49 protein-coding genes (2 of these 49 running past the window's edge) are annotated in these 57,671 nt (G+C 62.2%); 27 read left to right on the forward strand and 22 right to left on the reverse strand.

The window, feature by feature from the left end:
- The 6 genes from C5L10_RS33730 to C5L10_RS19090 all read right to left on the reverse strand — a co-directional run.
- Window positions 1-130 carry the 5' portion of a hypothetical protein gene (locus C5L10_RS33730; RefSeq protein ID WP_172717081.1) on the reverse strand. 38 nt of this gene lie to the left of the window's left edge, so only the first 130 of its 168 coding nucleotides appear in the window; its start codon is at window positions 128-130; the stop codon falls past the left edge of the window.
- A gap of 316 nt (window positions 131-446) precedes the next feature.
- Complete coding sequence (locus tag C5L10_RS19070) at window positions 447-650, reverse strand: hypothetical protein (protein WP_105430973.1); 204 nt, start codon at window positions 648-650, stop codon at window positions 447-449.
- Between the two features lie 177 nt (window positions 651-827).
- Complete coding sequence (locus C5L10_RS19075; protein WP_105430974.1) at window positions 828-1,271, reverse strand: hypothetical protein; 444 nt, start codon at window positions 1,269-1,271, stop codon at window positions 828-830.
- 11 nt (window positions 1,272-1,282) lie between these two features.
- Window positions 1,283-1,675: a hypothetical protein gene (locus C5L10_RS19080; RefSeq protein ID WP_046631779.1), complete on the reverse strand. Its 393-nt coding sequence runs from the start codon at window positions 1,673-1,675 to the stop codon at window positions 1,283-1,285.
- Between the two features lie 60 nt (window positions 1,676-1,735).
- Window positions 1,736-2,308, reverse strand: a complete 573-nt coding sequence (locus C5L10_RS19085) for a hypothetical protein (RefSeq protein WP_105430975.1) — start codon at window positions 2,306-2,308, stop codon at window positions 1,736-1,738.
- A gap of 521 nt (window positions 2,309-2,829) precedes the next feature.
- Complete coding sequence (locus C5L10_RS19090) at window positions 2,830-4,107, reverse strand: ABC transporter substrate-binding protein (protein WP_105430976.1); 1,278 nt, start codon at window positions 4,105-4,107, stop codon at window positions 2,830-2,832.
- 194 nt (window positions 4,108-4,301) lie between these two features.
- Here C5L10_RS19090 and C5L10_RS19095 point away from each other — a divergent pair, with 194 nt between their 5' ends.
- The 6 genes from C5L10_RS19095 to C5L10_RS19120 are packed head-to-tail and all read left to right on the forward strand — an operon-like array spanning window position 4,302 to window position 12,441.
- Window positions 4,302-6,821, forward strand: coding sequence for a hypothetical protein (locus C5L10_RS19095; protein WP_105430977.1), 2,520 nt, complete (start codon window positions 4,302-4,304; stop codon window positions 6,819-6,821).
- A gap of 15 nt (window positions 6,822-6,836) precedes the next feature.
- Entirely contained in the window at window positions 6,837-7,931 is a 1,095-nt protein-coding gene (locus C5L10_RS19100; RefSeq protein WP_105430978.1) for a glycoside hydrolase family 105 protein, read from the forward strand.
- Complete coding sequence (locus C5L10_RS19105) at window positions 7,928-9,292, forward strand: glycoside hydrolase family 28 protein (protein ID WP_105430979.1); 1,365 nt, start codon at window positions 7,928-7,930, stop codon at window positions 9,290-9,292. The genes C5L10_RS19100 and C5L10_RS19105 overlap by 4 nt, the downstream gene beginning before the upstream one ends.
- Window positions 9,280-10,398 carry an ABC transporter ATP-binding protein gene (locus tag C5L10_RS19110; RefSeq protein WP_105430980.1) on the forward strand — a complete coding sequence of 373 codons (1,119 nt, stop codon included), beginning with the start codon at window positions 9,280-9,282 and terminating at the stop codon, window positions 10,396-10,398. Before C5L10_RS19105 ends, C5L10_RS19110 begins: the two co-directional genes overlap by 13 nt.
- Window positions 10,391-11,380 (forward strand): carbohydrate ABC transporter permease, encoded by a 990-nt coding sequence (locus C5L10_RS19115; RefSeq protein ID WP_105431052.1) that lies wholly within the window; start codon window positions 10,391-10,393, stop codon window positions 11,378-11,380. The genes C5L10_RS19110 and C5L10_RS19115 overlap by 8 nt, the downstream gene beginning before the upstream one ends.
- A gap of 2 nt (window positions 11,381-11,382) precedes the next feature.
- On the forward strand, window positions 11,383-12,441 hold the full coding sequence (locus C5L10_RS19120; protein ID WP_105430981.1) for a carbohydrate ABC transporter permease: 1,059 nt from the start codon (window positions 11,383-11,385) through the stop codon (window positions 12,439-12,441).
- A 2-nt stretch (window positions 12,442-12,443) separates the two neighbouring features.
- Here C5L10_RS19120 and C5L10_RS19125 read toward each other — a convergent pair whose 3' ends face one another.
- Both C5L10_RS19125 and iolG read right to left on the reverse strand, forming a co-directional pair.
- The gene (locus C5L10_RS19125) at window positions 12,444-13,484 is read right to left on the reverse strand and encodes a LacI family DNA-binding transcriptional regulator (protein ID WP_245448045.1); all 1,041 of its coding nucleotides are present in this window, start codon (window positions 13,482-13,484) and stop codon (window positions 12,444-12,446) included.
- Window positions 13,485-13,773: 289 nt separating this feature from the next.
- Entirely contained in the window at window positions 13,774-14,769 is a 996-nt protein-coding gene (gene iolG, locus C5L10_RS19130; protein ID WP_105430983.1) for an inositol 2-dehydrogenase, read from the reverse strand.
- 166 nt (window positions 14,770-14,935) lie between these two features.
- On the opposite strand from iolG, the gene C5L10_RS19135 reads away from it, so the two are divergent.
- From C5L10_RS19135 to iolB, 5 genes are all read left to right on the forward strand, one after another.
- The gene (locus C5L10_RS19135) at window positions 14,936-15,748 is read left to right on the forward strand and encodes a MurR/RpiR family transcriptional regulator (RefSeq protein ID WP_105430984.1); all 813 of its coding nucleotides are present in this window, start codon (window positions 14,936-14,938) and stop codon (window positions 15,746-15,748) included.
- Between the two features lie 128 nt (window positions 15,749-15,876).
- Window positions 15,877-17,805: a 5-dehydro-2-deoxygluconokinase gene (gene iolC / locus C5L10_RS19140; protein ID WP_105430985.1), complete on the forward strand. Its 1,929-nt coding sequence runs from the start codon at window positions 15,877-15,879 to the stop codon at window positions 17,803-17,805.
- A complete protein-coding gene (gene iolD, locus C5L10_RS19145; protein WP_105430986.1) occupies window positions 17,802-19,625 on the forward strand; it encodes a 3D-(3,5/4)-trihydroxycyclohexane-1,2-dione acylhydrolase (decyclizing) in 1,824 nt (607 codons plus the stop codon). Before iolC ends, iolD begins: the two co-directional genes overlap by 4 nt.
- Window position 19,626: 1 nt before the next feature.
- Window positions 19,627-20,538, forward strand: a complete 912-nt coding sequence (gene iolE, locus C5L10_RS19150) for a myo-inosose-2 dehydratase (RefSeq protein ID WP_105430987.1) — start codon at window positions 19,627-19,629, stop codon at window positions 20,536-20,538.
- Window positions 20,535-21,344, forward strand: coding sequence for a 5-deoxy-glucuronate isomerase (gene iolB / locus C5L10_RS19155; RefSeq protein ID WP_105425324.1), 810 nt, complete (start codon window positions 20,535-20,537; stop codon window positions 21,342-21,344). Before iolE ends, iolB begins: the two co-directional genes overlap by 4 nt.
- A 9-nt stretch (window positions 21,345-21,353) precedes the next feature.
- On the opposite strand, the gene C5L10_RS19160 is transcribed toward iolB, so the two are convergent.
- The 3 genes from C5L10_RS19160 to C5L10_RS19175 all read right to left on the reverse strand — a co-directional run bounded on the left by C5L10_RS19160 (window position 21,354) and on the right by C5L10_RS19175 (window position 25,651).
- Window positions 21,354-22,877: a sulfatase gene (locus tag C5L10_RS19160; protein WP_105430988.1), complete on the reverse strand. Its 1,524-nt coding sequence runs from the start codon at window positions 22,875-22,877 to the stop codon at window positions 21,354-21,356.
- Window positions 22,878-23,602: 725 nt separating this feature from the next.
- The gene (locus C5L10_RS19170; protein ID WP_105430990.1) at window positions 23,603-24,229 is read right to left on the reverse strand and encodes a hypothetical protein; all 627 of its coding nucleotides are present in this window, start codon (window positions 24,227-24,229) and stop codon (window positions 23,603-23,605) included.
- 501 nt (window positions 24,230-24,730) lie between these two features.
- Complete coding sequence (locus tag C5L10_RS19175) at window positions 24,731-25,651, reverse strand: LysR family transcriptional regulator (protein WP_105430991.1); 921 nt, start codon at window positions 25,649-25,651, stop codon at window positions 24,731-24,733.
- A gap of 170 nt (window positions 25,652-25,821) precedes the next feature.
- Here C5L10_RS19175 and C5L10_RS19180 point away from each other — a divergent pair, with 170 nt between their 5' ends.
- From C5L10_RS19180 to C5L10_RS19205, 6 genes are read left to right on the forward strand one after another with little or no spacing between them, the layout of a single operon-like run.
- Window positions 25,822-27,330 carry an ABC transporter substrate-binding protein gene (locus tag C5L10_RS19180; protein ID WP_105430992.1) on the forward strand — a complete coding sequence of 503 codons (1,509 nt, stop codon included), beginning with the start codon at window positions 25,822-25,824 and terminating at the stop codon, window positions 27,328-27,330.
- A gap of 12 nt (window positions 27,331-27,342) precedes the next feature.
- Window positions 27,343-28,284, forward strand: coding sequence for an ABC transporter permease (locus C5L10_RS19185; RefSeq protein ID WP_105430993.1), 942 nt, complete (start codon window positions 27,343-27,345; stop codon window positions 28,282-28,284).
- A complete protein-coding gene (locus C5L10_RS19190; protein WP_105430994.1) occupies window positions 28,281-30,044 on the forward strand; it encodes a dipeptide/oligopeptide/nickel ABC transporter permease/ATP-binding protein in 1,764 nt (587 codons plus the stop codon). Before C5L10_RS19185 ends, C5L10_RS19190 begins: the two co-directional genes overlap by 4 nt.
- Window positions 30,041-30,853: an ATP-binding cassette domain-containing protein gene (locus C5L10_RS19195; RefSeq protein WP_105430995.1), complete on the forward strand. Its 813-nt coding sequence runs from the start codon at window positions 30,041-30,043 to the stop codon at window positions 30,851-30,853. The genes C5L10_RS19190 and C5L10_RS19195 overlap by 4 nt, the downstream gene beginning before the upstream one ends.
- 3 nt (window positions 30,854-30,856) lie before the next feature.
- Complete coding sequence (locus tag C5L10_RS19200; RefSeq protein ID WP_105430996.1) at window positions 30,857-32,617, forward strand: sulfatase-like hydrolase/transferase; 1,761 nt, start codon at window positions 30,857-30,859, stop codon at window positions 32,615-32,617.
- A 12-nt stretch (window positions 32,618-32,629) separates the two neighbouring features.
- Window positions 32,630-34,291 (forward strand): glycoside hydrolase family 3 protein, encoded by a 1,662-nt coding sequence (locus C5L10_RS19205; RefSeq protein WP_105430997.1) that lies wholly within the window; start codon window positions 32,630-32,632, stop codon window positions 34,289-34,291.
- A 73-nt stretch (window positions 34,292-34,364) separates the two neighbouring features.
- Here the strand turns inward: C5L10_RS19205 and C5L10_RS19210 are convergent, their stop codons facing one another.
- Window positions 34,365-35,318, reverse strand: a complete 954-nt coding sequence (locus tag C5L10_RS19210; protein ID WP_105430998.1) for a formylglycine-generating enzyme family protein — start codon at window positions 35,316-35,318, stop codon at window positions 34,365-34,367.
- A gap of 524 nt (window positions 35,319-35,842) precedes the next feature.
- On the opposite strand from C5L10_RS19210, the gene C5L10_RS19215 reads away from it, so the two are divergent.
- From C5L10_RS19215 to C5L10_RS19225, 3 genes are read left to right on the forward strand one after another with little or no spacing between them, the layout of a single operon-like run.
- Window positions 35,843-37,324: a lipopolysaccharide biosynthesis protein gene (locus C5L10_RS19215; protein ID WP_105430999.1), complete on the forward strand. Its 1,482-nt coding sequence runs from the start codon at window positions 35,843-35,845 to the stop codon at window positions 37,322-37,324.
- A gap of 41 nt (window positions 37,325-37,365) precedes the next feature.
- Window positions 37,366-38,364: a polysaccharide pyruvyl transferase family protein gene (locus C5L10_RS19220; RefSeq protein ID WP_105431000.1), complete on the forward strand. Its 999-nt coding sequence runs from the start codon at window positions 37,366-37,368 to the stop codon at window positions 38,362-38,364.
- A gap of 31 nt (window positions 38,365-38,395) precedes the next feature.
- Complete coding sequence (locus C5L10_RS19225) at window positions 38,396-39,217, forward strand: galactosyl transferase (RefSeq protein WP_105431001.1); 822 nt, start codon at window positions 38,396-38,398, stop codon at window positions 39,215-39,217.
- 206 nt (window positions 39,218-39,423) lie between these two features.
- Here the strand turns inward: C5L10_RS19225 and C5L10_RS19230 are convergent, their stop codons facing one another.
- On the reverse strand, window positions 39,424-40,971 hold the full coding sequence (locus C5L10_RS19230) for a Fic family protein (RefSeq protein WP_105431002.1): 1,548 nt from the start codon (window positions 40,969-40,971) through the stop codon (window positions 39,424-39,426).
- Window positions 40,972-41,029: 58 nt separating this feature from the next.
- Window positions 41,030-41,416 carry a hypothetical protein gene (locus tag C5L10_RS34935; protein WP_371411956.1) on the reverse strand — a complete coding sequence of 129 codons (387 nt, stop codon included), beginning with the start codon at window positions 41,414-41,416 and terminating at the stop codon, window positions 41,030-41,032.
- Window positions 41,417-41,786: 370 nt separating this feature from the next.
- Here C5L10_RS34935 and C5L10_RS19240 point away from each other — a divergent pair, with 370 nt between their 5' ends.
- A complete protein-coding gene (locus C5L10_RS19240) occupies window positions 41,787-43,709 on the forward strand; it encodes a methyl-accepting chemotaxis protein (RefSeq protein ID WP_105431053.1) in 1,923 nt (640 codons plus the stop codon).
- A gap of 33 nt (window positions 43,710-43,742) precedes the next feature.
- Here the strand turns inward: C5L10_RS19240 and C5L10_RS19245 are convergent, their stop codons facing one another.
- A complete protein-coding gene (locus C5L10_RS19245; RefSeq protein WP_105431003.1) occupies window positions 43,743-44,675 on the reverse strand; it encodes a GlxA family transcriptional regulator in 933 nt (310 codons plus the stop codon).
- A gap of 95 nt (window positions 44,676-44,770) precedes the next feature.
- Here C5L10_RS19245 and C5L10_RS19250 point away from each other — a divergent pair, with 95 nt between their 5' ends.
- Window positions 44,771-45,934, forward strand: coding sequence for a DJ-1/PfpI family protein (locus C5L10_RS19250; RefSeq protein ID WP_105431054.1), 1,164 nt, complete (start codon window positions 44,771-44,773; stop codon window positions 45,932-45,934).
- A 46-nt stretch (window positions 45,935-45,980) separates the two neighbouring features.
- A complete protein-coding gene (locus C5L10_RS19255) occupies window positions 45,981-47,210 on the forward strand; it encodes a flavin-dependent oxidoreductase (protein WP_105431004.1) in 1,230 nt (409 codons plus the stop codon).
- A gap of 141 nt (window positions 47,211-47,351) precedes the next feature.
- Here the strand turns inward: C5L10_RS19255 and C5L10_RS19260 are convergent, their stop codons facing one another.
- The 7 genes from C5L10_RS19260 to C5L10_RS19290 form a co-directional block, all read right to left on the reverse strand.
- The gene (locus tag C5L10_RS19260) at window positions 47,352-48,794 is read right to left on the reverse strand and encodes an amidohydrolase family protein (RefSeq protein ID WP_105431005.1); all 1,443 of its coding nucleotides are present in this window, start codon (window positions 48,792-48,794) and stop codon (window positions 47,352-47,354) included.
- Window positions 48,795-48,873: 79 nt separating this feature from the next.
- A complete protein-coding gene (locus tag C5L10_RS19265; RefSeq protein WP_105431006.1) occupies window positions 48,874-49,257 on the reverse strand; it encodes a hypothetical protein in 384 nt (127 codons plus the stop codon).
- A complete protein-coding gene (locus tag C5L10_RS19270) occupies window positions 49,254-50,114 on the reverse strand; it encodes an extradiol ring-cleavage dioxygenase (protein WP_105431007.1) in 861 nt (286 codons plus the stop codon). The genes C5L10_RS19265 and C5L10_RS19270 overlap by 4 nt, the downstream gene beginning before the upstream one ends.
- 38 nt (window positions 50,115-50,152) lie before the next feature.
- Window positions 50,153-51,337 carry a CaiB/BaiF CoA-transferase family protein gene (locus C5L10_RS19275; protein ID WP_105431008.1) on the reverse strand — a complete coding sequence of 395 codons (1,185 nt, stop codon included), beginning with the start codon at window positions 51,335-51,337 and terminating at the stop codon, window positions 50,153-50,155.
- 9 nt (window positions 51,338-51,346) lie between these two features.
- Complete coding sequence (locus C5L10_RS19280) at window positions 51,347-52,159, reverse strand: citryl-CoA lyase (RefSeq protein ID WP_105431009.1); 813 nt, start codon at window positions 52,157-52,159, stop codon at window positions 51,347-51,349.
- A gap of 21 nt (window positions 52,160-52,180) precedes the next feature.
- Window positions 52,181-52,756 (reverse strand): NADPH-dependent FMN reductase, encoded by a 576-nt coding sequence (locus C5L10_RS19285; RefSeq protein ID WP_105431010.1) that lies wholly within the window; start codon window positions 52,754-52,756, stop codon window positions 52,181-52,183.
- Window positions 52,757-52,892: 136 nt separating this feature from the next.
- On the reverse strand, window positions 52,893-53,708 hold the full coding sequence (locus tag C5L10_RS19290) for an IclR family transcriptional regulator C-terminal domain-containing protein (RefSeq protein ID WP_105431011.1): 816 nt from the start codon (window positions 53,706-53,708) through the stop codon (window positions 52,893-52,895).
- Between the two features lie 120 nt (window positions 53,709-53,828).
- Here C5L10_RS19290 and C5L10_RS19295 point away from each other — a divergent pair, with 120 nt between their 5' ends.
- The 4 genes in view from C5L10_RS19295 to C5L10_RS19310 are tightly spaced (at most 53 nt apart) and all read left to right on the forward strand, a layout consistent with a single transcriptional unit that may run on beyond the window.
- Window positions 53,829-55,097 (forward strand): amino acid ABC transporter substrate-binding protein, encoded by a 1,269-nt coding sequence (locus tag C5L10_RS19295; protein ID WP_046665949.1) that lies wholly within the window; start codon window positions 53,829-53,831, stop codon window positions 55,095-55,097.
- A 53-nt stretch (window positions 55,098-55,150) separates the two neighbouring features.
- Window positions 55,151-56,029 (forward strand): branched-chain amino acid ABC transporter permease, encoded by an 879-nt coding sequence (locus C5L10_RS19300; protein ID WP_105431012.1) that lies wholly within the window; start codon window positions 55,151-55,153, stop codon window positions 56,027-56,029.
- Window positions 56,026-56,976, forward strand: a complete 951-nt coding sequence (locus C5L10_RS19305) for a branched-chain amino acid ABC transporter permease (protein WP_105431013.1) — start codon at window positions 56,026-56,028, stop codon at window positions 56,974-56,976. The genes C5L10_RS19300 and C5L10_RS19305 overlap by 4 nt, the downstream gene beginning before the upstream one ends.
- Window positions 56,973-57,671: the 5' portion of an ABC transporter ATP-binding protein gene (locus C5L10_RS19310; protein WP_245448046.1), read on the forward strand. It continues 15 nt past the right edge of the window; only the first 699 of its 714 coding nucleotides appear in the window; the start codon lies at window positions 56,973-56,975; the stop codon falls past the right edge of the window. Before C5L10_RS19305 ends, C5L10_RS19310 begins: the two co-directional genes overlap by 4 nt.

The following is a 57,671-nucleotide window of genomic DNA, read 5'->3' on the forward strand; positions in this document are numbered from 1 at the left end:
TTTGAGGACCCGTGGGCTCGCCGGGTGTCAGGAAAAAGAAATAGACTGCACCGATGACAAGTGCGGCCGCTAGAATGGCGGTGACAAATTTCATCATGTTGTTGCCGGCTTTTCTGGACGTGTCGTTCATGACGTTCCAACATGCTGATCGGAGAATAGTTCCTCTCCCGATGCCGGGAGGTCATGAGGCGCTGCGGGACCGATCGACGCCTCGCGGATCAAGCTGGTCTTCAGGCCGCTGCCGCGAGCAAGACGCCGGCGATGATCAAGCAGCCAAGCGCTGCGTTCAATCCGATGTAAAACGCCAGCTCGTGTTGGTGGTCGTGTTTGCGGTGCATCTCGTTCTCCTCCTGAAAGCCCAACCTTCCGTCGCGTCAGAAAGTTCCGGCCGGATCGTCACGGCGCTGAAAAGGGATTGCACGAAGGAGAACAGGAAGACGCGCCGCCTAGTCTCCCGCTGCCCCAAGGCCAAGCGGCCCATTGATCCTGTTCAAGGCTTCCCCGAGGGATTTGACCGCTTCCATCGTCACGGCCTGTGCCGACATCAGCATCGCGAGGTCAGCGTCCTTCCCCTGGTGGGACAGCGCGAGAGCCCGCTTGTGCAGCTGTTGGCTCATGGTGCCGAGTTGCTCAAAAGTAGTTTCGTCCATCGTCATCCTCCGAAGTCTGCGCGGCTTTAAAGCCGTCAGCTGGCATTCAGTTCCAATCGCCCGAACCGCACGGCAGAATTCGTAAGCGGCGGTGGACCAAACCCTGGGGATCATTCGCTTCCCGCCGAAGGCTCCGGCTCCCGCTCCTTCGTGGGAGCCGATTTGTCGATTTCCAGGTCACTGCGGTGGCAGAACCACGTTGCTGTCGGTGGTGCTTTTGACCGGCTTCTGCCCCGGGACGTGGGACATGCTGCGCGTCTTGCTTTGCAGCTCATCATCCTTGACCCGCGTTTTCGTCTGCGATTTGCTGAATGTGCCCTGGTCCATGGCCTGCGCCTTCGACTGCGCCTTCAGCTGGTTCGGGTTCTCGTTGACCTTGGTCTGGCTTTGGGCTTTGCCATCGGCCGTCGCCGCGCTGCCTCCGGCGCCGATCGAGGCCGTCGTGCCGTCGTCGGTCTGGCAGGCGCCTGCGGTGCCGAGCGTACTTGCCGATGTGCCGCCTGCGGCAGCGCTGCCGGCGGAGCCGACCGTGCCGGCCGAGTTGCAGTCCTGTGCAAGCACGGGTGTGGTGGCGACCGAGGCCATAAGCGCCAGGCACGCCAATGATATTTTCTTCGACATGTCTATCTCCTTCATTTCTGAGGCTTGGTGACGTCGCAAGTGCCGTCCGACCGGCGTGTGATCACCGTTCCATCAGGCTTGGTGACGCTTGCCGTCGAAAATGCCTGATTGCCGGCCGTGCCGGTTGTGACGGACGAACCGGCGCTCGACGAAGCCGAGCCACCGCCCGAATGCATGGTCGTTGTCTTGCCGTCGATTGTCGTCGAGGACGATACGCTGCCGCCGCCTGCGGTCACCGATGTCGACGTGCCGTTGCCGGTCGAGCCCGTGCTTTCGATGACGGTGCAGGTGGTGCCGTCGTCAAGCTTGATGGTTTCGGTGGCAAAGGCAGAGATCGCGGTAATGGTCGCCAGGATCAGCGGTAGTGCGAATGTGCCCTTGTATGCGAATGATGCCGAGGTCATGTCGGCTCTCCTATTGATAGGACGAAGGCGGAGCGATCCGCCCTCGTCCGATGGATGGGACTAGCAGGAAGCGCCGTCTTTCTTGGCCTGGCCCGGAGGACATGCCTTCTTGCCCTGTCCGTTTTCAAGGCCGGCCGCGCCAGCCGAGCTGCCGCCGGTTCCGACCGAGCTGGTCGACATCCCGTCCTTGGCCGAGGTGCCGCCGGTGCCGAGCGTCGAAGCGGAGCCCGAGCCACTGCCGGAACCTGCCGCCGAACCGCCGGTGCCAACGGAGCTGCTGGACTGGCCATCACCTGCCGAGGTGCCACCGGTGCCGAGTGTCGATGCCGAGCCGGAGCCGCTGCCCGAGCCTGCCGCCGAACCGCCGGTGCCAACCGAGCTGCTCGACTGGCCGCCGCCGGCAGAAGAACCGCCGGTGCCCAGCGTCGAGGCGGAACCGGTGCCGCAGTTGGTGGTGCCGGGTGCGCAATTGGTTCCGGCAGAACTGCCGCCCGTCCCGACCGTGCTGCTGGACGTGCCGCCGCCGGCACTGGTTCCTCCGGTGCCGACAGTGCTGCTGGTCTGGGCGAAGGCTGACAGTGTAGTGCCCGCGAGAAGCGCCGCGGCAAAGACCGCGCGTGTAACAATTTTCATGTCTTATCTCCTTGAGTTTCCACATGCTTCCGACCGCGAACAGCGTTTCCGAAGCTGTGGAGAAAACTCGCTTTCGCCGGCGCGTGTTCCCGGCCTCAGGCTTCAGTCCTATCCAGGCTGAGACCTTAGGCCATGGGCGACACCGACCAAGGTCCGGAGCGAGGAGGAAGAGGTCGCGAACGCGGAACTTGGACCGCAGTTGCGGGTTCAAGGCATCTCGAAAAAAGGAGGTTCAGATGGAAGAGAGCGTGTATCAGGCGCGTTGGCTGCTGATCATCATGGCTTTGCTGGTTGTCGCAATGACCACCGTCGGCGCCGCAGCCGGGTGAATGGGCCCGAGGGCGGCTGGCGGGAGAGAGCGCGCTCTTTTCCGGGCCTTTGGACATGAATACCCGGGCGGGCCTTTGGCCGTCGGTCTGAGAGACAGGCAGTCGTCCACCTGTCACCCGATCGAAGCACATCTTGTCTGAAGTCTTTGGTAAGGCATGCCGGGTTGCGTCGCCACCCGGCATGCCGGATCGTTACTTGACCGCCAGCGCCTCGTTGATCTTGCCGGCGTCAGCCTCGAGGTTCTTGTAGGTTTCCTCCAGGCTCAATTCGCCAACGATGAGCTGGCTCATGCGCTGGACGATCTGCTGGTAGATTGCCGTCCCGCCCTTCATGCGTTCGAAATCGCGCGCCGCCTGCGGAACGTTCTTCTTGTTGTCCAGAAACACGGCCATGGATGCCTTGGCGTCGTCGCTGGAGATCTTGTATTGCGGGTTCTTGATGTCCGCTCCCGTCAGGATGACATAGGTCTCGGCGATTTCGCGCTGCACCTTCTCGGAGCCGAGAAACTCGATGAATTGCGCGACCGCTTCGGGATGTTCGGTGCGCTTGAAGCCGACGATCGCGGTCGCACCCGGCATCGCATAGCAACCTGCATCGCCGCAGGGTGCGTTGATGGCCGTCCACTGAAAGGCGTTGCCGATCTTCTTCTGGAAGGGGTTCACCATCCAGTTGCCGGCGAGATAGGTGACGACATTGCCGTTGACGAACTCATCGCCCATGTTCTTGTACTGCGAGCCGCCGGCTGCTCCCCACATTTCCTTGGGAAAACTGCCGTTCTGGGTCCAGGAATAGAGGTCGGCGATATATCTACGCGCACCTGCATCCGGGAAATTGAACTTGCCGTCCTTCACATAGACCGAGCCGTAGGAATAGGCGCCGCCGGAAAAGCGGTGGCCCGACCGGTCCATGGTGAAGGGAATCTGCGCACCCGTCGCCTTTGCGACACGGGCGGAAGCTTCGACGAGCTCCTTGAGCGTGGCCTTGGGCCCCGGCAGCGGTTCGCTGGCCTGCTCGAACAAGGTCTTGTTGACGAACGGCAGGTTCAGCGTCTGGGACGCGACGTAGCCGTTGATCGACTTCGGGTCATTGATATTCGGCAGGCGGAGCTGGTTGAGGCTGTCCCCGTGGAGCTTGGCGAAGGTATCCGGGTCCTTCATGTGGGACCGCATGTCGAGATAATAGGGCGCGAGCTGCCAATCGGTGATCTTGGCGAGATCCGGACCCTTGCCCGCCGCCAGCTGGACCGGCAGCTGCTTCACCACCGCGTCATAGCCGGACGATACGAAATTGACCTTGACGTCGGGATGTGAGGCCTCGAACTCCTTGCTCAAGGCGGCCATGCGCTCGACATAACCCTGGTCGTCGTCGGTGAACAGGAAAGTAATGGTCTTGGCGTCCGCCATGGCCGCGCCCGAAAGCGCGAAGGCCGAGAATACGAGCGCACTTATCCCTGATAGAAGTCTCTGCATTTTCCATCCTCCCAATGAAAACATTTTCATAATTCGGAAGGTTTCCTCTCGGATTTCCCTTCGAATTTCTCCTTTTTGAAGCTTGACAATCCAAACGTCAAGCTGTCTTGTCGCCCTAAATTCGAAACTGCTCACGAAGATGACGCAGCGAGTTTTATCTATGAAAAGATTTTCATGATCTGAAGGAGGCAGTCATGGAGCACTCACCGGCAGCCGCAGGCGGTTCGCACGGCGCCAGCTATCATGTCGCCCCGGGCGAAACCTTCACCGCGTGGGTGGTCTCGGGTTTACATCAGACGTATTTCCCAGGTGAACCGGCGCCGGCGGAAGATCGCGTCAACTACCGCTTCATCAACGGCTTCGTGGATGTCGGCGACCTGCCTTGCCGAAAGGCCTTCCAGGCGCGGATGATCGGACGGGAAATCGGTGCCGAGCACGACTGGAAGCCGGCCTCCCTCAACCTGCCGGGGCCGAACCGCCGTGTCGAGTTCACCGGCTTCTGGCACGTGCCCACCCATGTCGGCCGTTGGCTGCGCGGCAGTTTCCGCGCCGAGGCTGCCCGCCACGTCCCGATGCGGCTGAGAACCTGCGGCGGCGTGCGGATCTGGGTGAATGGCGAGGAACAGGCGCGGTTCGAGCCCTTCCGCCGCAATGTCGAGAGCGAAACGGGGATCGTCCTGGCGCTTGAGGCCGGCGACAATGAGGTCCTTGTGCTGACCGAAGACCTGGCGGAGCGGGACACGATCTGGTTCTTCGAGCTGGAACTGGCCGATACCCAGCCGCTGGACATCGCCCTGCCGACCGCACTGGACCGGCAGGAGGTTCGGCGGCTGGAGCTCCTCGCGCGCGCCATCCGGCCCGCCGTCGACGTTTTCGTCGATCGCCCCCTGGAAATTCTCTTCGACACCCCGTCAGGGGCCGATCTGCCCGTCGGCATCGAGGTCTACAGCCATGGTCATGACCGGGCCGTGCTGGCGACGGCGGACCTGATGCTGGGTGCCGGCGAGACACGGCTTGTCGCTCCCGCAATCAAAGGCCTGCCGGACGGATATCACGGCATCAGGCTGAAGATCGGTTCCGGCGCCGCAGCCATCGCCCGCCATATCGACGCCGCCTTCATGAGCGGCCTCGTCCTGCCGCAAGCCGCCGCCACCCTTGCCGAGCGCAAGCGCGAGGCGCTGATCTTCAGCGCCCGTTTCGGCGCCGAGCGGATCGGCCGGGTGCTCGCCATGGCTGCAACCGGCGAGATCGACCGCGAGGCGATGGACAGGATCATCGCCGCCACGCTCGAGATCATCGACCGGCGGGAGGATTGCTCGGATTTCGTGATGGTACCGCTCCTCTGGCTCCTCGGCGAATATGAGCATGTCCTGGCACCGGAAACGGTGGAAAACATCCGCGCATCCGTCGCTGGCTACCGCTACTGGGTGGACGAGCCCGGCAACGACGTCATGTGGTTCTGGAGCGAGAACCATGTCCTGTGCTTCCACACGAGCCAGCTGATCGCCGGCACGCTGCTGCCGGATACCGTGTTTTCCGCCTCCGGAAGGACCGGTCGCGAGCAGGCGCGGCTGGCGGAAGGCCGGCTTCGCCACTGGTTCGACAGCGTCGAGGCGCACGGCCTCGCCGAATGGAATTCGGCAGCCTATTATCCGGTGGATTTCATCGGTCTCCTCGCCCTCGAACGCTGGGGCGGGGACGACATCGCCCCGCGCGCTCGCCACCAGCTGGATCTGATCTTCCAGATGATCGCGCTGCACACCCTGGCGGGCGTTCCCGCCGGCTCGCAGGGACGCGCCTACGACAAGGAGCTGAGGGCCGGGCCTCTGACCGAACTGGCGCCATTCGCCCGCGTGGCGTTCGGCAGCGGCTGGCTGAATGGCGGCGTCGCGTCCCTGCCGATGTTCTGCGCCGGTTCCTACGCGCCGCCGGACGCCCTGCCGGAGTTTGCCCAGTTGGCAGCCGGACGCTCGATGGAAGCGCGTTATGCGCAGGGGCTCGAAAGCGGCAAGCTCGTGCTCTTCAAGACGGAAGCCTCGCAGCTCTCGACCGTGGTCGATCACAAGACCGGCCGGCGGGGGCATCAGCAGCACGTGCTCGACATTCGGCTTGCGGGCCACCCGATGGCGAGGCTCTGGGTGAACCATCCCGGCGAAGACGACCCCTGGGGCACGCAGCGCCCGTCCTATTGGGCCGGCAACGGCGTTCTGCCGCGCGTCATGCAATATCGCGACGTCGCCCTGCTGATCGCCGATACCGAAGGCACGCGCCACGCCTGGACCCATGCCTATCTCGGTCGCGATGGCCTCGACGAGGTCGTTTTGCACGGAAACTGGCTCCTGGCCCGCTCGGGCCGGGGCTTTGCGGCACTCTACGCCACGAACGGACTTGAACTCGTGACCGACGGCGCGACCGCCGGACGCGAGGTGCGCTCCGAGGGCGCGCTCACCGGCTGGGCGGCCGTGGTGGGCGCGGGCGACGAAGCCGCTTTCGGTCGTTTCGTCGAACGGATCCGCGCCACCTCCGTCTCGTTCGACCCCGACAGCAAAATGCTGAGCCTTTCGCCACCGGACCGCGAAACACTGGTGCTCTCCTATGCCGGCGAATTCACCGTTGGCGGGCAGCCTCGACCTTTCATTCACGACCAGCCCGTGCCGATCCTGACCTATGACAGCACGACCGCCGGCGACGGCACCCATCCATTCTATGCATAAAGGACATTCCGACCGATGGATTCGATGACCCTCAACAAACCGGCCCTGCAGGAAACGATCGATCAGGTCGCGGTTGCGTTCAGCCGCCTCAAGGGCATCAAGGAAGGCCTTGCTAGTGCCGAGGCGGAGGGTGGTATCCAGTTCGACGAATGGGACTGGGAAGTCGGCGTCGGCCTCTACGGCTTCCTGCGCCGTGCGCTTGCCGCCGGCGACCGGAAGGCCATCGACGACCTCGTCGCCTGGTACGGCCGGCAAATCGGCCGGGGCCTGCCGCCACGGCAGATCAACAGCACGGCACCGATGCTGCCGCTCGCCATCCTTATCGACCATGTCGACCGGCCGGATTTCCGTGCGCTTGTCGAGGACTGGGCAGACTGGCTCGTCCACCGGCTTCCGAAGACCGAGGACGGCGGCTTTCAGCACGTCGTCAAGGAACGGCTGAACGACGGCGAACTGTGGGACGATACGCTGTTCATGGCCGCACTGTTTCTGGCGCGGGCGGGCGTCGCCTGCGGGCGTCGCGACTGGATCGACGAGGCCGTCTACCAGTTCATGGTGCATGCCCGCTATCTCTCCGATCCGGTCACCGGCCTCTGGTATCACGGCTGGACCTTCAACGGCCGGCACAATTTCGCCAAGGCCTTCTGGGCGCGCGGCAACGCCTGGATCACGGTTGCCATTCCCGAACTGTTCGAGCTCGTTCCCGATCTCGAGGAAAAGGACAAGCGTTTCCTGTCGAACGTGCTTGCAAGCCAGGTGCGCTCGCTAAAGCGATTGCAGCGCCGCGACGGCATGTTCCATACGCTGCTCGACGACCCGACATCTCCCCTTGAAACATCGGCGACGGCCGGGATCGCCTATGGCATTCTGCGCGGCATCGATGCAGGCATCCTCGATCCTTCCGACCGGGTGCATGCGGAACGCGCGCTTTCGGCCGTGCTCTCACAGGTCGATGACGAGGGCGTCGTCCAGGGCGTTTCCGATGGCACGCCGATGGGGCACGATCTGGATTTCTATCGTCGGATCCCCAACCTGCCGACCCCTTACGGGCAGGCGCTGACGATGCTGCTGCTGACCGAAGTCCTGCTCCAGGGCGAGGAGGGCGCATGAACAGGTTCCCCTCCCTTCTCATCGAGCCCGCGCAGGAGGACGAAACGGCGCGCATCCAGACGGCGATCGACCAGGTGGCAGCCCGCGGCGGCGGCTGCGTCGAGCTTGCCGAAGGCATCCACAATACGCGCGGCCTGAGGCTGCAATCCGGCGTCGAGCTTCATCTGGCGATGGGCGCGATCCTGCGCCCGGCCGCCGACTACGGGGCTTACGAGGAGACATCGGTTTCGGTTGTCGCCGAGAAGTCGAACCGTGCCATGATCGTCGCCAGAAATGCGACGGATATAGCCCTGACCGGCCCCGGACGGATCGAGGCAGGCGGCGAACATTTCATCGCCGGCAACGACGAGGCGATGGGCACCTTTGTCCCGGCGGAATTCCGCCCGCGGGTGGTGGTCTTCGAATCCTGCCGCGGCCTCCGGATCGAGCGGCTGGAAATCGTCGATTCGCCGATGTGGACGCTGCACCTGGTCAATTGCGACGACGTCTATGTCGGCGGCGTAAAGGTATCGAACAACCGGCGCATGCCGAATACCGACGGCCTCGTGCTCGACGCCTGCCGGCATGCGGTGGTGGAGGACTGCGTCATATCGACCGCCGATGACGGCATCTGCCTGAAGACCAGCGCCGGGCCGGACGGCCAGGCGATCGGAGACTGCGAAAACGTGCTCGTGCGCCGCTGCCTGGTCGAAAGCAACAGCTGCGCGCTCAAGATCGGCACGGAATCCTACGGCGATTTCACGCACGTCGTCTTCGAAGACTGCCGCGTCCACGATTCAAACCGGGGGCTCGGACTGTTTTCGCGCGACGGCGGGAACATGACCGATATCCGCTTCTCCCGGATAAAGGTCGATTGCCACGAGACGCTCGACGGCTTCTGGGGATCGGGCGAGGCGCTGACGGTAACCGTGGTGGATCGCATCCCCACCCGCCGGGCCGGTGCCGTTCGAAACCTCGTCGTCGAGGACCTGAGTGGCCAAATGGACGGGGCGATCGCGCTCGTCTCGACGTCCGCCGCAGGAATCGAGGGCGTCAGGCTTTCGCGGCTGCGACTGCGGCAGCGAAAAGGCCCGCTCGGCACCGGACTTCGCTACGATCTGCGGCCGACCAACGCGGATATCGCACCGAGCGCAGACGCTGCCGGCCGTGCGAACGCATGGACGAAGGGCGCGGACGGACGGATAATCGGCCTTGTCGACTACCCGGGCGGCATGCCGGCGCTTTTTACCGCCGGCACAGAGGAGATTACGATCGAGGAGACGCATTTCGACAGGCCGCAACCGATACCGGAAGGCTGGAACGTCGAAAGCGTCCTCCATAAAATGTCTGAACCTGACGGGAGCAGGGAATGGGAAATCTGAAACTTACGAATGTCACCAAGGCGTTCGGCGCGCTGACCGTTCTGCACGGCATCGACCTGACGATCGACAACGGCAAGTTCGTCGTCTTCGTCGGTCCGTCCGGCTGCGGCAAGTCGACCCTCCTCAGGATCATCGCGGGGCTGGAGGACATCAGCGCCGGCGGCATCGAGATCGGCGGGCGAGATGTCGTCCAGCTTTCGCCGGCGGAACGCAAGATCGCCATGGTCTTCCAGTCCTATGCGCTCTATCCCCATATGAGCGTGCGCAAGAACCTCGCCTTCGGGCTCGAGAACCTGAAATTCAAGCGCAGCGAAATCGAGACCCGGATCGGGGAGGCGGCCCGCATGCTGGCGATCGAGCCCTATCTGGATCGCAAGCCACGGCAGCTTTCCGGCGGTCAGCGCCAGCGTGTCGCGATCGGACGCGCCATCGTGCGCAATCCCGATATCTTCCTCTTCGACGAGCCGCTTTCGAACCTCGACGCGGCGCTGCGCGTGCAGACAAGGGCGGAAATTACCCGGCTGCATCGCCAGCTGAGAACGACGATGATCTACGTCACCCACGACCAGGTGGAGGCGATGACCATGGCCGACGAGATCGTCGTGCTCAATGCCGGCCGGATCGAGCAGGTCGGAACGCCGCTCGAACTCTTCGACAACCCGAGGAACCTCTTCGTGGCGGGCTTCCTGGGCTCGCCGCGGATGAACATGTTGAAGGGCCAGGTGACGGCGGTCGGCGAAGCCGGGGTGACGATCGACGCCGGCTACGGTGCGCCGCTCTCTGCGTCGATCGATCCGGCTGCGGCGAAAGAAGGCCAGGCCGTACTTGTCGGCATACGGCCCGCGCATTTTTCGGTCGGCGACGAAGGTCTGCCATTCGTTGTCCAGTATCACGAGAGCCTTGGGACCGAGACCTATGTCTACGGGACGCTCGAGGGGCGGGACGAACAGATCATCGTCCACCAGACTGGCCATTTCGCGCCGCGGCCCGGCGACCTTCTGCGGATCATGCCGCTATCCGGCCGGGTGCACGTCTTCGATCCCGATAGCGGCCTGGCTTTGCCGCAATCCGTTAGCCAACGGAGTGATGTCCATGAGCATGCCTAAGGCGACCGATCTCGGCGGCCGTGCCGTCGACTTCGTCATGGGCGTCGTCGAGGCGCCGATCAACGGGTTCGAGCGGCTGATGGGCAGGAAGCGGATGCCCTATCTGTTCCTCGCGCCGAACCTCATCCTTTTCGGCATCTTCACCTTCCTGCCCATCGCCATCGCGGTTGGTTACGCCTTTACCGGCGGCACCGGCCTTTTCGTATCCGAGCGACCTTTCGTCGGCTTCGACAATTTCCGCCAGCTCCTGCAGTGCGAAGACTACCTTCGTCCGGGGAGCTGCCGCGAATCGCTGTTCTGGACCGCGGTCGGGAACACGCTCTGGTTCGTCGGCTTCAACGTTGCCGCGACCCTGCTCGTGGCATTGGTGACGGCTCTCATCCTCAACCGGGCGATGGCCGCGCGCGGTTTCTTCCGGGCCATGTTCTTTTATCCCGTCCTGCTGTCGCCGGTCGTCATCGGCCTGATCTGGAAGTGGTTCCTGGACCGCAACGGCCTGCTCAACGCCTTCCTGCAGATGCTCGGCGTACCGCCGGAAATCTTCCTGCTGGACGTCGGCTGGTCGCGCTTCTTCGTGGTGGTCGTTTCCGTCTGGTTCCACATGGGCTTTTATACGCTGATCCTTCTGGCCGGCCTGCAGGCCATTCCGAAGGATCTCTACGAAGCCGCCTCGATCGACGCGGCCTCGCCCCGGCGCACGCTTTTGCGGATCACGCTTCCGCTTCTCGGGCCGAACCTGCTCGTCGTGCTGATCCTCCTGATGATCCGCTCGGTCCAGATCTTCGACGAAGCCTGGGTGCTGACCAATGGCGGCGGGCCCGGCACCGCAAACAGCTTCATCGTGCAGTACATCTACCAGATGGCTTTCGGCAGTGACCTGCGCCTTTTCGGCCTCGCCTCGGCGGCCTCGGTGCTGATGGGTCTCGTGCTGCTGGCCCTGACGCTCATACAGCTGCGGCTTGGCCGCAAGATGGAGTCCTGACCATGGCGCAAGGCCTCTCACCCATCGCCTTCCTGACACGCACCCGCCGGCCGGGCCGGATCGGCGTCACCGACATTCTCTCTTGGGCCTGGCTGGTCCTGGGCACGCTTGCCGTGCTCATTCCGGTGGTCTGGGCGGGGCTTTCGTCGTTCAAGCCGGCCGCCGAGATCACCCGCTTTCCGCCGACGCTGCTGCCGCGTGCGGCGGTCCAGCAGACCGTACCGGGCTTCGACGCCCCGCTCAGCCTCTGGACCGTCGATGTCGACGGCCAGCCGCGCGAGATGGCGATGGTCCGGCGCATCGGGCTGAAAGCCCAGATGGTCGATCCGAGCAATCCCGGACCGCCGGTTAGCGTCGACGTCAAAAACATCTCACCGGTCCAGCGCCTCACCATCGCGACCGAGAACTATACCGATCCGCTCACCAGGTTCGACTTCCTCACCTTTTTGAAGAATTCGGTCTTCGTCACCTTCGTCGCAACGCTGCTGACGCTCGTCGTCAACGCGCTTGCGGCTTTCGCGCTGTCGAAATACCGGTTCCGGGGCGAGAAGGCGATCTTCGTGCTGATCATCTCGACGCTGATGATTCCTCTGACGGTGGTCATGGTCCCGGCCTATCTGGTCGTCGTCGGTGTCGGCCTGGTGGACAGTCTTTGGGGCATCATCATCCCGACGATCGCCTCGCCGACCGGCGTCTTCCTGCTGCGCCAATACATGCTCACCATTCCCGACGAACTCATCGAGGCGGCGCGTGTCGACGCGGCAAGCGAGTTCCGGATCTTCTGGCGCATTGTGCTGCCGCTGACGGCGCCGGCGCTCGCGGTGCTGGCGATCTTTTCCGTCCTTTGGCGGTGGAACGACTTCCTCTGGCCGCTGATTGTCCTGAGCAGCCGTGAAAACTTCACCCTGCAGGTCGGGCTCAACGCCTTCCAGGGCGAGTTCTCCGTGCAGTGGAACTACATCCTCGCCATGACCTTCCTGAGCCTGGCGCCGGTCACGGTCGTCTTCCTGTTCCTGCAGAAATACATCACCACCGGGATTGCCGGCACCGGAATGAAGTGAGGTTACCTGCGGGGCGGCGCGACGCTGCCCCGCAGCACCAGCTTGCAGCCGAGTTCCAGCCGGTAGGCCGGCCGTAGCGGATCGTTGGCGACGAGCCGCTGTTCCAGAAGGCTGATTGCGGCCGCCCCCAGCCGGTCGGTCGGCAACTGGACGGTCGAGAGCGGCGGCGTGCTGAATTCCCCGGGCACGATATCGTCGAAGCCGAGCACGGACATTTCTTCCGGCACACGGATGCCGAATGCCGCCAGCGCCCTCAGGCAGCCGAGCGCCAGGTTGTCGGCGGCGCAGAAGATCGCCGTCGCGCCGCGCAGGTCGCCATTTTCGGAAAGCATCTGGCGGATCGCCTGCTCGCCCTGGTGGGGCTCGTATCCCTCCGCCTCGACGATCATCTCCGGCGATGCGGCAAGGCCGGCTGCAAGATGCGCATCGGCATAGCCGTCATACCGGCGGCGGATGGTGGTTCTGCCCTTCCAGGTCAGATGCAGGATGCGGCGATGGCCGAGCGAAAGCAGGTGCTCGGTTCCCTGGCGGGCGCCGAAGCGGTTTTCACCGGTGACCGTATCGACCAGCATCGAAGGGTCCTCGCCGTTCAGGATGACGAGCGGCGCCCGTCCTGCGGCAAGGGCGCGGATCAGTTCCGGCCGGTCGTCGTTGAGGATGACGATGCCGTCGACGTTTTCGGCCTGCGCCATGCGGCGGACCTCGTTCGCGTCGATCCGGCTGCCGGCGCTGACGAAAGGCACGATCCGGATGCTGAGCCGTTCGCATTCCTGGCGCAGGCTGTTGAGCATCGTCCAGCTGACGAGATTGACGTCGCTGTGAGGCGCCGCATCGCTGGTGATCGCCAGGAGGATGGTGCGAAGCGTGGCGATCGTCGCCCGGCTCCTGCGCTTTTCCAGATATCCCAGCCTTTGTGCGGAATTGAGCACCCGCTCCCGAACCTCTATCGAGATCGGCGCGGTTCCGTTGAGAACATGGGACGCGGTACTGAGCGAAACGCCGGCATCCAGAGCCACATCTTTCAAGCCTAGCTTGGCTTTCAACGGAATTTCTTTCGATTTAAGCTGGGTTTTTGAAGCGCCGATGCGAGCAAACAATGTCTCGCATTGTTCGTGCAGGCGACTTGGATATCTCCGCGCGCGACCCCGTTGACGGAGCGGTGCTTCATCCCCCTGATGCAATGAACCTCGTCCATCATGCATGCTCACGGGGCTTCAACGCAAGACAATCTTGACGCGGCCTTTCGTCGAAAAGCCGCGCCGCCGTTATTGTGGAAGCGTTCCCGTCTTCCCCACCCCGAGCATCCGTGTCCAACAGCAGATGCCCTGGACTTTATTCGTCGATAACGATCGACTTGCCTTCCTTGACGGCCCGCACGGCTGCGTCGGCCAGCATCAGCGCAATCACGCCGTCTTCGGCGGAAGGCGAGGGGGCCGAGCCGCTTTCGAGGCTGTCGATGAAGGCAGAAATTTCCGCCGCGTAAGCCTCGGTATAACGGGTCATGAAGAAGTCGTGCAGCGGCGGGCGGGTATAGCCGTCCTTGTTGGCGATCTCGATCGAGACCGGCCGCTGGTTTTCGGCAGCGACGGAGCCGAGCGATCCGTGCACCTCGATGCGCTGGTCATAACCGTAGCTCGCCCGGCGGGAGTTGGAGATGATGGCCTGCCTGCCGCTCTTCGTCGTCAGGATGAGGCTTGCGCTGTCATAGTCGCCAAGCTCGCCGATTTTCGGATCGACCAGCACCGTGCCGGACGCCATGACGCTGTGGATTTCCTCGCCGAGCAGGAAACGCGCCATGTCGAAGTCGTGGATCGTCATGTCGCGGAAAATGCCGCCGGACACCTTGATGTATTCCGCCGGCGGCGGGCCGGGATCACGGCTGGTGATCGTCACCATTTCCACCTTGCCGATCCTGCCGTCGTCGATCGCCTGTCGCACCGCCCGGAAATGCGGATCGAAGCGGCGGTTGAAGCCGAGCATCACCTTGGCGCCGGTCCTGCGAACCGTCTCGACGCAGGCCTTGGCGCGGTCTACGTCGAGGTCGATCGGCTTTTCACAGAAAATCGCCTTGCCGGCCTTGGCGAAGCGTTCGATCAGGTCCGCATGGGTATTGGTCGGTGTGCAGATGATGACGGCATCGATATCGCGGTCGGCCTCGACCGCGTCGATCGTGCTGACCTTGCAGCCGGTGCTGTCGGCAATCGCCTGCGCCGCGTCGGTCATGGCATCCACCACCGCGACGAGCTTGGCTCGCTTATCCTCCGCGATGGCGCGCGCATGTACCTTGCCGATCCGGCCTGCGCCGAGAAGCGCCAGTTTCGTGACCATGATGTCCTCCCGTGACATTGTCCGCTGTTTCAGCCAGGCCCGCCTGCGCGGGTGACACAGCCGTTTTTCCTGCTGCGTTTCCGACTGTCCAAATCGAAATTTGGAATATATGTTCTATTTTGCTAGTTTGTGATTTCATCCATGTCAAGGAAAACGGAAGGACCGAATGGAGGACAGGGCGCCCGCCAGCATCAAGCAATTCGAAGAACGGCTGATCGACGTTTCGGAGAGCCTGCCGAAACGACTGCGGCAATGCGCCGAGTATGTCGCGGCCAACAAGGACCGGATCGCCGTGTCCACGGTGGCCGAGATGGCGGAAGGGGCCGGCGTGCAGCCTTCGGCCTTCATGCGTTTCTGCAGGATCCTCGGCTTTTCCGGATTCTCCGAGATGCAGCGGCTGTTTCGCGAGTCCTATGCCGGCGGCTGGCCGGACTATTCGACACGGCTGAAAAATCTGCGGGAAAAGGCCGAGGGCAGCGCTTCCGCCCTGCTGGGCGAGTTCGTCGATGCGGGGCGCGCCTCGCTCGAAAACCTCCTGAAGACGATCGACACGAAGACCCTGGACGATGCCGTTGCGGTGCTGGCGAAGGCCCAGATGATCCACATCATCGGTCTCAGGCGCTCCTTTCCGGTCGCAAGCTACATCTCCTATGCGTTTGAGAAGATGAACGTCCCGGCCATGCTGCATTCCGGCGTCGGCGGGCTCGACAACCACAATGCCATCCGCACCGGCGACGTGCTGCTGGCGGTCACCTTTTCTCCCTATTCGGCAGAGACGGTGGATATGGTTGAGGCAGTGAGCGCGCGGGGCATCCCGGTCGTGGCCCTGACCGATACGATCGTCAGCCCCTTGCGGAAGTTCGAAGCGATCACACTTTCCGTCTCGGAGGTTGATTTCGGCGCTTTCCGCTCGCTGTCGGCGACGCTCTGTTTGGCCATCGTGCTGTCGGTGGCGGTGGGCACAAAGCGGTCTGAGTGAATGTTTATGTTGAAAACTAGAAAAATAGAATTTATAGTCCATTTCTGATTGGAAGCGGCCGGGGAGGATCGGCCGGTTCCGGGCGGTATCGACGGGCATAAAGCCCAGCCGCCGCGAGGGAGGATATCTTGGCGTCACTGGATCTCATCACGATCGGCCGTTCGTCCGTTGATCTTTACGGCGTGCAGGTCGGCGGGCGTCTGGAGGATATGGCCTCCTTTAACAAATATATCGGCGGCTCGCCGACGAACATTGCTGCGGGTGCGGCAAGGCTCGGGCTGAAATCAGCGCTGATCACCCGCGTCGGCGCCGAGCATATGGGCCGGTTCATTCGCGAGCAGCTGATCCGCGAGAAGGTTGACGTGCGCGGCGTCAAGACCGATCCGGAGCGCCTGACGGCGCTCGTTTTGCTCGGCATCCGCGACCAGCACCAGTTTCCGCTGATCTTCTATCGCGAGAACTGCGCTGACATGGCGCTTTGCGAAGACGATATCGATCCGGCCTTTATTGCAGAGGCGGGCTGCGTCTGCGCCACGGGCACCCATCTTTCCCACCCGAACACCGAGGCTGCCGTCTTGAAGGCGCTGCGGCTCGCCCGCGAGAACGGCGCTCGCACGGCCCTCGACATCGACTATCGCCCGAACCTGTGGGGCCTTGCAGGCCATGAGGCCGGCGAAAGCCGCTTTATCGAATCCGGCAAGGTGACCGCCAAGCTGCAAGCGAGCCTGCATCTGTTCGACCTGCTGGTCGGGACGGAAGAGGAATTTCATATCGCCGGCGGTTCGACCGATACGATCGAGGCACTGAGAGCGGTTCGCGCGGTTTCCAAGGCGACGCTGGTCTGCAAGCGTGGCCCGATGGGCGCCGTCGTCTTCGAAGGCGATATTCCCGACAGCCTCGACAAAGGCCAGACGGGGCAGGGTTTTCCCATCGAGGTCTTCAACGTGCTCGGCGCCGGCGACGGCTTCATGGCAGGCCTGCTGAAGGGCTGGCTCACCGGCGAGGACTGGCCGACGGCGCTGAAATACGCCAACGCCTGTGGCGCCTTCGCCGTCTCGCGCCACGGCTGCACGCCGGCCTATCCGAGCTGGGAAGAGCTGCAGTATTTCTTCCGCACCGGCATCCGGGACAGGGCGCTGCGCAAGGATGGCGCGCTGGAGCAGGTGCACTGGTCGACCAACCGGACCGGTGAGTGGCCGCAATTGCGGGTCTTCGCCTTCGATCACCGCATGCAGCTGGAAACGATCGCCGATGAGGCGGGCCAGAGTTCGGAGCGGATCGACGCGTTCAAGGCGCTTTGCCTGAAGGCCGCGCTCGACGTCTCGGATGGCAGGCAGGGCTACGGCATTCTCTGCGACGGGCGGCTCGGCCGCGAGACGCTTTACAAGGCAACCGGCACGGGGTTGTGGATCGGCCGGCCGGTGGAATGGCCGGGCTCGCGCCCGCTGACCCTGGAGCCCGAGCTTGGTCCCGACTTCGGTGGCATCACGGAATGGCCGGTCGAAAACGTCGCCAAGGTTCTGTGCTTCTATCATCCCGATGATCCGGTCGAGATGCGGGAAAAACAGGAAGAGGTGATCCAGCGCCTGTTTGCAGCCACGCGCCGCAACCGGCTGGAAATGCTGCTGGAGGTGATCCCCTCCAAGGTCGGACCGGTCAACGATCGGACCGTTGCCGATATCATCGAGCGCTTTTACGAGATCGGCGTCTATCCCGATTGGTGGAAGCTCGAACCGATGAAGAGCGAGGCCGCCTGGGCGAATGCCTGCGCCGCGATCCAGAAGCACGATCCCTATGTGCGCGGCATCGTCGTGCTCGGGCTCGATGCGCCGATGGCGGAGCTGGAGGAAAGCTTTGCCACCGCGGCACGCTTCGACCTTGTGAAGGGATTTGCCGTCGGCCGGACGATTTTTGGCGATGCGGCGCGGCGTTGGTTTGCCGGCGCGATCGGCGACGACGAGGCGGTGGCCGACATGGTGCGTAAATACCGCGAACTCTGCACGGCCTGGGACACGGCACGCGCAAGAGCCGGCAGCGGAGGAGGAAACGGGCGATGAAAACGGTGAGACTGACCGCCGCGCAGGCGATGGTGCGCTATCTTGCAAACCAGATGACGGAGGAGGGCGTACCCTTCATCGCCGGTGTCTGGGCGATCTTCGGACACGGCAACGTCGCCGGCATGGGCGAGGCGCTGGCGGGCATTAGGCCTGACCTGCCGACCTATCGCGGCCAGAACGAGCAGTCGATGGCCCATGCGGCGATCGCCTATTCCAAACAGCTGCGCCGCAGCCGAGCGATGGCGGTGACCTCCTCGATCGGTCCGGGTGCGCTCAACATGGTGACGGCAGCGGCACTGGCGCATGTGAACCGCCTGCCGGTGCTTTTCATTCCGGGCGACGTCTTTGCCAATCGCGGTCCAGATCCGGTTCTGCAGCAGATCGAGGATTTCGGCGACGGTCTTGCAAGCGTCAACGACTGCTTCCGGCCGGTCAGCCGCTATTTCGATCGCATCAGCCGGCCGGAACACCTCCTGACCGCGCTGCCGCGCGCCATGCGGACCCTGACGGATCCGGCCGATTGCGGACCGGTGACGTTGGCATTCTGCCAGGATACCCAGGCGGAAGCCTATGATTATCCCGAGTGCTTCTTCGAGCCGAAGACCTGGCATTGGCGCCGGCCGCGGCCGGATGAGAACGAGCTTGATCGTGCCCTCGAGGCGATCCGGGCCGCACAGAACCCGGTCATCGTCGCCGGCGGCGGCGTGCATTTTTCCGGCGCGACCGGGACGCTCGCGGCGTTTGCGAGCCGGCACAATATCCCCGTCGTCGAGACGCAGGCCGGCAAGTCGGCACTGCCCTGGGACCATGCAGCCAATTTCGGCCCGGTCGGCGTAACCGGCGCTTCGAGCGCCAATGCCGTTTGCGAAAGCGCCGATCTGGTGATTGGCGTCGGCACCCGGTTCCAGGATTTCACCACCGGCTCCTGGGCGCTCTTCAAGAATCCGGCGCGCCGTATCCTGTCGCTCAATGTCCAGCCCTATGACAGCGCCAAGCACGAAGCGATCCCGCTCGTCTCGGACGCGAAGGTCGGGCTGGAGCTGATGAGTGCAGCGCTCGGCGAGCACCGTTTCCGGGGAGTGGATGCCGGCCTCAAGGAAGACTGGTTCGCCAATGCGGATGCGGTCACCGCTGCCCCCAAGGACGGCAATCTGCTGCCGACCGACATGCAGGTGATCGGCGCGGTGCAACGCGCCTCGCGCGACAATACGGTCGTCATGTGCGCCGCCGGCACCATGCCGGGCGAGCTGCACCAGCTCTGGAAGGCCGGCAGGCCGCTCTCCTATCACATGGAATACGGCTTCTCCTGCATGGGCTACGAGATCGCCGGCGGGCTCGGCATCAAGATGGCGGAGCCGGATCGCGACGTGATCGTCATGGTCGGCGACGGCTCCTACATGATGATGAACTCGGAGCTTGCGACGGCCGTCGCAATGGGCGTCAAGATCACCGTCGTGATCACCGACAACCGCGGTTACGGCTGCATCAACCGGCTGCAGATGGCGACCGGCGGCGAGCAGTTCAACAATCTCTATGCGCACACGAGCCAGGCGAACCCGATGCAGATCGATTTCGCCGCCCACGCCGCCGCGATGGGCGCCGATGCCCGCAAGGTCTCCTCGATCGCCGATCTGGAAGCGGCATTGAACGGGGCGCGGGAAGCCAAGGTCGCAACCGTGATCGTCATCGATACCGATCCCTACCCGACGCCCGAAGGCGGGGGGTACTGGTGGGATGTCGCGGTGCCGGAGGTCTCGATCCGCGCTGAAGTCACGCAAGCTCGCGCCGCCTACGAGGCGGCACTCAAGGAAAGACGCTGACATGATCCTCTACGGTACCAACCCCATCGCCTGGTCGAACGATGACGACCGCTCGCTCGGCGCCCATATCAGCCTCGACCAGTGCCTGGACGAGACCGCGAAGATCGGTTTCGACGGCATCGAGAAGGGCCACAAGTTCCCGCAGGAGCCGGCGGCATTGAAGGCCGTGCTGGAGCCGCGCGGGCTTCGCTATGTTTCCGGCTGGCATTCGCTGAACCTGCTGGTCAACTCGGTCGAGGACGAGAAACGCGCGATGCAGCCGGCGCTCGATCTCCTCAAGGCTATGGGTTCGAAGGTCATCATCGTCTGCGAGACCTCGAACGCCATCCATGGCGACGACGGCAAGGCCGTCAACGACCGTCCGAAGCTTCCCGACAACGAGTGGAAATCCTTCGGCGCCGGCGTCGAGGCGCTGGCGGAGTTTGCGGCGGGCCAAGGCGTCACGCTCGTCTACCACCACCACATGGGCACGATCGTCGAAAGCGAAGACGAGATCGACAGGCTGATGGCCCATACCGGCCCGTACGCAAAACTCCTGCTCGATACCGGCCATTGTCTGTTCGGTGGCGGCAATCCCGAGCGCGCCGCAAAAAACCACATGGCCCGCGTCGGCCATATCCATGCCAAGAACGTGCGGCCCGATATCGCCGCGCAGGTGCGCAACGAAGGCCTCTCCTTTCTCGAAGGCGTCCGCCGTGGCGTCTTCACCGTCCCGGGCGACAAGGAAGGCGGGGTGAGTTTCCCACCGGTGCTGAAGATTGCCGCCGAGCACGGCTATGAGGGCTGGCTGGTGATCGAGGCCGAACAGGATCCGGACGTGCGCAATCCCTTCGAATACCAGAGCATGGGTCTTTCCTCGCTGAAGGCGATGGCGCAGGCCGCCGGCCTCGACAAGGGGAGGGGCAACCCATGACCAACCTGCTGCGCAAGCCGAAGGGCGCATCCGGCAAGGTGCATGACGTCACGCCGAAGGATGCCGGCTGGGGTTATGTCGGCTTTGGCCTCTACCGCCTTAAACCGGGCGAAAGTGCTGCCGAAAAGACCGGCGAGACGGAAGTCATCCTCGTGCTGGTCGAGGGCAGGGCGGATATCTCCGGAGGCGGCAAGGCTTTCGGCGAACTCGGCGACCGGATGAACGTCTTCGAGCGCAAGCCGCCGCACTGCGTCTATGTGCCCGCTGGTTCGGACTGGAGCGCCAAGGCGACCACCGAATGCACGCTCGCTGTCTGCACCGCGCCGGCCAAGCCCGGGCGCGAAGCGGCGGTGATCGGGCCGGAAGGGCTTTCCCTCAATACCCGCGGCAAGGACGCCAATACCCGCTACATCTTCCCGATCGCCATGGAAGAGCGGGATGTCGCCGACAGCCTTCTGGTCACCGAGGTGTTCACGCCGGCCGGCAACTGGTCCTCCTATCCGCCGCACCGGCACGACGAGGATAAATTCCCCGACATGACCTATCTGGAAGAGACCTATTACCACCGGCTGAACCCGGCACAGGGGTTCGGCTTCCAGCGGGTCTTCACCGAAGACGGCTCGCTTGACGAGACCATGGCCGTCTCGGACCACGATCTCGTGCTGGTGCCGAAGGGCCATCACCCCTGCGGCGCGCCCTATGGCTACGAGATGTATTATCTCAACGTCATGGCCGGCCCGATCCGCAAATGGCGGTTCAAGAACCACCCGGACCACGACTGGATCTTCAGAAGGGACAATCCCTAAACCGGTTGCCTAAATCAGTTCCCTGGGATGCTCGGCGATGTCGCCGATCTCGGCCATATGGGTGTCGAGCTTGTCGAGCATCTCGCGGAAAACGCCCGCATAGGCCGGATCGTCGGCGACGTTCCGCAACTCGTGCGGATCTTCGACGCAGTCGAACAATTCCCATTCCGGCGGTGCGCCGTTCGGTCGAGCGCCTGGCTGTCCCAGATCGTCATTATACCAGTAGATGAGCTTGTAGCGGGCGTCGCGCACCCCGTAATGCGCCCAGGCGCCGTGGATGGCATCGTTATGCATCCAATAGCGATGGTACACCAGTTGCCGCCAGTCGTCCGGGGTCTGTCCCTCCAGCACCGGCCGCATCGACCGCCCCTGCATGAAGGAAGGCGTCCGCACACCGGCATAGTCCAGGAAGGTGGGTGCAAAATCAACGTTGCAGGCGAGGTCGCGACTGGTCGTGCCGGCCGGGATCGCCGCCGGGTAACGCGCCAAAAACGGCATCTGCAGACTTTCCTCATACATGAAACGCTTGTCGAACCAGCCGTGTTCACCCAGGAAGAAGCCCTGGTCGGAGGTGTAGATCACCAGCGTGTTCTCGCTCAGGCCTTTTTCATCGAGGTAGTCGAGCAGGCGGCCGACATTATCGTCGATCGATTGAACCGTCCGGAGGTAGCGCTTCATGTAGCGCTGGTATTTGAATTCCGCGAAAGCCTGTGGATCGGTGAAGGTGTAGTTCCGGCCGGTCGAGGCGCATACCACGGTGATGCTTTCGCCACTTTTAAGGTCCGGCACGCGGCGAACCGGGATCTGATCCAGCATCAGCTCGCCCGCGACGGTGGCCGGCCCTTCCGGCTGCACCAACCCGAGATCCTCCCAGTTGAGGTCGGACCGGACGCGCATGCGTGCGGCGGCGGCCGCCGCCGCGCGGTCGGAATAATCATCGTTGAATGTCGACGGCAGCGGAAGATCCTCTTCCGCCCAGAGATGATTGTATTTGGGGTCGGGCACGAAATGGCGATGAGGCGCCTTGTGGTGGCACATCAGGAAGAACGGGCCGCCGTCGCCTTGTTCGATGAAATCGATCGATTTGTCGGTGATGATATCGGTGACATAGCCCGGAATTCGCCGCCGGCCATCGCGATCTATGAAGGCCGGGTCCCAATAGTCGCCCTGCCCGGGAACGACGGCCCAGTCGTCGAACCCCTTCGGCTCGTGGAGAGGACCTTCGCCGAGATGCCATTTGCCGAAGATGCCGGTGCGGTATCCCGCCGCTTTCAAAAGCTTGGCCACGTTGGGGAGACGATTGTTCATGTGCGTCACGAGGGTCGTGACGCCGTTGACGTGGTTGTGCGTGCCGGCCAGGATCGCGGCCCTCGACGGCGTGCAGATCGAATTCGTCACATAGGTCGCGTCATGTCTCACCCCCTCCTTTGCGAGCCGGTCGAGATTGGGGGTGTGGTTGAGACCTGCGCCATAGGCCGAGATCGCCCGCGCGGCATGGTCATCCGACATGATGAAAAGGATATTCGGTCGCAAGTTTACCTCCCTCGCATGCGGCAGGGATACGTGTGATCGCAACCATCGAACCCGTCCGCCTTGGTCAAGGATACAGCGTCAGGTCATGCGCCAATAATGCAATTTCAGAAGCAAGCGATGCTGAAAACTGATCACTATTGATCGCTTAATCCGGTCTCCGGTGGGTTGTTGATTGCCTCCCTCGTTCGGTGCAGTGACGTTGTCGGGAAATCTGATCCGTTAGTTCTGTCCAGTTAGCCTTACTTAGGTATCTCGGCGCGACCGTGATGGCCTCGTCGACATACCTCTGGACTCTAAAAGAAGAGCACTTTTATGCCGCTCATCTGCAAGTTTTTTCAGTCGTGAAATAACAAGTTTTTTATGCGAAAATCGAGAATTTCACAATGAAATCACAAATCTTGATTGTATTTACACAGTCCGTTCTGCGCGACGGACCGTCACCAGCACGGGCCGAGATTCTGCGTAGCTTTCCGATGGAGCAGAAGCTCCGGGCAGAACCTAGAGCATGACCTTTCTGAAGCCCTCGCGAAGAGGGACCGCCTCTTTAAAAACTGGCTCTTTGTGCACCGTGGCGACCCGCAAACGATAATTCTCGAAGAAGAACGCGCTCCTACCTCTCCCCTCCCCACCATCATCATTCCTGCCACGCCCACGGCGCCGCGATATCGGCTTCTCGGCCATCGCACCATCCTCGTCTCCACCCTGTTCGTCCCCGCTCACCAACGCTAACGAAGGAACCCATCCCGTCCAAACTCATCCCATCCGGAGAGGTTTGAAGCCTTGTCGGAAACCGCCTGCGTAGGCGGCGGGGCTGTTGCGCGCTGCTTCAACAAACGCGTGAGTTTCGCCTTGTATGCGGCCCGTCGCCTGTTTTCGGCTGCCGCTGTCGCGTCATTCTCCCGCCATTCCTCAACAAAACCCCGGTCGAGAATGTCTTCGACAACCTTGGGATCAAAGACGTGGAACGTGATCTTTTTAGCCCGGCCACGCAACTTGACAGTTCGCGTTCCCGCACTGGGCAGCCGACCGTCTGCGAGCCAGCGGTGTCTCTCGCTCGTTTTAATCGCTAAGATGTCCTGTATCTCGCGCGGGATGACAGGCAACGTTTCGATGTCCTCCAGCGCTCTGGAGACAATGGTCGACGCGGCTTGAAACTCGGTCTTCGCGTTCGCGGACATCGACAGGATCAGCTCATTTCCTTCGAGTATGAGCGACTTCTTCGATGGAACCGGGAGCCGAGCTCGCATCTCGAGAAGTATCCCTTTCGCACGGACTGACGACCCCAGCGTCGCTGCGGGCGTCAATGTCCATGTCCTGAGGAGCTCGATCTCGTTCTTTTCGTGCTTCGGCATGAAGCTTAGATGGGTTTCACATTCAGTCACATCAACGTTCGTTGCGTCAGCGAGCCATTCGGGGAATGATGACGCTGCAGGGGGCATCGTAAGCGCGGGGATGTCAATGCTCAGGGGCAGATCACGCGTCTTCGCATCCGCTGTAGCGGGAAGAGCCTGGCTCGCGTTGTTCTCATTACGTCCTGTGTTATCACGCTACGCGTTTCTTTGTCACGCCGGTAGCCGAGCAAAGGAAAAGTTCGCGGTCACTGTACGGGACAAATTGTGGCAAATGGGCATTCAGTCTGTTTTCGAACCGACAGGACGCAACTCGCGCTTCTATCGAAAATCCGACGTTCAGCACCTCGATTTGGTGACCTGACACGCGCCATCACCTTCGACTTATGATTATTTTCGGACAAACTAACGGAGCGAACGACCACGCCGACTGGACGGAGACCCAGAAAAGCAAGCGAAATGAATGCATGGTAAGGTGCCTGGCGACGATACAAGAGAGCGTAGTCAGTTATCGAGATGAAACCGCTCCCTGCAGAGTGCGATCAGCTGGCGCACCGGAGCCCAGTCGCTGAGTTCTTCGCGATAGATCACCCCCGTCCGCGTGTGCCTATAACTGAGATTGACCGGCACCGGGACGATGCGGGGGCAGCAGGTCGCAAGCACGGCCGCATCGGGCAGCAGGCAGAGGCAATCGCTCCGCTGAAGGATGGACAATGTCGAATGCAGGCTCTCGCAGCTCAACCGGATATCGGGCTCCTGCCCCAGCCGCTCGAAAAGACCGTGCTGCGTAGTGGCCTGATAGATCGGAAGCTCGGAATGCACGAGCCAGGGATAATCGAGCAGGCGGTCCGGCGGAACTGCTCCTGCCGCATCGCGCGCGGCGAAGATCGGATGATCCTCGCGGGCCATGACATTGTTGATCACCTTCGTCAGCGGAAGCGCGACGAGGCGGAAGTCTTGCGGATCATCGACCGTCATTCCCGTGAACAGCATGTCGAGGCGCCCCTCCAGGAGATCGGTGATCGAGGTCGCATAACGGCTGTTCCTGAGCTCGAACACGATCTTGGGGAACCGTCGCTGCATGTCGACGAGCAGCTCCGGCAGAATTGCCGGGCGCCACATCGGTCCGGCGCCGATCCGCAGATAGGCCTTGCCTATTGCCCTGTCGGACATCAGCTCCTGCTCGGCCACTTCCCAGTGGCGCATCATCCGCAGCGATTCCGACAAGACCCTCTCGCCGAACAGCGTCGGACGCACACCGCGTGCGTGCCGCTCCAGAAGCGGCCGCCCGAAATGGGCCTCCAACTGGGCGAGAGATCGAGACAAAGCGGGCTGTGTGAGGTTCAGCCGCTCGGCGGCACGACGGAGACTGCCTTCCTCCACGATCGCCTGCAGACGGAAGAGGTGGGTGATCTGATCCAGCATGGCAGTGATAAGCTTCGTTTATCGGTCACGCCGTTAATTGCATTTTTCGTGCATTGCCTCAACTGGTATGGCTTCGGAACGCCAAGAATGTGTTTCTGGCAGAATCTTATTCGCTACATGCAGCCTGTCTGGCCGGGGAGCGGGCAAGTCAGGCTCTCGGGGAGGAGAGCATGCGAAACCGATTGATTTTGTCCGCCTTGACGGCGGCTTTTTTATCCGTGCCGCCAGTCGCCCAAGCAGAGGTCGGGAACAACCCCGAGACGCTTGCGCTGGCCGGCATTCTGGATAACGACACTTTCGACCGTGCCGGCCTTTCCATCGGCCATCGCGCTCAGTATTGGATGCCGGTTTTCGACACGCTGCTCTATACGGCCCCCGACGGCAAGACGATGCCGAACCTGGCCACCGAATGGCGCTTCAACGGCGATGGCACGGAGCTGACGCTCAAGCTGCGCGACGGCGTCAAGTTCACCGATGGAACACCCTTCAACGCGGAGGCGGTGAAGGCAAACCTCGAATATCTGCGCGATGGCGTCGGGCAGAACACCTGGATGGCTGGCGCCATCAAGAATGTCGAGATCGTCGGCCCTGCCGAGGTAAAGCTGCACCTCAAGGAGCCAGATCCGGGCATGCTCTTCAATCTGGCGACCGTCGGCGGCGCGATGGCGAGCCCCGCGACGCTCGGCAAGGCTGATTCCAAAATGCTCCCGATAGGCTCGGGGCCTTACATCTACGACACGGCGCGCTCGGTGACCGGGCGGCAATACGTCTACAAGCGCAATCCGGATTATTGGAATGCCGCCGCCTTCCCGTTCGAAACCATGACGATGACGCCGATCAACGATCTCAGCGCGCGGATGAACGCGTTGAAATCCGGCCAGGTGGATGCTGCCGCGGGCGAAGGGCAGGTCGTCACCGAGGCCGAGGCGAGCAAGCTGACGGTTTCCAGATTGCCCGTGGACTGGCTGGGTCTGTTTCTCTCCGACCGCGACGGCAAAATGGTGAAGGCGCTGTCCGACGTCCGGGTCCGGCGCGCGCTCAATATGGCATTCGATGAAAAAGCGATCCTGAAATTCGTCGCCCGGGGTTATGGCGAAGTCACGGATCAGCCTTTCGTCCCGCCGAGCGAGGCATTTGATCCGTCGCTCGACGGGACCTATCAATATGACCCGAAGGCGGCCCGTGCTCTGCTTGCCGAAGCGGGTTATGCAAACGGCTTCAGCGTCACGATGCCAGATATCGGCACGCTTGCTCCCTACACGCCGATCATCACCCAGCAGCTCAAGGATATCGGCGTCACCGTCAGCTGGGTGAAAGTCCCGCCCAACGTCACGATCGCCGAGTTGCTGTCTGGCAAATACCCGATGTTCCTCTTCCGTCTGGGCAGCCAGTCGCCCTGGGCCGACTTTAACAAATTCGCCTTCGCAAACTCCCCCTGGAATACCTCCAAGGCAAAGGACGAAAAGCTGGAGGCTCTCCTGCAGACCGCCCAGTATACGCCTCCGGGCAAGGATCAGAATGCCGCGATGCAGGCCGTCAATCGATACATGGTCGAGAATGCCTTCTTTGCGCCGTGGTTCCGGATCGACAGCATCTACATTTCCAACGCGCAGGTGAAGGTCCAGATGCAGGCGCAGAACATCGTGCCTTGGCCGCGCAATTATGCGCCCGCAAAGTGAGCTCGGACGCCGATGATACGGTATCTTCTGAAACGGGTCGCTTCCGGCATCGCGCTGCTTTGCCTGGTCTCGACCGTAACCTTCATGATGGTTTTCGGCGCCACGGGCAACGTCGCCCGCAACATCCTCGGTGAAAACGCCACAGCCGACCAGGTGACGGCGCTGAACAGCCGGTTGGGGCTCGACCGGCCGCTGATGGTCCAGTTCGGGGATTGGGTGAGCCATGCCGTCCGCGGCGACCTCGGTCCGTCATGGACGATGAGCGAGAGCGTGGCGTCGGCACTTGCGAGCCGGCTGCCCGTTACCCTGTCGATGGTGACGATCGCGGTGGCGATGATGGCGCTCCTTTCGGCGATGCTCGGCATCGCCGCGGCCGTGCGCGGCGGCTGGGCGGACCGCGCCATCCAGATCGTCAGCGTCGCAGGTTTTGCCATGCCGAACTTCTGGCTTGGCCTGCTGCTGGTCCTCACCTTCTCGGTCGAGCTCGGCCTGTTGCCTGCAACCGGTTATGTTTCGTTCAGTGCTTCACCATCCGCCTGGGCGGCTTCCCTGGTGCTTCCCGTAACGGCGCTGGTGCTTTCGGGAATAGCCTCGGCCTCCCAGCAGATCCGCGGCGCGGTTATCGATGCGCTCAAGCAGGATTATGTGCGCACGCTCCGCGCCCGCGGCGTCAGCCCCCGTTCGGTGCTCTATCGCCACGCGCTTCGCAACGCGATGCCGGCGGCGCTGACCGTTCTTTCCGTACAGTTCATCGCTCTCCTCGGTGGTGCCGCCGTCATCGAGCGCGTATTCGCCATTCCCGGCATGGGGTCGTTGACGGTCTCGGCTGCGCTGATCGGCGACGTTCCCGTGCTCATGGGCGTGGTCGTGACCCTGATCATCGTGGTCGTTCTGGTGAATATACTGATCGACTTCCTCAACGCATGGGCAAATCCGAAGGTGAGGATGTCATGAGCGATATCAACGCCGCCCAGCCGCCAATCCCCACCGCGTCGCAGCGCCGTCATTTCGTTCGCGCGGTGCTCACCAATCCGACAGGCCTTGTCGCGGCGCTGGCGCTGCTGATCATCATCGCATCGGCGATCTTCGCTCCTCTGCTTGCACCCAACGATCCGTCCGCCGTCCAGATATTCAAGGTCAATGCCGTTGCCGGCGACGGTTATCTCCTCGGCGGCGACGGTTCGGGGCGCGACATATGGAGCCGTCTCGTCCATGGCGGCCGCAACACATTCCTCGGCGCGCTGATCACGGTCGTCATCGCCGCATCCATCGGGGTGACGGCGGGGCTCTTCGCCGGCTTTTACGGCAGGAAGCTCGATCTGGTCGCCCGCTGGATCTCCGACGGCATCATGGCACTGCCGGCGCTGATCGTATTGCTCGCCTTCTATCAGGCGCTCGGGGCCTCGATCTACCTGTCGATGGCGGTCTTCGGGGTGATGCTGTCGCCTGGCTTCTTCCGGCTGACGCGCAATCTCGTCAACGGCGTCAAACACGAGCTTTATATCGATGCGGCACGGGTCTCGGGTCTCAGCGACCTCAGGATCATTACCAGGCATATCCTGCTTTCGGTGCGGGCGCCGGTGGTCATCCAGACCTCCATCGTCGCCGGGATCGCCATCGTCGTCCAGTCCGGTCTCGAGTTCCTGGGGCTGGGCGACCCCAGCACGCCGACCTGGGGCGGCATGCTCCAGGACGCCTTCTCCAACATCTATGTCTCGCCGCAGGCGATCCTCTGGCCGGGACTGGCCATCACGGCAACGGTGGCGTCGCTGGTGCTGCTTGCCAATGCCATTCGCGACCGCATGCAGCAGGGCGGCGTTCAGGTCAGGGCGCCGAAGGTCCTCCCCCTGGCGGCGAGCGAACCGCTGCCGCCAACCGCATCCGACGTGCTCCTCGACGTGCGGGATCTGGTTGTTGCCTATCCTGCAAGCGAAGGCTGGCGCGAAGTCGTCAAGGGCGTGAGCCTCAGCCTCAAGCGTGGCGAGGTTCTGGGGCTCGTTGGCGAAAGCGGATCGGGCAAGAGCCAGACGGCCTTTTCCATCCTCGGACTTTTGTCGCCCGGGGGCAGGGTTCTCTCCGGCTCCATCCGGTTCGACGGCATCGATCTCGGAAAATCTTCCGGGGATGAGGTCCGGGCTCTTCGCGGCAAGCGCATCGCCTATGTTCCCCAGGAGCCGATGGCCAATCTCGATCCGGCGTTCCGGATCGGATTCCAGCTCGTCGAGCCGATGATGACGGTGCTCGGAATCTCTCGGGCGGAAGCGACGCGGCGGGCGCTGAAACTGCTTGCCCGCGTGAAGCTGCCGGACCCGGAACGGGTATTTCGGGCCTATCCGCACGAGATCTCGGGCGGCATGGCCCAGCGGGTGCTCATTGCCGGCGCGGTCGCCTGCAGTCCCGACCTTTTGATCGCCGACGAACCGACGACCGCGCTTGACGTAACCGTGCAGGCCGAAGTGCTCGACCTTCTGCGCGACCTGCAAAAGGAGTTCAACATGGCGGTCATGCTGGTGACCCACAATTTCGGTGTCGTGGCGGACAGCTGCGACCGGGTGGCCGTCATGAAGGACGGCAGGATCGTCGAAATCAACACGGTGGCAGACCTCTTCGCCGCGCCGGCGCACGACTACACCCGCATGCTTCTCGGATCCGTTCTCGAAGATGGCAGGACGCGCACATATCGACCACCGGTGACGGAGGAGAAGCGCGCATGAACGATCACATCCTCGTCGATTGCCGCAATGTGAACGTCCATTTCGGCGCCCATCATGTGCTGAAACACGTCAATCTCACCATCCGCCCCGGTGAAACCGTGGGGCTGGTGGGCGAGAGCGGGTCGGGCAAGACGACGCTCGGGCGCGCCATTCTCGGCATCGGCCCGGTCAGCTCCGGCGAGATATGGTTCGACGGCGAGAATATCGCCGGAGTGCCGCCCCGCGCCCGCAAAGGCCAGGCGGCCATCCAGGCGGTCTTCCAAGACCCCTACAGCTCGCTCAACCCGTCGATGACGATCGAGGACATCCTGACGGAGCCGATTGTTGCGCGCCGGCTCGCCTCACGTGCCGATGCCTCCCGGCAGGTCCGCAAGCTGCTCGATCAGGTCGCCCTGCCCAGCGACGCGGCGGAACGGTTCGCCCGCGAGTTTTCCGGCGGCCAGCGTCAGCGGATCGCCATTGCCCGGGCGCTGGCGCTGTCTCCGCGCCTCATCGTCTGCGATGAACCGGTCTCCGCACTCGATCTTTCCACCCAGTCCCGGGTGATGGATCTGTTCATCGAGATCCAGGAGCGGACGGGTGTCGCCTATCTGTTCGTTTCCCACGATCTGGCGGCGGTGCGCCACATTTCGCATCGTGTTGCGGTCATGCGTTTCGGCGAGATCGTCGAATTCGGGGAATGCGATCAGGTGACGGCGCGCCCTGCTCACGACTACACCAAGCGCCTGCTTCTCGCCGCCCCCGTTGCCGATCCCGCAAGGCAGGCGGAACGGCGCGCGGCGTTCCGCGCCCTCGCAATGACGGCTTAAACCATGCGCGCCATCGTCCTGATGTTCGACAGCCTCAACCGCCGTCTCCTGCCGTCCTATGGCGACAGGACAGCCCATGCGCCGAATTTCGGGCGGCTTGCGGAAAAGACGGCCACGTTCGACCGCTGTTATGCCGGCTCGATGCCCTGCATGCCGGCGCGGCGCGAAATGCACACCGGCCGGTATAACTTTCTCCACCGGTCCTGGTCACCGATCGAGCCGTTCGACGACAGCGTGCCGGAATTGCTGAGAAACGCCGGCATCTACACCCACCTCGTCACCGACCATCAGCATTATTGGGAGGATGGCGGCGCGACCTATCACACGCGCTTTTCTTCGCACGAGTTCTTTCGCGGCCAGGAAGGCGACCTCTGGAAAGGCTTGGTCGAGGGTGTGGATCGAACCCGTCTCGTCGACTTCCTCTACCAGATGAGGCGGCAGGACCCCATCAACCGGACCTATCTCTCAGACGAGCGAGACCACCCGCAAACGCGGACATTCGATGCCGGCCTGCAATTCATCGAAACCAATGCCGGCCAGGACGACTGGATGCTGCAGATCGAGACCTTCGATCCGCATGAACCGTTTTTCAGCTATGCCGAATATCACGCGCTCTATCCCGATACCGGCGAGGATTTCGACTGGCCGCCCTACGACCGCGTCACCGAGGCGGAAGAACGGGTCCTCCAGGCGCGGCATCGATATTTGGCGCTGCTTTCGATGTGCGACCGCAATCTCGGCCGGCTGCTTGACATGATGGACGAGAACAACATGTGGGACGATACGATGCTGATCGTCTGCACGGACCATGGTTATATGCTCGGCGAAAAGGGCTGGTGGGGCAAATCCGTCATGCCGTGGTACGACGAGACGATCCACACGCCCTTCTTCGTCTGGGATCCGCGGGCCGGGGTTGCCGGCGAACGGCGTTCCGCGCTCGTTCAGACCATAGACATAGCGCCGACGCTCCTCGACCTCTTCGGTCTCCGGCCGACGCCCGATATGCAGGGAAAACCGCTTCTCGAGACGGTCAGGAACGATGTTCCGGTCCGCACGGCCGGACTGTTCGGGAGTTTCGGGGGGCACGTATGTGTCACCGACGGCCGTTACGTTTACATGCGGTGCTGCGCCACCGAGGACAATGCGCCGCTCCATGAATATACGCTGATGCCGACCCACATGCGTGCCCGCTTTTCCCCGGACGAACTGTCGAAGGCGGAGCTCGCGCAGCCTTTCTCTTTCACCAAAGGGGCGCCCGTCCTGCGCATGCCGGGATGGACGATCCGGGGACCCTGGGTCTTCGGGACGCTGCTCTACGACCTTGAGACAGATCCTGAGCAGAAAAATCCGCTCAGAGACGATAGGATCGAATTGCGGATGGCCGAGCTGCTTGTCGATCTGATGCGCGCCTCCGATGCGCCTTCCGACCAGTTCGAGCGTCTGAGCCTGCCGGAGACGGGACCGGTGGGGAAAGAGCATTTGCTCATCGACAGACAATGGGCACAGGTCGTTTCCGGCCAGCGCAGCCTGGCGCGGGCGAGTGATTTTGCGCAAGGAGCTCGGGTGGCGAATATCCCGATCGCGAAGCTCATGGCCGACGAAGCGACGCGCCGCATCCTGATCGCCGAGGTTCCTCGTCTTGCGGACGGGCCGCTGCCCGCCCCGCTCGCCGCAAAGACGCTCGTGCAGGCCGCAACGGCCTGGCCGGAACTGGACCGGCAAAAGCTCGAGGCGATCGAGCGGGCGCTCACAGAGCAGGTATGAACGGAGAGATCGATGCCATCGACACTGGATCATCTGACGAAATCGCCCTTCAACCTCGATCGCGAAGCCCTCGACTGGGTGACGCAGACGTTCCAGGCCCTCGACGATACCGCCCGCGCCGCCCAGCTTTTTAATCTCAATTCACGCGGTGACGACCGCGAGACGGAGATCGTCCGCCTCGGCGAGCTGCAGCCCGGTGGCATCACCCGTTATTTCGGCGCCGACGGCACGGGGGAACGCGCGCATATGGCAGCGATCCAGGCCAGGGCCAGGGTCCCTCTGCTGGTTTCCGCCGATCTCGAAGGCTCACGCATGAGCCTCCCCTTCGGCACGGCCGTTCCCAATCCCTTGGCCTTGGCCGCCGTCGATGATGTCGAGCTGACGGAGGCGATTTCCGACCTGATGGCGCGCGAAGCCCGCTCCGTCGGGATCAACTGGTCATTCACGCCGGTGCTGGATATCAACGCGGCCTTTCGCAGCCCGATCGTCGCAACCCGGGGATATGGCTCGGATCCGGCACTGATCGAACGTCATGCACTGGCGCAGATGCGTGTCTTCCAGCACCTCGGCCTTGCCGCGACCGTGAAACATTGGCCGGGCGAAGGCTATGACGAGCGCGATCAGCACCTGGTCACAACGATCAATCCGCTATCGATGGAAGAATGGCGCGCCACCTTCGGTCGGCTTTACAAGGCCGCCATCGACCAGGGGGTGAAGTCGGTCATGTCGGCGCATATCGCGCTGCCGGCCTATCTCCTGGAACGCGATCCCGATGCAGGTGAAGAAGCCTATCTGCCGGCTTCGGTCTCTGCGCCGCTCAATAACGCACTGCTGCGGGGCGAACTCGGCTTCAATGGCCTGATCGTCTCCGACGCCAGCGAGATGGCCGGCCTTTCAGGCGTGATGCCGGCGCTTGACGCGAAGATCGAGATCATCGCGAGCGGCTGCGACATGGTTCTTTTCTCCTCCAAACCGGAGGCGGAAATAGCGGCCGTGCGGGATGCTGCCCATTCCGGGCGCATTCCGGCGCGGCGTTTCCACGATGCGGTCACACGCGTCCTCGCCCTCAAGGCGTCGCTCGGCCTGCATCGCAGCGTCGAGATGCCGGTCCATGTGAGGGAACCGTCTGCCCAGGAACTGGCCAGCGAGGCTTTTGCTCGCGCGCCCACGCTGGTGAAGGACGGGAACGGTACACTGCCGCTCGACCCTGAAAAACATCGCCGCATCCTTGTCGTTTCCGGCGGGATCGTCGAACCGATGCAGAATGCGAGGCTGGACTTCAAACTGCCGGAAATGCTCGCTGCCGAAGGCTTCGAGGTAACGCTCAATCCCTATGGCACCCCGCTCGATACGGAGGGGCACGACCTCGTCCTCTATCTGTTCGGCGAAGAGACACTTCTGACGCGCGGGCGCATTTTTCTGGATTGGCGGGCACTTCACGGGGATTTCAGGGCCGCCATGAAGCGGCCGTGGACGAGCCTGCCGACGGTGATGATTTCCTTCGGTTTTCCCTATTATCTCTACGACGCCCCCCGGGTGCCGACCTATATAAACGCCTATTCCACCCACGAGGCGATGCAGGCCGCCGTGGCGGAGGCGCTGATGGGGCGGAGGCCGTGGAACCGCAAAAGTCCCGTTGATCCCTTTGCCGGAGCGTCTGACGCGCGATACTGATGGCATCCGGCATGCATGCCGGAGGAAGGACATGTGGGGCTCACCGATCGACCAGACGGGGGGCCACCTGCGATCAAGGACCATCGTCCTTTCCAGCTGCGACGTCATAGACGATCCGAAAACCTGTATTGCTTGAGGCACTGTCCGGGGAAAGGCCCATCCGCGCTGCGATCCGGTACCGATAGCAGTAACTTTTATGGCAGAGGAACGAGCCGCCCTTCAGCACCTTGTCGGAGAAGCGCTTGGCATGCTCGTTCCGCGTCTTCGCCTGTTTCGACAGCGAGCGCACCTTGAAAGGGTCGGCGGTCCATTCCCAGACATTGCCGGCGAGATTGTAGAAGCCGGCCTCATTCGGGGCGAAGCTGCGCGCCGGCGCGGTGCCGAAATATCCGTCCTGCAACGTGTTGGTGTCGGGAAAGCGGCCCTGCCAGATATTGCAGAAGGTCGCCTCGTCGGTCGGCTCCTCCTCGCCCCAGGGATACCGCCGGCGGCGGTTGCCGCCGCGCGCGGCGTGTTCCCATTCTGCTTCCGTCGGCAGGCGGCCGCCGACCCATTGCGCGAACGCGAGCGCGTCGTTCCAGGAGACGTGGGTGACCGGATGGTCAAGCCGATTATCGATCGAACTGCCGCGGCCTTCCGGTTGCCGCCACGTGGCATTGTCGACGCGCGTCCACCACGGGGTGCCGACGACACCACCCGTTGAAAGGCTGATGTCACCGAGCAGCGGCGCGAACACGGCGGAAGAGCCGAAGCGTTCCGATTCCGTCACATACCCGGTCGCTTCGACGAATTCGGCAAACCGACGAACCGTGACCGTTTCGGCCTCGAGGTGAAAATCCTGCAGCGAGACCCGGCGCTCCGGCCCCTCGCCATCGGCGGAAATCACCGGATCATGGGTTCCGACGAACGTGTCGCCACCCTTGACGACGATCGTTTCCCCGCGGATGCCGCGAGAGATCGTGTTTGCCGGTGTGTCGAATATTCCCTGCTCCGTTTCCCGTCTCGATCCTGAACAGCATCCACTCATCGCGTTTTCCTGATATGCCCTTATACTTTTACGGACTTTCAGGCGTCAGCCTCCTGATCGTCCGCATCGACGGCTTCGCCTTGGCCAATGTATAAACGCCCGATCGCCGGAATGCCAAAAGCAATCGGACGACGAACGCTGGAAACGCGCTCATCCTCTCGACGTTGTGCACCTGCTCTTCGCACTTGCGAAGGGCACCACAAAACCAACATCATTTCCGGCCAACTAGGTCGTCGGCGGCCTGCAGCCCCGGCCAGGGCTGCCGGATCACGCCGTCGGGCGAGACGATCGACTCGTCCGGTCACTGAGAATGCGCTTAAGCTACCAGGGGAAAAAATTGCATGGAGAGATCGATGACCGAAGTGTCCAGCAGATAGCCCGCCCACTTTCATGCGGCAAGAAGATCTCACGCATCATGGGCGCGGAACCTGCGGCTTGAAAAGGAGCCGGAACTCCGCGAAAAAGGGTAGCTACGGAATGATGTCGCTCACATACGATCGGTATTTGTCGCGAAGAGGTCGGTCATGAGTATCGCTGACCGCCTGGTAACCGGAAGTCTCTGGGTCTCCCTCTCGAGGGTTATCGTCAATGGGCTGTCGACCCTCAGTACCATTATCCTGGCCTGGTATCTCCTGCCGTCGGATTTTGGCCTTGTCGCGCTTGCGACGACCATGCTCGCCATCGTGACGACGATAACCGAGCTTTCGTTGAACGAAGCACTTATCCGTCACGAAGCCCCGGGAGAATCCCATTTCAGCGCTGCATGGACATTGGCTGCGACCCGCGGCCTGATATTATGCGCTTTATTCGCCGCGTTCGCCTATCCGGCTTCCCTCGTCTATGACGAGCCGCGCCTTTTCGGCGTCCTGCTTGTCCTGAGCCTTAGCCTCCTCATCAACGGGTTTGCAAATCCGCGAAGGATCATGCTCCAGCGGGAGCTGATCTTCTGGCAGGAGTTCGTGCTGAACGTGGCCCAGAAGATTGCCGGATTTGTGGCGACCGTCGCCATTGCCGTCATCTATCAGACCTACTGGGCGCTTGTGGTCGGCACATTGGTGATGCAGATCACCAATGTCGTGGCTTCCTATTTCATCCTGCCGTTCCGCCCCCGGATCACCTTCTCCCATATGCGCGAATTCTTTTCGTTTTCGATCTGGATTACCGCCGGACAGATCGTCAACACGCTTAATTGGCGTTTCGACTACCTGCTGATCGGCAAGGTGCTGACCGGCTCCGCTCTGGGATTTTATTCACTGGGCGGGCAGCTCGCGATGACGCCGACGCGCGAAGCGACCGCGCCGTTGACCGCCACCATCTATCCCGCTTTTGCCAATGTCCGCCACGATCCAGCGCGCCTCGCCGCAGCCTATCAGCGGACGCAGGCATTGCTGACGGCGGTCGCGTTGCCCGCCGGGATCGGAATGGCGGTCATCGCAGATCCCCTGGTCAGGCTGGTGCTGGGTGAAAAGTGGCTTCCGGTGATCTTCATCATCCAGGCGCTGGCCTCCGTTTATGCGCTGCAGACATTGGGATCCCTCAATCAGCCTCTCGGCATGGCGTTGGGGCAAACCCGGACCCTGTTCATCCGCGACGCGCAGATGCTTCTCGTCCGGATTCCCGTGATCACCATCGGCCTGGTGTTCTGGGGGCTTCCGGGGTTGATATTCAGCCGCGTGCTCACCGGCCTGTTCAGCGCTTTCGTTAACATGATCATCGTCAAGCGTTTCATCAGCGTTTCGGTCTCCGCGCAGCTATGGGCAAATTTCAGAGCGCTTGCCAGTTCGGCCGTCATGGCGGCCGGCGTCTCGCTTGCCGATCGCTACATGGGAGTAGAAACCACACATACCGGGCTGGTCCTGCAACTGGCCGCCCTTATCTGCCTTGGAGGCGTTCTTTATTGCGGCTCCAGTATCTTTCTCTGGCTGGTTATGGATCGCCCGAACGGTCCGGAGACGGAAGTCAGAAAGATCGCCGCCAAGGTCTTGTCCAAAGTCAGCCACGCCTGATCGCGGGGCTTGTTCTTCTAAACGTTTGAAAGAGAGGCATAATGTCAGGTGCTCAGCAATCCGAACTTATCACCAAGCTCCAGGACAGGACCCACGATTGCCTTGAAAAGTTCATCCGACCTGATGAACCGATAGCGATACTGGACTTTCCCGATATCAGGAATTGCGGAGATTCCGCGATCTGGCTGGGAGAGATGGCGTATCTGCAGCAGCGATACGCAAAGCGGCCTTCCTACGTTTGCACGACCGACGATTTCTCACCGGATGAACTCAAGAACTCTGCCCCGAACGGCCCGATCTTCATCCATGGGGGCGGCAATTTCGGCGATATATGGGTGTTCCACCAGGATTTCCGGGAGCGCGTCATGGAGCTGTTTCCCGACCGGCAGATCGTTCAGTTTCCGCAATCGATTCACTACAAGTCTGCAGAACGGTTGGAGCAGAGCAAGCGCGCGATCGGCAAGCACAAGAACTTCGTTCTCCTGGTGCGCGACGAGGAGTCGTTTCAGTTCGCCAAGGAAAATTTCGATTGCCAGGTCTATCTGTGCCCGGACATGGCCTTCTGCATCGGCAAGATAGAGCCCGCTGCGCCGCAGTTTCCGGTCCTCGCGATGCTCCGCCAGGACAAGGAGCAGGTTGGAACGGTCGATTTTTCCGCCTATCCGGACATCCCGAAGGAGGATTGGATTACCGAGAGCCGATCGAAGGTGCGCGTCGCAAAAGCGCTCGGAGCGGCCTCGGCACTGCTGCATCTCACCCCTTCTGAAATGCGGCTGCGCAAACTGGATGCCGCGGCCAACAACCGCTTCCAGCGCGGAATACGGCAGATTTCCCGCGGCAAGGCGATTGTGACCGACCGTCTGCATGTGCATATCTGCTCGCTTCTCATCGGACGCAGCCATGCTGTGCTCGACAATAATTACGGAAAAATCCGCCGATTCATGAACGCCTTTTCAGGAGGCACCGATCTCTCCTACAAGGCGACTTCGCTCGACGACGGCATCAGATGGGCAAAAGAACAGGCAGGTGTCGCGGCATGACGCTGCCTGAGATCAACGACGGGAGGCTGTTATGAGTGTTGTGACCTTCATCATCCCTGTACGGCACCAGGACAACGCGCGCGACTGGAGCATCCTGAAGCGAAACCTGACGCAGACCGTGGCATCCATCGCAAACCAGACCAATCCTGACTGGCGGGGCGTGGTCGTCGCCAACAGGGGTGCCGATCTTCCTGTCCTGCCGGAGAGGTTCTCGGTGGCATGGGTGGACTTTCCGCCGAACGACATCCACGAGCGGGGCGATGCGACGGAAGAGGATTTTCTCGATTCATTTCGCGCCGACAAAGGCCGCCGTGTGCTTGCGGGCATGCTGACGGCCCGCGATTGCCGCTTTTTCATGATCGTCGACGATGACGATTTTGTCAGCGCCAGAATTACTGAATATGCTGCCCGGCACCAGAACGAGAATGGCTGGACGATCGACAAGGGCTATATCTGGGACGACGGCGGCAGCATTCTGTTGTGCCGCGACCAGTTCAACCACTATTGCGGAACGTCGCTGATCATTCGTTCGGACCTCTACGGACTGCCGTCAACGGCGGAAGACGCTTCCCTCCCGTGGATCAAGGACATGCTTGGCAGCCATGTCCGCATAGAATCCATTCTGGCCGAACGCGGTACGCCCTTGAACGCGCTGCCGTTCCGGGGCGCGGTCTACCGTGTCGCCCACAAGGGATCGCACAGCAAGGCGCCCAGCCTGATCCATATGTATTTCCTGAACCGGAACGTTCTCAAACAGCCTGTCCGGATTCTCAAGAATTTGACGAAGCTCCGACCGCTGTCGGCGGGGTACAGAAAAGAGTTTTTTGGGCTTTCCGCCGGAAAGACGGAGTAGATATCGCGGCGCCCGGTCGACATGCACCGATCACACTACCACTTCACGCTGAGGAGCTGCCATGTCTGGGTGGCGCCCGCTTGGCAAGGTGATTTAGGCGATGTTTGAGCTTTGCGGGGCGCCTGAACCTCCATGGTGCAAGCGGCCTACGATTGCCTCGTGAACGTTAAGTTTACAATGCCCTGATGATTAACTGCAAAACGACCTCACTTCACTGCACCTTGAATATCAGCATAGATGGCCTCGATGCGTGCCGCCTCTGCATCGGTGAGCGCCGAGAACTGCCGTTCACGAGCCCGCTTCGACAGTCGCCCGTCGTTCTGGCGCAGGAAGCGGAACAGGAGGTCCAGCAGGCGATCGGGCATATCGATCATCTGCTGGACCTCGGTCTTAAACGCGTCATAAATGCTTAGGAATGCTATCTCGGCTGGAAGGTCCACATCAATCGTTCGGGCTACACACTCGAACAGGAATTCGGCCTGAGGCGTCGCATCGAAGTAGCGGTAGAAGTCGGCTGTGTTGTTCAGTACCGTGACATTACCACGATCTGTCGACTGCCAACGAACAACCGGCAACAGGCGGCGTGAATAGCTTTCCAGCACGGTTCGATAGGCATCGATGCGGTCCAGCATGACGGACGAGACCGGAAAGACGAGTCCGGGAGGATTGAACCCGTGCTCGGCGAGAACATGATGGACTAGATAGCGGTGCAGTCGGCCATTTCCATCCTCGAAAGGGTGGATGTAGACGAAGCCGAAGGCGAGAGCCGCGGCGGCGAGAACAGGATCGAGCTGCTGTGCCGCGCCTCGGTCGAAAGAAGTCAGGCCGTCGATCAGAGAGGACAGATCTTCATGTCGGGCGCTGACATGATCGGGGATTGGCGCGCCCGTCAGGCGATCATGCTCGCCGATGAATCCACCCTCAACGCGCAAGCCAAGATGAACGAAGCGCGCGTCGCCGATGACAATGCGCTGCAGCCGCTCCAATTCGGCGCGGTCTATCGGTCGACGCCCGGCTCCACCGATAACCTGGGCCCAGCGCTGGATGCGATCTTGCGGCGGATCTTCTCCCTCGATCTGAAAGCTTGAGCGCGAATCCTTGAGCAGCAGGAATGCAGCGGTGCGTGCAAGCAGGTCCGCCGGCACCTCGTCGATCAACTGGCGCGCTTCGTTGCCAAGTCCGCGTGCAACGAGTGCTTCGAGTGCGGGCGTGCGAAAGATCAACGGGCAGAAAGCTGGTGTGCCGGGCAAATTATTCTTCACGCGATGTCTTGTCGAACTCGTTCCACTCACGCAGAATTGCCGGTCTGGATCGACGACAACGGCATAGGTGCCCTGTGCCGCGTCGGGCAGATCAAGCCGTGTATTCAGCAGCCATTCGTAGAGAAACCACAGCCGTCGAGCATAGGCGCCAGTCGGCGCCGCGCGCACCAGGTTGGTGATCGGCTCAGGACCTGTTTCCCGGAACAGGGTTTTCAGAACGGCAAGATCCAGTCCTTCATAGCGTAGGGCAAAGGTTAGGTGTCCGGTAAGATTATTGTCTGGTTGGTGGCGCGGTGTATAAACATTCCATCCTTCGGCCTGATAGACTTTGTGGCGAGGACCGATCGCTGAGAGGATGATTGGCACAGGTACTTCTAATTCAAAGGCATCGATCAGGGCTGCATAGCCGACCGGGAGGGCGGCTTCCGGCATCGAGCGGCCGTGAAAAATACTGATAGCTTCTGAAAATGGCTTTCTCTGTCCCTGTTCCATGAATCCCGATAATCGTCTCTGAAAAATGGCTATGGATAGAGGTTCTCATGAAATTCGATTATAAGCAATGAATTTCAATGACAAGGAGGCCACTTTCACGAATATTGATTCCGACATGCATTTGTGGAGTGTCGTTTGGCAGATGGTGGTGGCGAAGCAGGAAGATTATCGAGACCCAGCTTTGGCAATGGAGGCGTGACAGGAAGCGACCGCGAATGTCGCTGACGAGCAGATAGCGTCCGTCGCCGAACCAGACCGGACCTTCCAGCCAGCGAGCACCGGTTGCGACCTGTTCGAGCGAGCTGCTGGCAACGCGATATTCCGCCAAGCTCGGATCGAGGATCTGGATGGCCGGATCGGGGGAGATCGGGCTCGGTGTAAAGCCGATCGCTTGCGCGGATGCCATTTTCGGGAAGGGAGTTGCCAGGGCGGCCGCTGAAAGCATCATGATGTTGCGGCGTGAGAAATTTACGTTGAAATCCTTCGATTATCCATAGTTGATTTCATATCAATTTGCCGGGTTTGACGGGGACCAAACGAGGGTCCGTCTCCCAATTGAAGGCAGTCCATTGTGCTTCGCAACAAACAAGATTGCCTTCTGCCGCCTTTGGTAAAGCAGTGGTGAAAACCACCTGGAGGTCCGAATGTGCCTTTGATGCACTGCGGCAAGAGTAAGATTTTATTATGAAAAAGCGCTTATGAACAATGGAGGATCAAGTTCGATCACCCTGCGCATGATGTGCACCGTCCGGCACGGCTCCGGCATTTTTCACTGTTCGATGCACCGCGGCTCTCAGCGTTTTTCGAGGTATCTGATGCTCAAGAATTTAAAGATTAAAACAAAATTTCTCATGGCAATTGCCATCCTTGCGGTCATTTCCCTTGCAGGCCTGATGTATGTCACCAGCAGGTTCAGCGCCGCCAACGAGGCTTATTCCGGCTTCCTGCAGAAGGAAAGCAACGCTGCGACCTTCGGACCCCGCGGTGCTGCCGGCATGTGGACCGCGACGACCTGGCTCAGCCGCGCGCTGGCCCAGGAGCCGGCAAGCGCGGCGTTCCAGGATCTTTCAGGCCGGTTTTCCAAGGAATTTGCCGGCGCCCGCGACCGGTTGAGTCAGATCCCGGCGCTGGTGCCGAGCCGCAAGGCTGCGATCGACGAACTGCTTGCCGGTGCGGATGCGCTGAAGGCGGTCGGCGACGATCTTCTCAAGGCCCATACCGCAGGCGACAAGGAAAAAGTCCGTACGCTCTCAGCCAAGCTCGATCAGGCGATCGTCGACCTCTCGCCGAAATTCGGCGCCAATAACGGCGCCATGGCCGAAATCCTCAACAACGGCGCCAAGACGCTCAGCCAATCGGTCTCCAGCACGATCACCTATGCGATCTGCGGCATGCTTCTCGGCATCGCGATTGCCGCGGTCCTGTCCATGACCATCGCCCATAAGGGCATCACCGCGCCGATGGCCCGCCTGCGTGAGCGTATGGCTTCGCTGGCTGCCAGTCAGACGGAAGCTGCTGTCGACGGCCTCGACCGCAAGGACGAAATCGGCGAGATGGCCAAGGCCGTCGCCATCTTCCGCGACAACGCGCTGGAGCGCGCCCGCCTGGAACGGGAAGCCGAAGACAATCGCGGCCTGTCCGAGCGCGAGCGCATCGAGCGCGAAGCCCAGAAGACGCGCGAAGCCGCCGAGATCAAGTTCGCCGTCGACAACCTGGCGGAAGGCCTGAGCCATCTGTCCGACGGCAATGTGTCCTACCGCATCGAAAAGCAGTTTACTGCGACGCTGGACGGTGTTCGCAGCGACTTCAACGCCTCGGCGACCAAGCTGCAGACGGCCCTGGAGCAGGTGGCGGAGAATGCCCGTAGCATCCAGGCCGGTTCGGCGGAGATCAAGGCAGCCGCCGACGATCTGGCCAAGCGCACCGAGCAGCAGGCAGCTTCCGTCGAGGAAACCGCCGCGGCTCTCGAAGAAATCACCACCACCGTCAAGGATGCCACCAAGCGCGCCCAGGAGGCCGGCGCGCTGGTTGCCCGCACCCGCAGCGGCGCGGAAACCTCCGGCGAGGTCGTCCAGCGCGCCGTCAAGGCGATGGAACAGATCGAGCGGTCCTCGGGCGAGATTTCCAACATCATCGGCGTCATCGACGATATCGCCTTCCAGACCAATCTTCTGGCACTGAACGCCGGCGTCGAAGCGGCCCGTGCGGGCGATGCCGGCAAGGGCTTTGCCGTCGTTGCCCAGGAAGTGCGCGAACTCGCCCAGCGCTCCGCCAAGGCCGCCAAGGAGATCAAGGCGCTGATCACGACGTCGAACGAGCAGGTCAACGCCGGGGTGCAACTGGTGGGCCAGACCGGACAGGCGCTGGTAACGATCGTTTCGGAAGTGCAGGAGATAAACCGGCACGTCAACGCGATCGTGGAGTCGGCCCAGGAACAGTCTTCGGGCCTTCAGCAGATCAACACGGCCGTCAACCAGATGGACCAGGATACCCAGAAGAATGCCGCGATGGTCGAGGAGTCGACCGCCGCAAGCCATGGTCTCGCCAGGGATGCGGCATCGCTCAACGAACTGCTGGCCCAGTTCAAGCTGCCCGGTCAGCGCCACGTTCCGCGTCCGGCCGATCGCCGCGACACGCCGGCTGCATCGCCGGCCCGCAATCTGGCCCGCAGGGTTGCCACGGCCTTCTCCGGCGGCTCCGCGGCGGCTGCGGTCAACAACGATTGGCAGGAATTCTAGGCGCGTCCTTGACCGCCCATCTGCGTCCTTGCGCTATTTGTAGCCACGCCTGAGCGCCTGCGGAGGCTGTCCCAGGCTTCTCAGGAACGCCCTGCGCATACGCCCGGCGTCGCCGAAACCGGCGGCCTCGGCAATATGTTCGAGCGGCGCGTGGCTGGTCTCCACCGCCATCCGCGCCGTTTCGAGCCGCAGGCGTTCTACAGCCTTGGCGGGTGTCATGCCGGTTTCGGCAGCAAACGCCCTGGCAAAGTTGCGTGGGCTCATCGCCGCCTGGTCGGCGAGCCGCTCGACGGTCAGCCGTTCGGCCAGATGCTCGCGCATCCAGCCGATCAGCGACAAGAACCTGCCCGTGTGTCCGCCGAGGTCGACAAGCGCTGAAAACTGCGACTGGCCGCCCGGCCGGCGCTGATGAACGACGAGCTGCTGTGCTGCCCTTCGCGCAATATCCGGCCCCAGGTCATCTTCTATGAGAGCAAGTGCCAGATCGATACCGGCGGAAATGCCGGCCGAGGTCCAGACGTGACCGTCCCGGACATAGATGCGTTCGGCGTGCATTTCTATCTTGGGGTAGCGGCGGGAAAAATCGTGCGAACTGTTCCAATGGGTGGTGGCGCGGCGCCCGTCGAGCAGCCCCGCTTCGGCGAGCAGATAGGCCCCGGAACAAACGCTCGTCACGCGCCTTGCATCCGTGCGCTTCAGCCATTCGAGAATTTCGTGCACGGCCTCCATGGAGCGGATGATCTCGCCGCCCGAGATCATCACTGTGTCGAACGGCCCGTCCTGGAGCGGGGCTGCCGACAGCTTGAGGCCTGACGAGCTCTCGATTTCGCCGCCGCCCGGCGCCATCAGCAGCAGGTCGTAGCTGCCCGGCTGGAACCGCTCCGCCATCTCGAAAGCCGACGTCGGCCCGGCCGCATCGAGAAGCTGGAAACCCGGATGCACCACGAGAGCAATTGTGCGAGCCATGGCAGTTTTTGCCCGATTAATGTCATTTCAGTCAGACGATAGCAGCGGTAACTTTGCCTGCAAACAGAGGCAACCGATCGATCGGCGAAACTATGATGACGTGGCGCTTTGTTCTTGCGGGCGGGTTGGGGCTTGCTGCGGTCTTGCTGGTGGTTGCCGGCGGCTGGATAGTCTCTCTGCCGTCAGGCTCGTCCGCCAGCGAAGCCAAATCTATTCCTGGGCCTATTTCGGTCGAGGAGACACGCGCCACGGTGGAGGCCTTGAAGCCGCCCAAACGGGTCCGTCCGGTGATCGCCGTCGTCGGCATCAACGACGGGACGGAGATCACCGACTACCTGATGCCCTACGGCATCCTGCGCCGCGCCGATGTGGCCGACGTGGTGGCATTGGCGACGCAGCCCGGGCCGATCGTTCTCTATCCGGCGTTGAAGGTCGAACCGCAGGCGACGATCTCGGAATTCGACAGGCAGTATCCGGAAGGCGCCGACTACGTCATCGTCCCGGCCATGGTGCGCGAGGATGATCCGGCGGCGCTACGCTGGATCAGGAGCCAGGCTGACAAAGGTGCGATGATCATCGGCGTCTGCGTCGGTGCCAAGGTGGTTGCGGCCACCGGCCTTCTCGACGGGCGAAAGGCCACGACCCACTGGTATTCGCTGGACGCGATGCTGGAGGAACATCCGAGCATCCGCCACGTTGCCGATCGCCGCTTCCTCGTCGACGGTCGCATTGCCACGACGACCGGCATCAGCGCCTCCATGCCGATGTCGCTGACCTTGATCGAGGCGATCGCCGGGCGGGAGAAAGCTCAGGAAGTGGCAGCCGATCTGGGTGTCGCGGATTGGGATGCGCGACATGACAGCGGCGCCTTCGCGTTCACGCGGTCCTTCGCATTGACGGCAATCGGCAACTCGCTCGCCTTCTGGGGCCGAGAAACGCTCGGCATCGAACTGTCTCAAGGCGTGGACGAAGTTTCGCTCGCTTTTGTCGCGGATGCCTGGTCACGCACCTACCGCTCGCGCGTGGTGACCTTCGCAGCCGGTGCAGATGCGGTGGAGAGCCGCAGCGGTCTCCGCATCATTCCCGACGAGGTGACCACAGGCGCGTCGTGGTTGAGCGTGCCCGGAGCGCCGCTTGGCCGCAAACCGGCGGAAGCGCTGGATGAGACGCTGAACGCCATCGCTGAGCGCTATCGGGAAAACACGGCCGATTTCGTCGCCATGCAGCTCGAATACAGGAGACGAGTGACGCCGCAGTAGATGGCCGGCGGCTTTGCGCGTCTCGAAACGGGAGGAAGGACCAGTCATGAAGGCACTCATCGCAGGCGCCGGCATCGGCGGATTGACGACCGCACTTCACCTCCACGAGGCCGGGAATGAGGTCGAGATCTTCGAACGTGCCGACGAGGTTCGCGAACTCGGAGTCGGCATCAACATGCTGCCGCATGCCGTGGCCGTGCTGGCCGATCTCGGGCTGCTGCCTGGCCTCGACGCGGCGGGGATAAGGACGCGGGCGCTGATTTACACCAACCGTTTTGGCCAGGTCGTGTGGCAGGAACTGCGCGGCCTGGACGCGGGACACGAGGCGCCGCAGATCAGCATCCATCGCGGCAAGCTGCTCGGCGTGATCCACAGGGCGGTCATCACGCGTCTCGGACCCGATGTGATCAGAACCGGTTGCCGGGTGGACGGTTTCGAACAGACGGAAGACGGGGTCGTGGTTCATCTCGGCGGACAGGACGGATGGCGCGGCACAGCCCGTGGGGATTTGCTGATCGGCGCCGACGGCATCCATTCCACGGTCCGGGCGCAGCTCTATCCCGACGAGGGGCCGCCGATCTGGAGCGGGATCATGCTGTGGCGCGGCGCGACGCGCTGGCCGATCTGGCGCGACGGCCGGACGATGGCGATATCAGGCGGCAATTTCGCCAAGTTCGTCTATTACCCGATCGAGGCCGATCCCGCCGAGCCTGGCATGCGGCTGACGAACTGGGCCGTGATGGCCAAGGTGGGCGAGGCAGGCACCGCGCCGCTTCGCCGAGAGGATTGGAGCCGGTCCGGTATTCCAGACGAGGTGCTGCCCTTCGTCCGTGATCGGTTTCATCTCGAATTCGTCGATCCCGCCTCCATCATCCAGGCGACCGACAATTTCTACGAATATCCGAATTGCGATCGGGAGCCTTTGCCCCGCTGGTCGTTCGGGCGGGTCACACTGCTCGGGGATGCGGCCCACCCCATGTATCCGGTCGGCTCCAACGGCGCGAGCCAGTCGATCCTCGACGCCAGATGCCTTGCCGGACATCTTCGGACGCAGGATGACGTCGAGGCAGCCCTTTCCCGCTACGACGCGGAGCGCCGCCCTGCCACATCGGAAATCGTCCTGGCGAACCGCCGGGGCGGACCCGAGGGTGTCATCGACATGGTCGAGGCCCGTGCGCCCGACGGGTTTGACGATATCGACGCAGTGGCCTCGTTCGAGGAACGACAGGCGGTTGTCCGCGGCTACGCTTGGCTCGCTCGCGGACGGAACCGGTGAGCATGGTGGAGAGCGCCCGCTTCGGCATGACGCGCGGTAACGGCGATCCGGCGGTTCCGTTGCCGGCCTCACGTGTGTGGTCTTCTCGGGGACCGGGCCGCCGCCGGCTGCCGATGGCTCCCTGAGCTGATTGCGGACTGTTTAAAACAGATCCGGTCTGATCCCGGCGGCATCGAGCAGGAAGTCGCGGCTTGCTTCCAGTTCCGACCTCAGCCTGGCGATGTCATGGCCGATCAGCGTGCCCTGCCATTTGCGGATCTTGCCGGCGCAAAACACCGTTGAGACGTTGGAGCGCTCCATCAGCGTGACGACGGCACCGGGAACGTGGTTCAGCGGGGCGACGTTGATGGCATTCGCATCGAGCAGGATGATATCGGCTTCCTTGCCCGGTGTCAGCGTGCCGGTCTTGTGATCGAGCTTGAGGCCGCGCGCCCCTTCGATGGTCGCAAAGCGGATGACGTCGATCGCCGACAACAGCTTCGGGTATTCCTCGCCCCGCAACGCCTTGTCGTTCGCCAGCATTCGCTGCAACGTGATCGCCGAGCGCATCTGGGTGAACATGTCGGCGGTCATGGTGCATTCCACATCCGTCGACAGGGACGGCTGAAGGCCGAGATCGAGCGCCTGTTGCAGCGGCGGGTTGCCGTGCCGCATCTGCATCTCGATCGGTACCGAAAGCGAGATATGCGAGCCCGCGTCCGCCACACGCTCCCAGGCCATGTCGCTCATGCCGGTCATGTGGATGAAGATATTGTCCGGTCCGAAACGGCCGGCCTCCGCCAGCTGGTCGAACACCGCCTGCATGCCGAAAGTGCCGACCACATGCAGCGCGACCGGGATGCCGAGTTCGCGTCCAAGCGCCCAGGCCTCCTCATGGAACGGCAGGTATATTTCTCCGCCCATGACCATGGTCAGCAACTGGTCGTCGCTCGCAAAATGTTCGGCCTTGATGCGTCGGGCATCACCCGGATATCTCGAAGCATCGCCCCAGCCTTCGAAATAACCGAAGACGCCGCGCCGCCCGGCATCGCGAAGTGCGGTGATTGCTGCATCGGAATGTTCCGGCGAATGGTGGATCTGGCTGACATCCATGACAGTCGTCACGCCGGCGTCGATCTGCGACAGGCCGCCGAACAATTCCGAAATGTAGACATCCTGCGGCCGGTAGAGCACCGAGAACTTCTGGAGCATCCACTCGTAATAGTTGGCAGCACTTTCCGGCCGCCCGTCATTGATCAGGATCGCGTCGGCAAGCAGGCCTCGAAGCGCCGTTTCGAACTGGTGGTGATGCGTATCGATGAAACCCGGCATGACGACCATGCCGGAAGCGTCGATAATCGCGGCCTCCGGCGCGTTGATCGATGCAGCCACCTCGACGATCCGCGATCCGCGGATCAGCACGTCGCCTTTGGAAAAATTGCCGACGGCGTTATCCATGGAGAGCACCGCGCCGGCGCGGATCAGGGTCAGGCGATCGGGATCGCCAACGCCGGCCGGCATGTTGGCCGGCGCGGCAATGATCTTGCCGGAGCCACTACCGAGTTCCGCCGGCGCATGCGCCCGGTTATTGCAGAATCTGCACATCGTCTTCCCCTCCCGACCTGAAATCGTGATGCCCTTCGTCGCCGTCGCGGCGTCGGAGACCTTCGCTACGACGCGTCTTTCACCGCGCGGCTGCCTGCCATAGCGCTATCGACGGGTAATCCTTGCCGTTCCAGTGCTTGAGCTTCTCGGCGAATTCGCGCTGGAAGGAGAGGGGACCGTGCTTGGCCATGTAATCCTCGTCATAGATCGCGATGAAGATCGTCAGCGACAGGAAGAAATGTGCCCCCATCTCGAACAGCGCCACATAATCGTGGTTCACGAGCGCATCGCGTTCCGCGTCCGTGAGGGAGTTGACGGTCGAGATTTCCGCGTCGTTCAGCTTCGGGCCGATCGACTGTTCCCAGCTGGCGACGAGCGAGCGCGGGTCTTCCTTGTAGCGGCGAAGCAGTTCCGGGTCGCGGTCGACGGTGAAGAGGAACTTGTTCACATAATACTTGCTCATGCCTCTGCTCCTTCCGGATACCAGGTGAAGTATGCTTCCATCGTGTGGAAGAGGTCCAGATTGTCATGATAGGCGGTCGGGATCGGCCCGGCGATGCCCATCATCAGGATCAGGTCCATGAAGCCATGGGTCGCATTGCCGCTTTTCGTCATGCTTTCCTGGGTCACATTGGCGAGGATTTCCTCGATATTGCCGGTCGACAGCCATTCGATTGCCTTGCGGTCGAACTCCGGATCCGGGCCGGTTTCCTTGAACTGGCGCGGTCCGCCGAGTTCGAGCGACAGGTGCCCGCTGCCGACGGCGGCGATGCGCTTGTCGGATGGGAACTCGTCGATGATCTCGCGGATGGCGCGGCCGAGATCCCAAAAACGCTTCGGCGAAGGCAGCGGCGGTGCGAAGATATTGGTGTAGATCGGCACGACCGGCAGGTCGGCATCGGGGCGCGTGGTGATGATCGGGCAGATGATCGAATGGTCGAGCTTCAGTTCATGGCTGAAGGCGAAGTCGAAACCGCGGTCCATCAGGCCCTGGTGCATGAAGTTCGACAGTTCTTCATGGCCTTCCAGCACATATTTCGGGATGCCGAACTCACGCTCTTCATTATAGAAGGTCGCGTCGTAGCGCGGTGCCTTGCCGATCAGGAAGGTCGGATAGTTGTCGAGGAAGAACTGGTGGAAATGGTCGGCGCCGACCATCACCAGGATATCCGGCTTGGCGCGGGTCAGGGTCTCGCGATAGGCCTCGACCTTGCGTTTCCATTCCGCCGCCTGCGGCATCTGCTGTTCCGGCGGCATGGTCGTCGCCTTCAGGTAAAAAGGGTGGTGAGTGGTCGCAAGGACCGCTGCCAGGGTTGCCATCTTCTCCTCCGAATTGTCCTGTCTATTAGACCGAATTCCTAACCCGCCACAGCCGCCGTCTCCGTTTCCAGCGCCGGCCAGGCCGTCGGATTGCTTTGCAACGCCGCGCGAATCTCGCCCCCGTGCTGGTTGACGACCGGTGCGGCGCGCACCGTCTTTGCGTGTTCTCCATCGAACGAATAGGCGGGCCGAACCGTCTGCTCGGCACCTTCGATCCGGCCGGCGACCGGCACGAACATTTCCAGATGCTGCGCCTGCGGGTCGTTCACCACATCCGGGATGGAGTTGATTGGCGCGAAAGGCACGTCGAACCTCGAGAAGCGCTCCACCCATTCCGGCCGGGTCCTGGTGGCGAAGATCGCGTTGAGCTCGGCGTTCAACGCATCGTAGTTGTCGATGCGCTTCAGTCGCTGCGAGAACCGTTCGTCCCTGGCGAGTGCCTCACCCTCGATCGCCTCGACCAGCGCATCCCAGAACTTGTCGAGCGAGGACAGGTGGAAGGCAAACAGCTTGTCGTCCTTGCAGCGGACGATGAAGGCCTGTGCGAGGCGCGGACGATCGACACCGCTCGGTTCTTCGCCAAGGGCAAAATAGCCCATGAAGGGTTCGACCGCGAAATGCATCATGGCCTCGACCATGGAAATGTCGATGCGCTTGCCCTTGCCGGTGCGGCCGCGTTCGATCAGCGCTGCCGAAATGCCGAGCGAGGCGTATATGCCGGTGATCGCATCGGCGAGCGCCGGGCCGATGAAGCGCGGTTGTTCGGGGTCGATCGAGACGCTGAGAAACCCGCTGACGGCCTGCGCGACGGAATCGTAGACGGGCCGTTGCGCATAGGGGCCGTCGGGGCCAAACCCGCTGATCGAGCAGTAGATCAGCTTGGGATTGATCTTCGACAGGGTCTCATAGTCGGCGCCGATGCGGCCTGCTGCGCCGGGGCGGAAATTCTGGATGTAAACATCGGCCTGGGCGATCAGCTGGTAAAAGACCTCGCGGTCCTGCTCGCTTTTGAGATCCAGCCCGATCGCCCGCTTGTTGCGGTTATAGGCCTGGAAATGGGCGCTGTAGAAACCGGTCTTGAAGCTGCGATAGGGATCGCCATTGCCGGCCGACTCGATCTTGATGACATCGGCGCCGAGATCGGCGAGCATCATGCCGGCGCAGGGGCCGGTAATGAACGTGCCCTGTTCGACGATGCGGATTTGGTCCAGAGCTTTCAGCATGTCCGGGTCCTAGTTCTCGTTTGCCACGAAGCCGTCAGGCGCAGGGCCGTCGTATTCGATGGCGCTGGCGGCGGCGGCGGACATGACGAAGCCGATCGGCCTTGTCTGTTCCTCAAGCAGGTGACCGATCAGCCCGGCGGTGCGGGCAAGAAGCGGCACGCCCTTCAGGGCGAGCAGCGGGTAACCGGCATCGAGCAGGACGCAGGGAATGGCGCTCGAGACATTCATGACCAGCGGCCTGCCGATGATCTCGGGGATGAGCCGTTCGACCGTCTTGGCGATCTCGCAATGAATGCCGGCGACGCCGAGTTCGCGGGCGATCGCAAGCAGGCGCTCGGCGCGCGGGTCATGCCCCTTGTGAAGGGGATGACCGTAGCCGGGCACCGGCCTCTTCTGCTCCTTATAACCGCGCAACAGCTTTTCGGCGGCGGCTTCCACCGACCGGCCGCTTGCCTGCGCCTCTTCGCGGATATCGCGGAAGAAGGCCCCGGAGGTCTCCGACGCGCCGAGAATGACCGAACCACAGCCGAGAAGGCCGGCGGCGACGGCGCCCTGGACCGCTTCAGGAGAGGCGGCGAGGGTCATGCGCGCCACCTGCACACTCGGCACCAGGCCATGTTCGGCGATCGCCACCAGCGTCGCGTCGAGCATGCGGCGCTGCCTTTCGTCCGGCAAAGAGCCGGCGACCAGCAACCAGGTATATTCCGTAAACGAGATCGAACCGATCAGGGTGTCGACGAGGTCGTGGCCCCGCACGATGATCGTCTCCGGATTAGAGGTGCAGATCGCCTGGTAGGGCGTGGATTGCTTGCCGATTTTCATGCTGATGTCCTTGGAAAATGGTTAGGCTGCAACGCTCGCCTTGCCCGCGAAGCGGCTGGCCCATCGGTCGAACTGGTCCATGAACTGCTGCAGGAAGAGGCGGGTTTCCTCATTGGTCACATCACCTTCGGGAGTAATGAGGCCGGGCGGCAGACGGATGAACGCTTCGGGCAGCCCCATCACGGCAACGTCGAGGCAGCCGAGAATGGCACGCAGGTGCTGCTGCGCCGCCGCGGTGCCGATCCGGCCGTAGGAAGCGCCGGTGATCGCCGCCGGCTTGCCGGCCCAGGCGCTGGTATCTCTGGGCCGCGAACCCCAGTCGATGGCATTCTTCAGCATCGCCGAGATCGAGCGGTTGTGCTCCGGCGTGACGAAAAGCAGCGCATCGGCGCGCCGGATCTCAGCCTGCAGCCTTTCGACCTGCGGGGGTGCGCCGGCATCCAGCACGTCCTGGTCGAAGATCGGCAGGTCACGGATCGTCACCCATTCGAACTCGATGTCGGGTTTCGCGAGCCGCGTCAGAGCAAGGGCGAGCAGCCTGTTGAGCGACGCCTGCCGTGCACTTCCGACGATGACTGCGATTTGCAATCGCGCCATGAATCCCTCCCATGCCATTCTTAAAAGTATTCGCTCGGCGAATTTATATTCGTATAATGAATTTCGAGGGCGCGAGGTGTCAAGCCCTGACGCAAGGGCTTTGAAAAATTTCAGAGGAGGAGTTGGCTGCGAGGGATCAGCGGGTGGCCGGGTTGGCCGGCGCCAGTGAATGGACAAGTGCTGGAAAGCGGCTGAACAGCTGAGAGAGCCGGTTGGCCGCCAGCCGCAGTTCCGGCAGGCGCTGTTCGACCAGTTCCTCCGGCGTCAGCCGGGGCGTGTAGCCTGAACTGTTGATCGCGCAGACGACCCGTCCGGTATTGTCCTTGACCGGCACGGCAAGCGCGGTGATGCCGTAATCGAGTTGGTCGACAGTGATCGAATAGCCCTTTGCGCGGGTCTCGACCAGGATTTCCCGGAGTTCCGCCTCGTCGGTCACCGTGTAGTCGGTCAGCTTCACCGGCGTATAGGCCTCAAAAAACCGCTCCATCTCCTCTTCCGCAAGAGCTGCCATCAATACCCGGCCCATCGAGGTCGCGTAGGCAGGATATGTAACGCCGAGGCTGGCATTGCGCCGCACGCCGCGGCTTTCGGAAAGATGGGCAATGTAAAGCACGTTCGTCCCGTCGAGCACGGCCATGTTGGCGGCATCGCCGAAAAGCGAGGTGATCCGGTGCAGTTCGGGAGTGACCGCTTCTTCGACATTGAAGGCGTTCAAATAGGCGGAGCCGAGGGTGAGGATGCGGGGAGCCAGGAGAAAATGCTTGTTGTGCCGGCGAATGAAACCGAGCGCTTCGAGCGTCAGGACATTCCGCCGGACGGTGGCGATCGACATGCCGACCTTGCGGGAAAGCTCGGCCAGCGTCATTTCCGGATCCTTGGCGTCAAAAGCCTCCAGGACCGACAATCCCCGTGCCAACGCCTCGACGAACTCGGGCGAATTGCTGTCAATCATCGGAATTTCTCCTGCTGCACGGCATTTCGTTCGCACACGGGATTGACAAGCGCAAGACCTGCTGCCTATCGTTATGCGAATATTTATTCGTCTAGCGAATTTTCTTGGGAGGGAAAAGCTATGAAGACAAGGCGTCAGTTTCACAAGCTCATGGCAGCGACGGCTGCGGGTCTTGCCGCGCCGGCAATCCTGGGGAGCAAGGCATTTGCACAGGACAAGCCGATCCGGGTCGGCGCCAGTGTCTCGCTGACCGGTCCGCTGGCGAGCACCAAGAACGGCCAGATCGGCTACGAGCTCTGGCGAGACGACGTCAACGCGGCAGGCGGGCTTCTCGGCCGCAAGGTTGAACTGGTCATCTACGACGATCAGAGCAGTGCCGCCAACGTGCCGGCAATCTATTCGAAGCTCGTCGATGTCGATGCCTGCGACGTGTTGTTTTCGCCCTACGGCGCCAACCTTTCCGCGCCGGTCATGCCCTTCATCAAGCAGCGCGACCTGTTCATGATCGGCATGTTTGGCCTCGCCGGCAACGATGTCGCCAAGCACGACAAGTTCTTCCACAGTGGCCCGTGGGGACCGAACTCCGGACGGGATTGGGCCCGCGGCTTCTTCGACCTTGCCAAGGCGCAAGGAGTCAAGAAGATCGCCATCATCAATGCCGACCTGGAATTTTCGAAAAACGCCGCCAAGGGCGGCGCGGAAGTCGCCAAGGAATATGGCATGGAGGTGGTGTTCAATCAGAGCTACCCGCCGAACACGTCCGACTTCTCTTCGATGATCCGCAACATCAATGCGGGGGACCCGGAGGCGATCTTCATTGCCTCCTATCCCGCCGACAGCACGGCGATCATCCGCGGCGTCAAGGAAATCGGTATTTCCGACAAGGTGAAACTCTTCGGCGGAGCCATGATCGGCCCGCAATACGGGGCGTTGCTTGGTTCGCTCGGTCCCGAACTCAACGGGCTCGTCAACTCGCATACCTTCGTTCCGGAACCCACCATGCAGACACCGGCGATCAAGAGCTTTTTCGACCGGTATACGCCGATCGCCGTCAAGCAGGGCGTTGATCCGCTCGGTTTTTACATTCCGCCCTTCTATTATGTCGCCGGCCAGCTGGCGGCGGCTGCGATCAAGGGTTCGAATTCCGTCGATCCGGCCAAGATGGCAGCCTTCCTGCATGCCAACGCCGTCGATACCATCGCCGGCAAGATCGCCTTTACCGAGATCGGCGACTGGAAGGAACGCCGCGTCCTGATGGTGCAGTTGCGCGGCATCAAGGGCAACGATCTCGAACAGTTCCGCAACCCGGGCCACCAGGTCATTCTCGACCCGCCATCCCTGAAGACGGGCGACCTCGCCGCGCCTTATAACAAGGCGCGCGCCAGCTAATCCTTCAACCGATCCAGAGAGCCGGCGCAAGGCCGGCTCAAGGGCCCCTATCAATGCTATCGATCGACATTCTGCTGAACGCCATCGTGACGGGCATTCTGCTGGGGAGCGTATATGCGTCGCTCGCCCTGGGGCTCGGGATCACCTTCGGCATTCTCCACATCCCAAACATCGCCCATCCGACGCTCGTCGTCGCCGGCGCGTTCTTCGTCTATACGCTGACCCAATGGGGGCTCGATCCGATCGTCGCGGCGGTGATCGGCCTTGTGCCGTTTTATCTTCTCGGCGTCGTGCTCTACGCCTTCTACTCGGCTGTTTTCGAACGCAAGGGCGGCGCCAACGTGCTGCAGAGCCTGACGCTGTTCTTCGGCCTTTCGCTGGTGATCGAGATCCTGTTGTCGCTCGGCTTCGGTTCCGAACTCAAGTCCGTCAGCGTTTCCTATATCGGCTCAAGCCTCAAGCTCGGCGTCCTCACCATTCCCTACCGGCTGCTGATCCCTGCGCTTCTCGCCCCCGTGACGATCGCGGCCGTGTGGCTTTATCTCAGCCGCACCAGTTCCGGCACGGCAATCCGTGCCGTCGCCCATGAGGAGCGGGCGCTTTCGATCGCCGGCCTCAATCCGGCCTCCGTCAAGCGGCACGCTTTCGGCATCGCCACCGCCACCGCCGTCATCGCCGGAGCTGCCCTGATCATGGTCGGCCCGATTGAACCCTTTGCCGGGCGCTACCAGATCGGCCGCGTCTTCGCGATCGTGGTTCTCGCCGGCATGGGGTCCATTCCCGGCGGCCTGGTGATCGCCATCGTTATCGGCATCGCGGAGGCGCTCGTCTCCAGCTATCTCAATCCCTCCTGGTCCCCCGGGGTCGCCTTTGCGATCCTGCTGTTAGGCCTCGCCCTCCGCCCGCAGGGCCTGTTCGGAGCTGCGCGATGAAAAAGAACTCCCTCGTCTTCCTCGCGGGCGTCGTCATCGTTCTCGCGCTCGGCTTCCTGATGCCGTGGCTGCTCAAAAACCCGTTCTATTTCTTTGCCGGCTACGTGGTCCTTCAATATGTGACGATCGCCACCGGCTGGAACATTCTCGGCGGTTATGCCGGCTACATCAATTTCGGCGCGGCCGGTTTCTTCGGCGCCGGCGTCTATCTTTCGGCATTCCTGTTCACCACATTCGGCCTGCCGCTGCCGCTCTGCATCCTGGCCGCCGCGATTGTCGGTGCCATTCTCGGCGTGCTGATGGGCTACCTGACATTGCGTATCCAGGGCGTCTATTTCGCCATCGCCACGCTCGGCCTCGTCGTCGTGCTCGAAACCATCGTGCACAATATCTCCGGTCTCGGCGGGGCAAGCGGCATGGCCGTCTACGGCCCGCGGCCGCCTGCCTGGAGCCCCGGGCCGTCACAATACAATTTTACCGTCATGGTGGTGATCGCGGTCGCCAGCGTGGCGCTCGCCCGCTGGGTGGAGATTTCCTGGATCGGCCGTGGCCTCAGGGCCGTGCGGGCAAGCGAGGACGCCGCGGAATGTTCCGGCGTCCCGACGCTTCGCCTCAAGCTGGTCGCCTGCGCCCTGAGCGGCGCGGTGCTTGCCGCGGCCGGTGCGCCATATCCGTTCTACACGTCCTTTGTCGAACCGGTCACCGCCTTCAGCCTGATCATCGGTTTGAACGCTATCGCCATGCCGCTGATCGGCGGTACCCGAACCTGGGTCGGCCCGGTGATCGGTGCTCTTCTGCTCGCTTCGGTGCAGCAGATCGCCACGGTCACCATATCCTCCGAACTCAACATTCTCTTCGTCGGCGCGGTCCTGATCGCCTTCGTGGCCTTTGCTCCGGGCGGTATTTCCGATCTCTTCGGCCGCAATAAAGGCAGGGCAAGACCATGATGCAGCCGGTTCTCTCCCTCAAGGGCGTCGAAAAACGGTTCGGATCGTTCCGCGCGCTCGGTCCCGTCGATCTCGATGTCGGCGCCGGCGAGCGGCTCGGCATCATCGGTCCGAACGGTTCCGGCAAGACGACGCTCATCAACTGCATCACCGGCATCTACCGTCCCGACCGCGGATCGGTGTTTTTCGAAGGCCGGGACATCTCGCATCTCCAAGCCCATAAGCGAGCCCGGATGGGCATCGCCCGCAGTTTTCAGATCCCGCGGCCATTCATCGGCATGACCGTGTTTGAGAACCTGCTCGTTCCGCTCGACTACTGCCATGTCGAGGGCAGCAAGCATGACCGGGCAAGGTCGGTGCTTGCAAGCGTCGGACTGTCGGGCCGCATCGCCGATCCGTCCGAAAAGCTGACCCAGCTTGAATTGCGCAAGCTGGAACTGGCCCGCGCGCTTGTCGGCAATCCAAAGGTGCTGATCGCCGACGAGGCGATGGCGGGCTTGTCCGAAGAGGAGATCGACGAGGTTCTGGCGATCCTTTTCGCGCTCAACCGGTCCGGCGTCGCGGTGATCATGATCGAACATATCATGCATGCGGTCATGCGCTTTTCGGAGCGGGTCGTCTGCTTCGAGACCGGCCGCCTGATCGCCGCGGGGACCTCCTCCGAGATCGCCGAAAATCGGCTCGTTCAGAAGGTG

The sequence above is a fragment of the Neorhizobium sp. T6_25 genome (assembly GCF_002968555.1).
Lineage (GTDB): Bacteria > Pseudomonadota > Alphaproteobacteria > Rhizobiales > Rhizobiaceae > Neorhizobium.

Bases quoted from the DNA above. Each gene is read 5' to 3' on its own strand.
- C5L10_RS19110 (WP_105430980.1), top strand. From the start codon at position 9,280: ATGGGAAATCTGAAACTTACGAATGTCACCAAGGCGTTCGGCGCGCTG.
- C5L10_RS19105 (WP_105430979.1), top strand. From the start codon at position 7,928: ATGAACAGGTTCCCCTCCCTTCTCATCGAGCCCGCGCAGGAGGACGAA.
- C5L10_RS19230 (WP_105431002.1), bottom strand. From the start codon at position 40,971: ATGGAACAGGGACAGAGAAAGCCATTTTCAGAAGCTATCAGTATTTTT.
- C5L10_RS19285 (WP_105431010.1), bottom strand. From the start codon at position 52,756: ATGGCGCGATTGCAAATCGCAGTCATCGTCGGAAGTGCACGGCAGGCG.
- C5L10_RS19100 (WP_105430978.1), top strand. From the start codon at position 6,837: ATGGATTCGATGACCCTCAACAAACCGGCCCTGCAGGAAACGATCGAT.
- C5L10_RS19255 (WP_105431004.1), top strand. From the start codon at position 45,981: ATGAAGGCACTCATCGCAGGCGCCGGCATCGGCGGATTGACGACCGCA.
- C5L10_RS19300 (WP_105431012.1), top strand. From the start codon at position 55,151: ATGCTATCGATCGACATTCTGCTGAACGCCATCGTGACGGGCATTCTG.
- C5L10_RS19225 (WP_105431001.1), top strand. From the start codon at position 38,396: ATGAGTGTTGTGACCTTCATCATCCCTGTACGGCACCAGGACAACGCG.
- C5L10_RS19275 (WP_105431008.1), bottom strand. From the start codon at position 51,337: ATGCTGAAAGCTCTGGACCAAATCCGCATCGTCGAACAGGGCACGTTC.
- C5L10_RS19290 (WP_105431011.1), bottom strand. From the start codon at position 53,708: ATGATTGACAGCAATTCGCCCGAGTTCGTCGAGGCGTTGGCACGGGGA.
- iolB (WP_105425324.1), top strand. From the start codon at position 20,535: ATGACCAACCTGCTGCGCAAGCCGAAGGGCGCATCCGGCAAGGTGCAT.
- C5L10_RS19175 (WP_105430991.1), bottom strand. From the start codon at position 25,651: ATGCTGGATCAGATCACCCACCTCTTCCGTCTGCAGGCGATCGTGGAG.
- C5L10_RS19180 (WP_105430992.1), top strand. From the start codon at position 25,822: ATGCGAAACCGATTGATTTTGTCCGCCTTGACGGCGGCTTTTTTATCC.
- C5L10_RS19195 (WP_105430995.1), top strand. From the start codon at position 30,041: ATGAACGATCACATCCTCGTCGATTGCCGCAATGTGAACGTCCATTTC.
- C5L10_RS19215 (WP_105430999.1), top strand. From the start codon at position 35,843: ATGAGTATCGCTGACCGCCTGGTAACCGGAAGTCTCTGGGTCTCCCTC.
- C5L10_RS19240 (WP_105431053.1), top strand. From the start codon at position 41,787: ATGCTCAAGAATTTAAAGATTAAAACAAAATTTCTCATGGCAATTGCC.
- C5L10_RS19185 (WP_105430993.1), top strand. From the start codon at position 27,343: ATGATACGGTATCTTCTGAAACGGGTCGCTTCCGGCATCGCGCTGCTT.
- C5L10_RS19210 (WP_105430998.1), bottom strand. From the start codon at position 35,318: ATGAGTGGATGCTGTTCAGGATCGAGACGGGAAACGGAGCAGGGAATA.
- C5L10_RS19270 (WP_105431007.1), bottom strand. From the start codon at position 50,114: ATGGCAACCCTGGCAGCGGTCCTTGCGACCACTCACCACCCTTTTTAC.
- C5L10_RS19205 (WP_105430997.1), top strand. From the start codon at position 32,630: ATGCCATCGACACTGGATCATCTGACGAAATCGCCCTTCAACCTCGAT.
- C5L10_RS19260 (WP_105431005.1), bottom strand. From the start codon at position 48,794: ATGTGCAGATTCTGCAATAACCGGGCGCATGCGCCGGCGGAACTCGGT.
- C5L10_RS19090 (WP_105430976.1), bottom strand. From the start codon at position 4,107: ATGCAGAGACTTCTATCAGGGATAAGTGCGCTCGTATTCTCGGCCTTC.
- C5L10_RS19250 (WP_105431054.1), top strand. From the start codon at position 44,771: ATGACGTGGCGCTTTGTTCTTGCGGGCGGGTTGGGGCTTGCTGCGGTC.
- C5L10_RS19305 (WP_105431013.1), top strand. From the start codon at position 56,026: ATGAAAAAGAACTCCCTCGTCTTCCTCGCGGGCGTCGTCATCGTTCTC.
- C5L10_RS19070 (WP_105430973.1), bottom strand. From the start codon at position 650: ATGGACGAAACTACTTTTGAGCAACTCGGCACCATGAGCCAACAGCTG.
- C5L10_RS19295 (WP_046665949.1), top strand. From the start codon at position 53,829: ATGAAGACAAGGCGTCAGTTTCACAAGCTCATGGCAGCGACGGCTGCG.
- iolG (WP_105430983.1), bottom strand. From the start codon at position 14,769: ATGGTCACGAAACTGGCGCTTCTCGGCGCAGGCCGGATCGGCAAGGTA.
- C5L10_RS19265 (WP_105431006.1), bottom strand. From the start codon at position 49,257: ATGAGCAAGTATTATGTGAACAAGTTCCTCTTCACCGTCGACCGCGAC.
- C5L10_RS19245 (WP_105431003.1), bottom strand. From the start codon at position 44,675: ATGGCTCGCACAATTGCTCTCGTGGTGCATCCGGGTTTCCAGCTTCTC.
- C5L10_RS34935 (WP_371411956.1), bottom strand. From the start codon at position 41,416: ATGCTTTCAGCGGCCGCCCTGGCAACTCCCTTCCCGAAAATGGCATCC.
- C5L10_RS19120 (WP_105430981.1), top strand. From the start codon at position 11,383: ATGGCGCAAGGCCTCTCACCCATCGCCTTCCTGACACGCACCCGCCGG.
- C5L10_RS19220 (WP_105431000.1), top strand. From the start codon at position 37,366: ATGTCAGGTGCTCAGCAATCCGAACTTATCACCAAGCTCCAGGACAGG.
- C5L10_RS19080 (WP_046631779.1), bottom strand. From the start codon at position 1,675: ATGACCTCGGCATCATTCGCATACAAGGGCACATTCGCACTACCGCTG.
- iolD (WP_105430986.1), top strand. From the start codon at position 17,802: ATGAAAACGGTGAGACTGACCGCCGCGCAGGCGATGGTGCGCTATCTT.
- C5L10_RS19085 (WP_105430975.1), bottom strand. From the start codon at position 2,308: ATGAAAATTGTTACACGCGCGGTCTTTGCCGCGGCGCTTCTCGCGGGC.
- C5L10_RS19200 (WP_105430996.1), top strand. From the start codon at position 30,857: ATGCGCGCCATCGTCCTGATGTTCGACAGCCTCAACCGCCGTCTCCTG.
- C5L10_RS19135 (WP_105430984.1), top strand. From the start codon at position 14,936: ATGGAGGACAGGGCGCCCGCCAGCATCAAGCAATTCGAAGAACGGCTG.
- iolE (WP_105430987.1), top strand. From the start codon at position 19,627: ATGATCCTCTACGGTACCAACCCCATCGCCTGGTCGAACGATGACGAC.
- C5L10_RS19095 (WP_105430977.1), top strand. From the start codon at position 4,302: ATGGAGCACTCACCGGCAGCCGCAGGCGGTTCGCACGGCGCCAGCTAT.
- C5L10_RS19190 (WP_105430994.1), top strand. From the start codon at position 28,281: ATGAGCGATATCAACGCCGCCCAGCCGCCAATCCCCACCGCGTCGCAG.
- C5L10_RS19115 (WP_105431052.1), top strand. From the start codon at position 10,391: ATGCCTAAGGCGACCGATCTCGGCGGCCGTGCCGTCGACTTCGTCATG.
- C5L10_RS19075 (WP_105430974.1), bottom strand. From the start codon at position 1,271: ATGTCGAAGAAAATATCATTGGCGTGCCTGGCGCTTATGGCCTCGGTC.
- C5L10_RS19170 (WP_105430990.1), bottom strand. From the start codon at position 24,229: ATGCCGAAGCACGAAAAGAACGAGATCGAGCTCCTCAGGACATGGACA.
- C5L10_RS19280 (WP_105431009.1), bottom strand. From the start codon at position 52,159: ATGAAAATCGGCAAGCAATCCACGCCCTACCAGGCGATCTGCACCTCT.